Raw genomic sequence first — 57,671 nt, forward strand, 5'->3', positions numbered from 1 at the left:
TATATAACGCTTCCAAGCTGCCCGGTGCCCACTCGCGAACCGCGTAGACACTAGTCGTCGAAACACGTCAGGAAGTTCCCCACTATCCACGGCACTTCACCCCCACTACGTTTGCGCCGGCCACCAACGGCAGGACCCGGATATGCGAAAACCCGGACACCACGTGGTGTCCGGGCTGTCTGTGGTCTCAGCTGGGATCGAACCAGCGACCTTTCCGGTGTGAACGGAACGCTCTTCCACTGAGCCATGAGACCGACAAGCCAAAAATTTAGCACGATAGGAAGTCACGAACAAAAATGACGTTGACGTGCTCCCACGATCCTATGTACCAAACGCTGTGAGGCTCTGTAGAGGCGCATAGGCTCGATACGGTCGGTCCGCGTAGTTTTCCGTCACCAACCCCCCGAAATGATCATGCTAAAGCCTGTTTTCCTGGGGATTTGTGCATTAGCTATCGCTACGGCTAGTCTTTCTTTCGCGTGTTACGGGCTTCCGAGCCCAACACAACACGTCATGCGGATGTAGCGCAGTTGGTAGCGCATAACCTTGCCAAGGTTAGGGTCGCGGGTTCGAGTCCCGTCATCCGCTCAACTGAAATAGACATTTCAGTTATCGAGGTTGACTTTTCGACGATGGATCTATCGAAGGTTCATGGTCTGGTCGACTACATGCGCGATTAGCTCAGCGGGAGAGCGCTTCCCTGACACGGAAGAGGTCACTGGTTCGATCCCAGTATCGCGCACCACTTATCGCAGTAGATTGAGAAAGTTTCTTCCACACTTCTGCTGCACGATGAGTCTCGCGGATGTAGCGCAGTTGGTAGCGCATAACCTTGCCAAGGTTAGGGTCGCGGGTTCGAGTCCCGTCATCCGCTCCATGCACCAAGGTGTAAAAGGGCAGATCACTGCCCTTTTGTGCTATCGTGCATCATGATGCGTGAGTGAATCTTTCCTCATCATCGTCGTATGGTGGAATGGCCGAGTGGTGAGGCAACGGTCTGCAAAACCGTGTACACGGGTTCGATTCCCGTTTCCACCTCAAGCTCAACATATTCATTTCAACGGGGACTTTCCACAGAACTCATGGGGCATTACCGCCTACTGTGGAGCCATGGCACCATCACCCACAGTTACGGTTTTTCCGCCCGAAAACGATTCCGGTATCGACAGCACATTAGAGCGCTTCCTCCCCTTCCCTTCGCCACAGACACTGAACATTCGAGCGATCATGGTATCCACCATCGATGGCGCTTCCGTAGCATCAAGTGGTACATCAGGAGAGCTCGGCGGCCCGATCGATTCCGCCATGTTCGCTCTGCATCGTCGGCAAACCGAAGCCGTCATAGCCGGTCTGTCCACGGCCCTCGCCGAAGGCTATGGCCCCATCGAGTTGAGCGCGCATGAAATCCAGACCCGAGCGCACCATGGACTACCACCAGCCGCAGACTTGGTTCTTACTACCCATCAGTTGGATGACAAAAAGCTCTCAGACATCATCGCATCTCCCCTCACCACCACTGACGGCACCAATGACGATCAGCCGGAATCGGTAGACGGAGACAAAGATTCTGACAACCATTCGTCCGAGGAAATCCAGCACGGGGGCTCAGTTATCATCCTCACCGATCGAAGTGCGTCAGAAGCATCGACTTTTAGCAAGAACCGGACAATTCTGCGGCAACACGGCATAAACGTCGACATCCTCGACAAACTCGACGGCACACATATCCGTCAATGGTTAAACGACCGCTACAGCGTCGTCGATTGTGAAGGCGGGCCTCGCTTTCTGGGATCACTCATAGCAACACGCGCCATTGATGAAGTGATCTTGACGATTCACCCCGGTGTACAGGCTGGCAATGCACCGCGAATTGCCTACGGAACCTCCGACGGAAACGACGAGGATGCCAAAAAGCTCACCGGCACACCCACGGATGGTGAACTCCTCGCAATAGGGTATGACCAGGATGGAGCTGTGTTCCTTAGGTACGGTCTATGCAACGAGCACACCTAGACCACACGGATGGTGGTGCAATTAGCCCCTTTTCGGAGATGGCGAACTAAAGCTTTTTATACGGCCCCGTGAAATAACGAACCATAACGCGGTGTTGAAATGAGTTAAAACAGTAACCTCTGTTAACAATCTTTCACGAAGCCGAAAGGAAAGAATGACTGACAAAGATGAACAACACGAAGACTTTCGTCGCCTTAGCGATGATGAATGGCGAGCCCGGCTTACCAACGCCGAATACCGGGTCCTGAGAGAAGCGGGAACCGAAGCTCCTTTCACGGGTGAATACACCGATACCGAGACTGAAGGGGTCTACCGGTGCCGAGCCTGCGGTTCTGAGCTCTTCCGATCCCGCGAGAAGTTCCACAGTCACTGCGGGTGGCCATCGTTCTTCTCCCCGCTCGCCGGAGACCGAATCATTGAAGTCGCTGATAATAGCCATGGGATGCACCGAGTTGAGGTGAAATGCGCGAAATGCCATAGCCACCTGGGCCACGTCTTCGAAGGCGAAGGCTATGACACTCCTACGGATTTACGCTATTGCATTAACAGCATCAGCCTCACGCTAGAACCAGCAACCAAGGATTAGCAGCCAAAAATCAAGCGAGGACGTATCGCTCCCCCTAGCGGTACGCCCCATGTCTTCGTAACGACAGCTCGTTTACGAAACGACTATGGCAAGAGATCGGTGATCTCAGCGATATCGTCAACTCGTCGTCCGGTGAAGAACGGAATCTCTTCACGGACGTGGAGCCGCGCCTCTGTGTAGCGCATGTGGTGCATGAGATCAACGATCCGGTCCAGCTTCGGTCCTTCGAAGGCCAGAATCCATTCGTAGTCGCCCAAAGCGAAAGCCGGAACGGTGTTCGCACGGACGTCGGGGTAATCACGTCCCATCTTTCCGTGGTCAGCCAGGATCCGACGACGATCCGCAGGATCCATCACGTACCAGTCATACGAGCGGACGAACGGGTAAACAGCAATCCACCGCTTCGGTTCTTCTTCCACGATAAAGGACGGTACATGGGACTTGTTGAACTCGGATGGACGGTGGAGCGCTGCCTGCGACCACACACCCGTACATGCACGTCCCAAGGTCGTCGTACGCAGGAAACGATTGTAAGCGTCCTGCAGATCTTCCATCTTTTCAGCGTGCCACCAAATCATGATGTCAGCTTCCGCACGTATACCGGAAACGTTGTAGATCCCTCGTATGGTGAGATCTTCGTGCTCATAAGAAGCAATAAAGTCACGCATTTCCTGGGCCACTGTGTCCCGGTCCTCACCCAATTTACCGGGAGCAACCTTGAAGACCGACCACATCGCGTACCGAACAGTCGCATTCAGCTTCTTATAATTCAGACGATGCTTGTGCTCGGGGCCAGCAGAGCTATCACTATTTTCTTGACGAACGTCGTCCTGGTTTTCAGTCATGGTCAACCTCTTCTTTTCTTTCGTAAACTACCGGAGCTTCGTGATATGACGACGAAGCTCGATGCACACGACATAAGTGGAACTTTGTTCTTGACTCCCCGCGAAGGGAAGAGCCTTCTGATCACTGTCACATAACCGTATCCATCACCTTCTTCGCCGCCTCACGCGCTTGCGCGATACACGCTGGAACGCCGACGCCGTGCCAGATGGCACCTGCAGCTTCTAGCCCCTCGACTTGACTGATGTCCTTAAGTGCCACATTAATGAGTTCATCGTGTCCCATGCCGTAACGCGGCAAACCACCCCACCACTTTTGAAGTACCGTCTCTTCGGGGTGCAGGCGTTGGCCTGTAATGGTTTCGAAGTCGTCGATAGCGTATTTCACCAGTGTGTCTTCGTCTTCTCTGACGAGTGAATCGTCGCCCCAATGGCCGAATGAAGCCCTAATGAAAGCACCAACGTGATCGTCGACGTGGGGCCACTTCCGCGATGAGAAAGTAAAGGCTTTAGCATGAAGCCCCGCGTCAGGTGACACGAGAATGCCCGTTTTCTCCGGGATAGCCTCCTCATTCGGTAGCCGCAGACCAAGAACAACGCTCGACGCTAGATCCATCGACCCAAGGATGTCTGCTGCCACGGGGGCAACCTCAGCAAGCTGCTGGCCCGCGACATCTGCTGGGGTAGCAACGACAACAGCGTCGAATTCTTCAGTCTCTGTCGACGAACCACTAACAACGCGGAAACGATGGGAACTTCCTGCCTCCGCGGGTAATACCGCAGTGACAGGACTATCCACACGAATAGTGGCTGACGACTGCTCAACCAGCGCATCGATCAGATCGCGGTACCCCCCGACGAACGACGCAAACACCGGCGGCTTTTTCGCCGACGCGCTCGACGACTCCTCATCTGCCGCGCCTCCAGCCACCCGGGCCTCACGTGCTTCATCGCGTTGCTGTAGGACAGCAGCTGCTGCTCGCGTTAATGTCACCGATTCGCCATGGTTCGAAAGGTCATCCATGGCTGCAGCTAATTCCGGAATCGTCGCTCGTAGACCAAGATCTTCAGCACGGGACGAGTAGACCCCACCCAACAACGGGGAAACCACGTGATCCACGACCTGCTGCCCCATCCGTTCGGCAACCAACGCGCCGAGCAAGGCATCTTCGCCTTCCACCCATGGTATGGGGTATGCCTCCCCCTCAGCATCAATCCGTGCGCAGGTCTCGGAATCGACGAGGTCTTTTACAGAGGAACTATCAGCAGGAATCCCCATCACGGTCCGCGAAGGAACTGAGTGCAGGGTGCCGTCGCCAATCCATAACCCGGATTTAAGGTCGGACGGATAGCGGAGCCGGTCTTTCAACCCCAAGGATGTAAAGAACCGAGTGGCATCGGCGCGAAAGGCGAGGTACGCCTCCGCCCCCACATCAACACTGCCGGTAGCTAGATCAACGGTCTTGAGTTTCCCACCTACCGCGTCGGATGCTTCATAAACAACGACGTCGGCATTGGGGTCGCAACGGCTGATTTCATACGCCGCAACAAGTCCCGACAGTCCTCCACCAATAACCGCAACACGCGTCTTTACCACGAATGCACCTTTTCTACGATGTGAGAAATAATGTCTGGGTCAGTGTTTGCCAGAACACCGTGCCCCAGGTTCACAATATGACCTGAAATCTTTCCGTCGGAGATAAGCTGATCCGTGGTGCCCAACAGCTGATCGATTTCCTTATCAACCGCTTCTTTACCTGCAAAAAGTAAGGCTGGGTCAATATTCCCTTGAAGCGCCAACTCACCAGGACCTGTGTCGCCATTCTTGTCCGCTAAAGCTACGTTAATGCGCTGTGCCGCAGTAGCCATGTCCACCCGCCAATCGACCCCCATGACATCGGGGCCCGTTTGCGCCATAGGACCGAGCAGCTCCCCCGTCGTCACACCAAAATGAATGCGCGGAATAGGCTGACGGCCACCTCGTGAGGACCTCTCGGACACGAACCTAAAGATTTTGGCCGAGTACGGGGCAACCAGATCGGTATAGTCCCGTGCGTGCAAGTACCCCGCCCAGGAATCGAATAGCTGCATGGCATCAATTCCCGCATCGATCTGTACCGCGAGAAAAACCTTGATGTAGTCCGTCAACACACGCATGAGGGCGTGCCATGAGTCAGGATCAGCATGCATCATGGCTTTCGTGTGTTGGTGGGTTTTCGACGGTCCGCCCTCAATCAAATAGGACGCAATGGTAAACGGAGCACCAGCGAAGCCGATCAAAGCCTGATCATCGCGAAGTTCCCCGATAATTTCCTGGACCGCCTCACCGATGGCCGAAATGGAATCCGGATCCAACTCAGGGAGCGAGTCAATATCAGCCCGTGACCGAATGGGACGATCGACGACCGGGCCACGACCGGCAACAATCTCCACCCCGATTCCCGCGGCCTTCAGCGGCACAACGATGTCTGAAAAGAAGATCGCAGCGTCGACGTTGTGTCTGCGCACAGGTTGCAGAGTGATTTCAGCAGCGGCATCAGGGGTAAAGCATGCTTCCAGCATTCCGATGTTCTCCCGGAGCTTCCGATATTCCGGAAGTGAGCGTCCGGCCTGCCGCATAAACCAGACAGGCCGATGATGCGGGGCGGCTCCATTCGCGGCGTCGAGTAGCGATGACTGCGACAGCGTGCGGCGCGACGAAGCTATATCTGGAGAATCGCCGGAATTCGTACTCATTCCATGCATATGGTTCATAGTGCCAGGTCTCGATCTGAATCGAACACTCGCGACAATCGCCCCTACCGGGTGTACCCCACCGTCGCTAAAATTACACTGGCACAGGCAATTTTGCGGTCCCCCCGTCGTTAAGTATTTTTTGCGACGCGGTAAGCCGGCAAGCGCGCAACATTCAACCAATTACACATCAGCATCCCTCGCATTCCACCCCACATTACCGTTTTACCAAGCTAAACCGAGCTAGCACCCGACGGGAAACGACGCACAGGACTTATCGCTAGCTGGGACTTTGACATCGAACCCCCGGCGCGCCTCCTGAGCAAACACGGCAGAAAACTGTACCGTGCCCAAGTGTGAGCATTGATCAGCCATCGCACGACGACAATTCTAATTCTGCTTCCCACCGGTTAAACGCTGCTACTCCCCGTAAGGAGACATCAGCATCCATGAATCATGATGGATCCACCGACGAACCCCAGGTTTTCCATGACGCGGTGGCCTCCATGCATGCGGCCTCATTGCGTAAGGAAATATCCATGGGGTCAATTCGCCCACCCCAGCGTTTAGCTCCATATAGCTACGCCGTCGGGTTAGAAGTGGATCACGAGCAGTCACGCACTATTCCGCGGGATACGGACGGCGATGCTTTTGGGCGACTGATTCTCCTTCACGATCCTCGGAGCGACGGGAACTGGTCCCAGGCTCTTCGCCTTGTCGCGTATATCCAGGCAGACATGGATCCGGAGGTCGCGTCGGATCCGTTGTTGCCTGATGTCGCGTGGCAGTGGCTTTCTGAAGGTTTAACCAGTGAGGGGGCGCATTATTCGCAGCTCGGGGGCACGGTGACCTCCACGTCGTCGGCCCGGTATGGGAATATTGGGGGCCCGGGTAAGGCGTATCAGATTGAGCTGCGTGCATCGTGGACGGCGGATGATACTGATCTTGCTTCCCACGTCGAGGCGTTCGCTCACGTTCTCGCGTCGGTGGCGGGACTTCCTCCTGAAGGAGTCGCTCAGCTTGGACAGTAGGATGCTGCGTTGTGGCTTGTCTGGAGACAATGATCTTCACGACGATGGTGACGAGGCTCTCCTAGGCGATTGGTACATCTCCCCAGCTCCCAAGCCCTCTCCTACTTTTCCTTTATCGCCACAATCTGCTTCTGTGCCGTTATCGACGCCGTCGGGCGGGACCCCGTCGTTAATCTCCACCGTGGACGAGTTGAAGAATGCTGCTCGTGTGTTGGCAAATGGCCACGGCCCGCTCGCCGTCGATACTGAACGTGCGTCGGCTTACCGTTATGGCGATCGCGCCTTTCTTCTCCAACTGAAACGTGCTGGCAGCGGACTATTTCTTGTCGACGCTGAAGCCTGCCGCTCCGATATGGGCCTCCTAGCTCCCGTCGTCAACCGGCTAACGTGGATAATCCATTCTGCACGGACTGACCTGCCTGCTCTTCTTAATATGGGGCTTACTCCTCATCGTCTTTTTGACACCGAACTGGGTGGCCGCATAGCTGGGTTGAAGAAGGTCAACTTGGGCGACATGGTGGATGGTTTCGTCGGCTACCGCTTGGCTAAAGAGCATGGGCATGAAAATTGGTCCCGACGGCCCCTTCCCGACGAATGGCTCGATTACGCGGCCCTGGACGTCGAATGCCTTCTTGAGCTTTCTACCGGTGTGGCTGGTTTACTTTCGGAATTAGATCGTTTCGTGTGGTGGGCCGAAGAGTGTGAATGTATTCGCACGTCTACCTTGGCTGATGCCCCCTCAGTGGAACCTTCACTGCGGGTGAAGGGCCTCAATAATCTGTCTACCCCTGCTCAACGTGAGCTTGCCTTTACCTTGTCACGCGAACGGGACCGGCGGGCGCGGGCGGTAGATCGCTCGCCTCATCGGGTGTTATCGAATTCTGATCTGATAGCGATTGCTCGAAAAAATCCTCGGACTTTTCAAGAAATGATGGACGCAGCGCACTTCCGATCGATGCGAAACGCGCGGTCATGGTGGAGCGTCATTCGAGGGGAGCAGGACAAGACCACCGCATCCTCGTCAGAAAACGCGTCCTCTCATTATGCAACCAACGACGACCGGGGCCCGTCACGACACCAGGGACGTCACTCAGATGCCGAGTATGCGGGAGGACGGCGGTTCCCCAATTCTGACCGCGGACACAAGGCGGAAGAACTGTATTCCCTATGTTCAGAGTCCATCAATGTGGTGTCTGAACAAACCGGTATCCCCCACGAGGTGATCATCACCCCACAGATAGTGAGGCTCATGGCGTGGCATTTTTCGTCGGAACCACAAGCTCATGCGATGGGTATCGACATGTTTTTCGCCCGACATGGGGTCCGACGGTGGCAACGGCGGATTGTGTCCCCTGTGTGCGCTGACGCTCTTGGAGACCATAACCACTAAAGACGGAAGAACTGGCCACCGCGCAATTCATGGAGAACGCACAATCCGCGCCTTCATTTCCTCCACTTCCACCAGCGCCAGGCCCGGGGCGATTGCGAAGCTAAGACCGCTTGGTAAAAGCAGTGATGATCTCCATGTGATGGGTACCGGGGAACGCATCAACGACCCTCATGGAGGAAATCTCATAACCGTGGTCTAACCAGGCCGCATAGTCACGAGCACCCGTCGCTGGATCGCAGGCAATATGAACCACAGCTTGGGGGTGCGCCGCGGCTATCTGACCAATCACCTTCGTGCCTGCACCTTTTCGCGGAGGATCAAGAACAACGAGGTCCACTCCCCCCTTGTTGTTTCGTCGGAGCGACGACCATGCGCGATCAACTCTGGAGGTCAGAAACCTGATCGACGACGGACTGAATGAGAATTCAGCTAGGGCGTTCAAGCTACGTCGGCCCCACGTGCGAGCATTTTTGTCAATCTCCACGGAATCAACAGGACCACGCGTTTTTTCGGCCAAAATATCGGCGAACAGCCCGATCCCACCGTATAAATCCCATGCAGCCCCACCATGAACCTCGGGGAGGAGCTCACGAACAAGCTCGCGATACCGTGTCGGAGCACCACTATGGGCTTGCCAAAAAGCGGTTGGCGGAAGGACGAAGGTTCGACCCTCCGCGGAATGGGCAGCTCCCTCCGCAGCACCACTGTTCTCAGCCGGGTTACTACTTGGTCCCGACGAAGTTGAGGCGGCATTATCGGATATCCGTTCAACGCAGTAGTTTCCGCCCTCTATTACCTTGCTGTGCCCCCGTCGTCCACGACGAGATGTACGCGGACGCGCCGCACCGGATCGTTGTTTCGACGACGCACCACCATCGACTTCCACGATGTGGCGGATGCCATTGGAATCGAGCGCGAGTATCACTTCCGCGCCCGGAGTAAAACGCATGGCATCCAGGCCGTCCATCAAACCAGGCGCGGCTTGGGAACACACCGCATTCGTCACAACACGGTGGCCAGACTTGACGCGGAGACCAGCGCGTCCTTCATCGTCGACGGCTAGTCGCATCCTCGTACGCCACCCGCGATACGGCGACAACGTCTGAAACGTCGGTTCAATGTCGAAATGCCCAATCCGACGCATTTGGTCTGCGGTAATGCTGGCTTTCACCTCAGCTGACTTATCGGGCGCAACCTCTAAAAAGTCACAGCAGCCAGCACCTTTCTCGGCGGCTGGGCACGATATCGTTCCATCACCCCGTAGAGGCGAGCGGTGACCAATTGTTCGGGCTTCACCCCTCCACAGGGATGCTGAACTGTGCTCGACATCAATATCGACGGCGACATCACGGTCGCCAGCTACAGCACCTTCGACGAAAACCACGTGATTGTCGACGCGACCAATCCCCTGCCCGCCATAAGCAAAATCGGTGATATCCACCGTGACATGTGATGGAACACCATCGTGTGGGTGAATCTCAGTGTGCGTCACTCGCCTACCTCACTCGTCTGTATCGGACGCCATTTCATCGATTTCATTGCTCGCGTCATCGTCCTCGACTGCATCTGCCCTACGCACCGCCCAAACGGTCACCACCATGACGAGGATAGTCAGAGGCCACCCCATCGCAATCCTCGCGACAGCCAGGATGTTCGTCGTCGACGACCCATAAAGATGATTCTGAACGAAGAACCGCGCCGCAAAAACACAGGCCCACGCAATGGTCGCAAGAACGAAATAACGGCGTTCCGACGTGTTCTCACGCCATCGCATACCGCGACCATTGAGCCCGCGCCAGATCACTCCCACAGCAGGCCAGCCGACAAGGCAGGAGATAAAAAACACCAACCCCACAACAGCCGAGTACCAAATCCCGTAAAGGAAGTAGCCTTTCGCGGAACCGACGTACCACGCAATGGCCGCAGCGATAAGCACACCCATGACGCCGGATATGGCGGGCTGCATGTTTTCGTGCCGAACAAGGCGCCACACGCAAATAAGAAGTGAAACCGCTAGTGCGGAGATCAAAGCCGGAGTGAGCCCCCACCACGAATTCACCGGAACGAGAACAAGAATCGGCACAGTGGATGACACTAAACCGGAAATTCCGCCCAGTTGGTCAAGAATAGTCGGGTTATCACTGGGCGTGGACTGGTCGTGTTGTTCTATCCGGCGCCGGTCAGTACTTGTCATCATCTTCTTCACGGTCTAGCTCGTCCATTGCGGATTCCATTCGCGCAGAGGCCTCACCGCCAGTTGAACGACGACGGCCGGCACTCTCGGAATCTGCATCACCATGTCCCGCGCCGGATGATTCGTCATTGCCCCCTGGGACGGCTGCGGAATCGTCGGAAATAGGAGCGGACGACGCTGCACCCTGCGGATTCCCTTGTGCTTGCTGGGCCTCGGCAGCACGCTGAGCTTCAGCGGCACGTTGAGCCATTGCCTTCTGAAGCTCCTGAACCATGTCTTGAGGCAACGCGACAGGAAGCGTTTCACCGGCCGGCATTGGGCCGTCGCCTCGTTTCACAATTGTCCGAGCGGCGATACCGCGCGTCAGAGCAACCAACTGATCGTGGGATTCCTCTGGCCCGACTGCGGTCAGGCGTAGCATCCACCCGGGCCCGTTGACGCCGATCATGTGCATCATTCCGTGTGGCCCAACACCGGTAATCTCTATTCCCCATGGGCCAGACTCACGATGAGATTCAAGCCCATCGTTAGTGATCTGCTGTTCAACCTCGTTCAACTGCTCTTCCCAGAGGCCGCCGGAGCGAGGAGCAGCGAAAGCAACCGGTGTCACACGGCCATACGGGCTGGCAACGTGGACAGCGCGTGGCCCCTCCTGGCTCACCTCCACCTGAATCTCAGCTTCGTGAGGGATCGGGACGAGGAGCGACCCCAGGTCAATGTCACCCTTGGCGAAGTCGCTGAAGTCAAAACGATCGAGATCTTCGCGTCGAGAATCGAACGGACCCGATTCGCCCTCCATTGCATCGAACGTCGAATCTGAGGGCGCTGCCCCGGATAGGCCGTTATTGCTGGGGGTATCACGTCCTTCATCACTAAATTCATTGCGCTCATCGCGTGAATTAGTGTGAAAATCCGATTCATTAGTTTCGTCGGGTTGCTTATTTTTCTTCCCAAAGGGCCACATAGGCAAACTCCTTACCAAGAATTCATGTCATGGCTGCATTGACACGAGCGTGATCGCCTTATTTTTCTGAGCATTGCTCTGAACTGCTCGTATTAATTACTCGTTTTCTCTGCCTTAAACATAAGGCCTCTACTGCTGCGATCGTAGAACATGATCTGCGCCATCTGTAGCTCCAACGCCCGTAGACCCATAGCCGCCCTGGCCTCGTTCTGTCTCATCAAGATGGTCAACCTCGACGACGTCGCTCAGCACAACTTCCTGAACGACAAGCTGAGCAATCCGGTCCCCTCGTGAAATGGTGACCGCTTCATGCTGATCAAGGTTGATCAAACACACCTTGATCTCGCCGCGATAATCGGCATCGATGGTGCCCGGCGTATTGACGATTGAGAGTCCCTTTTTTAGCGCTAACCCGGACCGGGGATGAATGAGCCCCACCGTTCCCACCGGTAAACCAATTGCTATGCCCGTTCCGACCAGCTTCCGCTCACCTGGCTGGAGTACGACGTCATCGGTCGACATCAAATCAATTCCCGCGTCGCTGGGATGAGCGCGTCGCGGGAGATCAAGGCCGGTATCTAGTCGTTGTACGCGAATACTGGGTGTCTTAGTCACGTCTTTTAGACTAACCGAGCGGCGGACGAACATAGCCATTAATGTTTCCGCCAACTCATGTCACCCACTCAAGGGCATTAACGTGGCTGACGAGCTTAGGTGAAGCGATATTGCGGCTCAGACTCCCGTCATTCCTGGTCATTGCGTTGTTTATGAGCCGTCTATCCACATAAAAGCCCCGCGACGAAACATAGGGGACGACGAAACCGCGAGGGGAAATACAGGCACGCTAGACTAGGGAGCTGTGAATGAACAGCGTGATACTCCCTCACAGAAATCAACCCGCAGTGGCGACGTTCTGTACCGAGAGCGCCAGTGGATCCCGTTTTACTGGTGGGTTGCTGTTCTAGGCCTCGTTGTGCTGTTGTCCTACGAACTAGGACTCAATCGCCCCTGGTATTGGACGCTCATCGGGGCGGTCGTCTTCGGAGCGGCGGCGTTATGGTCCCTCATTTCCCTATCGGGGAACGTCATACGGGTTGAGAAAACGCCTCAGGGGGAACGCTGGCTCTATGTCGGGCCCGCTAAACTACCCGCGTCGATAATTGAACGAACACTTGCCGTTCCTGCCACAGCAAAGAGTGCGGCTATGGGACGGCAATTAGACCCGGAGGCCTATGTTGTTTCCCATGCCTGGGTGCCCGAGATGGTGATGCTGGTGCTGAATGATCCGCACGATCCGACACCCTATTGGCTCATCAGCACTAAAGACCCCGACGCACTTCTCGAAGCGCTTGATCGTCCGATCTATTAGGCGTTAACGAGAATGACGGATCACGGGCAGGAATGACCGTTATTCTCGGGAGTGTGTGGGCATGCTGAGGCGTCACCTCAGCGCCGTCGTTACAAATGAACAGTGGTAACAACGCGGTGCCACTTACGGACGTGGTGCCACTTTCGAATCTGTCAACAGTTAGAGAGCTATGCGCAATCGCGGCACACCATCGTGCCGTCATTCTCGGTATAGGCCAACCGATTCCTGTGTTGAACTAGGTAGCACACGCCACAGGTGAATTCGTCTGATTTCTTCGGCACGACATCGACCGAAATCTCTTCATTGGAATAATCGAAATCAGGCAGATCGATAGGCTCGACGATGTCGCCATCGTCGGTATCATCCACTGGTCCTTTTTTATTCTCTGCTGCTTGAAGTCCTTCAAGCGAGTCCGTGTCGAAATCTTGCCTGTCCCCACGAGGGGCGTCATAGTCCTTGGGCATGTCAAGCGACCTCCGAAATGATGAAACTGCCGGTCGGACGCGCACTTTAGACCAATTTCTTAGCATTGTCACGTCCTACGTGGCCGCCCATTATTTCACGGGTCTGCTACATCGGACTGAATCCACAAAACCGCTGTTCAGAGGTTATGTGCCGACTGGAGATTTCAAGAAGCAAGGGGGGAGTTCTGACGCCTTATACTCCCCCACACGCCGGGACTCGCCTACTCAAACGCGAGGCTGTCAGGCCATCTCACACGAAACACTAAAACTGTCGCTACTTCGTGTATTACTCAGACGGTATTGGGTCGAGTCCGCCTGCACGTGCCAATCCTTCTTTAAGCTCATCAAATAGCTCAGGATGAGCGGCCATCAGTAGCTCACCGTCACTCCCCGGGCTCGTCCTCTGTGGCACAGAAATACGTGCACCGGCTTCACGAGCAATCAGAGCACCCGCCGCGTAGTCCCACAGGTTCAACCCATGCTCGTAATGTGCATCAACACTGCCTTCTGCAACATGACATAAGTCCAGAGCAGCGGAGCCCAGCCGCCTGATATCCCGGACAGTCTCGAGCATCGCGCTCACCACTGTTCCCTGCACATGCCGTCGAGAAGCTGTATATCCAAAGCCCGTCGAAACGAGAGCGTGAGACAAATCGTGTCGACGTGATACAGAAAGCTGCTTATCAGACGCGACGACGCGGGGCTCGGTCGTCTCGTGCTCCAAGGCACCCTCCCGCAGGTAGGCACCACCATCGCGTGAGGCGAAGTACGTCAGATCGTGTGCGACATCAACAACAACCCCTGCGACGGTTTCGCCATTCACTTGCGCCGCCAAGCTCACCGCGTAAAACGGAATCCCGTACAGGAAATTGACTGTACCGTCGATCGGGTCGACGACCCACACGGTCCCCTCATCAGGGAGTTCTCCGCCCGATTCCTCGCCGAACACGGTGTCGTTGGAGCGGACCGTCGACAATAATCGCCGGACTAATTGTTCGGTCGATGTGTCGACTTCTGTCACCGGATCATTATCGGATGACTTCGTAGCTACCGAAGCGGATAGGTCAGCGATCTTTGCTCGCTGATCACGGACATGCCGTCCTGCCGCAATAGCTACTGACAGGGCCACATTAAGCTCTGAACTCGTTTCATCGGTCAACGTCGATGGGTTTGACGAGTTCGGATCTGCTAACTGTGAGTTGACGTCCGAAGGATTGTTAGTGCTTTCGGCATGGTTTTCTGGAGAAGTCATAAGAACCACGGTAACCATTTTCGCCCCTTGCTGCAGCCCAGCATCCCCGTGTTCCGCCGACGACGGCGGGTTGTGCTCCGCCATTTCCTCGGGAGAATTCCAACGACAACAGCACGATCGGCGAAATCATCCACAGTTGCCGTCGTTAAATCCGCTACTATCGAAGTTATGAATAATTACGGCTTTGGTATAGACGTCGGCGGAAGCGGAGTAAAAGGCGCAATTGTTGATCTCGATAACGGGACTTTCGTCGGAGAGCGAATCAAGATTCTTACACCAAAGCCGTCGACTCCCGACGCTGTCGCTGACACGTGCCGTCAGATCGTTGAACAGGCAGAATGGACGGGCCCTGTTGGGATCACCATTCCCGCCATTGTGAAACAACAGCAAGCTCGTAGCGCGGCAAATATCGACAAATCGTGGATTGATACCGACGTGTCGGAGCTCTTCCACCGCCATATTGGGCCAACCCGCGATATCGCTGTCCTCAATGACGCGGACGCTGCCGGAATAGCAGAGGTGGCCTACGGGAACCCTATTGCGCGGAAAGGCTCAGTCATTTTCCTGACTTTTGGTACAGGAATCGGCTCTGCCTTGCTCATTAATGGGCAACTGTATCCCAATAGTGAGTTAGGTCATTTAAACATCGATGGTAAGGAAGCTGAACGACGCGCCTCCTCGGCTGTCAAAGAGCGCAAAGACTTGTCATATAAAGAATGGGCAAAACGCGTGGACCGAGTACTTAAAGAGTACGAAAAGCTCTTTTCTCCCACGACGTTTGTGGCCGGGGGCGGAATATCACGCAAGCATGAAAAATGGATTCCACGATTGACATGCGAAACGACAGTCGTGCCCGCTGAACTTCTCAACCGAGCCGGAATTGTAGGCGCGGCGATGGCAGCGCGTGACCATATTTGCCCATAAAGTACCTACGTTTAAGGACACAGAGTCGGAGCCGCTCGACGTGGAGCGAGGTACGTAGGTTATACTGGGCGGTCGATCCAGCTCGTTGCGCACATGAGTGACTCTGGCTGCCATACACCTTCATTGCGCTCAGGCCACATCCTGGGCGTATGACGCGATCATCAATCGCCATCTCGTGGGGTCAACCCGCGGTGGCGACGCGCTATCTGGGGTAGGTGCCGGCGCTTGACATGCGGAAACAGTCAAATCTGTGCGCAGCACCAATCGAAATCTTCATCGATCAGGAAGGGCCATGTGGACAGTATCGAGCAACCCCGAGTAGTCGCATTGACGTCAATCGGGAGATCGCAAGATAGGGAGACCGCCTCTGTCGGCCAAGAACCGAGTCTTCATGGAACTCTAGGAATAACCACGGCGCGCACAAGGTTTAATGACGGTGAAGGGGCAAAGCGATAGTGGAGACAGCGAAAACAGGCATGACTGAAACACCGAAAAAGGCTGTAGCCAAAAAAGCGGCCACGAAAAAGACGGCGGCTAAGAAAACTGCTGCGAAGAAGACCGCGGCAAAGAAAGCCACAGTGAAGAAGACTGCTGCGAATAAGGTTGCCAAGAAGCAGGCCTCGGCATCATCTGCCCTCCACGAAGATACGTCGGCAGCTGCGAACGAGTCTTCTTCATCGTCCCAGGAAAAGGCTGCTCCGAAGAGGGCAACCGCGAAGAAGGGTACCAAGCGGACAGCAGCCAAAAAGTCGTCGGCAAAGAAGACCACTGCCAAGAAAACCGCGGCCAAGAAAACCGCCGCGAAAAAGACTGCCGCTAAGAAAACGGCAGCAAAGAAGACTGCGGCTAAGAAGACAACGGCGAAGAAATCTACCCCTAAGAAAGCGGCGTCGAAGAAATCAGCTGCAAAAAAGACCACGAAGACTGCCAATAAGCGGTCGCCGGCAAGCCGTAAGTCGACTAAGGACACGGCGGCCGAGAAGAATACCGACTTGATCACGTCGGATGATCAGGTTGTCGACGACCATCCTGATCAGGATGCGTCGAATGGTGCGGATACCGATCTCCATCACGATGGAGACGATTTCGAGCTGCATGATATCGATGATGACGATGACATCGATATGGATCACTCCGACCTGGATGATGACCTCGATGACGACGTCGACCACGACGATCTCGATCACGATGATGACCTCGACAGTGACGACTTAGACGATGACGCTGATCTGGACGAGGACGAGATGGACGGCGACCACTCAAGTTCGCCTATTAAGCGCACTAATGATTCGTCAACTGACGACGATGATGACGATGACGATAGCGACAATGGCAACTTCGTGTGGGACGAGGATGAGTCGGCAGCGCTTCGCCAAGCTCGGAAAGATGCTGAGCTGACTGCCTCCGCGGATTCGGTCCGCGCTTACCTGAAACAGATCGGTAAGGTTGCACTGCTTAACGCAGAGCAAGAGGTGTCCCTCGCGCAGCGTATTGAGGCTGGCTTGTACGCGAACCACAAGCTTGAGGAGCTCAAGGCGAGCAACACCAAGCTCAGCCCGGCGCAATCGCGAGACTTGCGATCAATCGCCCGTGATGGTCGCAAAGCGAAGAACCACTTGCTGGAAGCCAACCTTCGTCTTGTCGTGTCCTTGGCAAAGCGCTACACGGGCCGCGGAATGGCCTTCCTCGACCTTATTCAGGAAGGCAACTTAGGTCTGATCCGTGCCGTCGAAAAATTCGACTACACGAAGGGCTACAAGTTCTCCACGTACGCAACGTGGTGGATTCGGCAGGCCATTACTCGTGCGATGGCTGATCAAGCTCGAACAATTCGTATCCCAGTCCACATGGTGGAGGTTATTAACAAGCTTGGTCGTATCCAGCGCGAGCTTTTGCAGGACCTGGGCCGCGAACCAACACCCGAGGAATTGGCCCGCGAAATGGACATTACCGAGGACAAAGTCCTGGAAATCCAGCAGTATGCTCGCGAACCGATTTCTCTGGACCAGACGATCGGTGACGAGGGCGATAGCCAGCTCGGTGATTTCATCGAGGACTCCGAAGCAGTTGTGGCTGTTGACGCGGTCTCCTTTACCCTCCTCCAAGACCAGCTCCAGGATGTTCTCAAGACCCTGACTGAGCGCGAGGCGGGAGTTGTTCGGCTTCGCTTCGGCCTCACCGATGGGATGCCACGAACGTTGGATGAGATCGGCCAAGTCTACGGCGTGACCCGCGAGCGCATCCGCCAGATTGAGTCGAAGACGATGTCGAAGCTGCGTCACCCGTCCCGTTCGCAGGTTCTCCGGGACTACCTCGACTAGTCTTCGCAGATTAGCTTGTGCAGATTACTTTGTGTGCCCGCATCCCAATCCCACCGGATGATGCGGGCGACAACGTGTACCAAGACTCACCCGGCCGCCGCTGGTATGGGTAATACGCCGGTACAGAGAAAATACACGGCGGCTTAGCACCGCGAAGATCACCACTTGCGCAGATAATTAATTCGGCTCCGCAGCTGGTCAGCGGTGCATAACGCTGTTTGAGGCCCGCCACATGCCTGACGAACTTCATTGTGCACCTGCCCGTGCGGACGGCCGGTCCGCGCGGCAGAAATAGACACCAACGCATTCAGTTCTTTCCGTAAGCGCGGAAGATCGTCAATCACACCTCGACTGCTATCGAGGTTGTGGCGATTGTCGTCCCCCTCACCATCGCGCGGATCGTGGAACCGACGCCGTGCTTCGTCAGCCTTTTTCTTTTCCCGCTCCCGAGCCTTCAACTGCTCCTGCTGATGATTTTGCAGCAGTTGCCTCATCTGGTCCGCGTTAAGCAACCCGGGAAGCCCCAGATACTCGGCTTCCTCCTCGGATCCCGATAATGTCCCCGTGCCATAGGACGAACCGTCATAAATGAGGTGGTCGAGTTCCGCGTCCGCGCCAAGCGACTCGTACTTTTTCAAGTCATCGGGTTCGGACTCAGTTTTGTTAGCTTGGGCCACCAATTCATCATCCCAGCCTTCATTGGGCCGATGCGGTTTACCCAAAACATGGTTGCGTTCAGCCTCCATTTGGGATGCTAAATCCAACAGCACTGGGATCGATGGTAAGAAAATCGACGCTGTCTCACCAGGCACTCGGGCTCGAACGAATCGGCCAACCGCCTGCGCAAAGAATAGAGGCGTCGACGACGACGTCGCGTACACGCCGACCGCGAGCCGAGGAACATCGACGCCCTCCGACACCATGCGAACTGCAACGAGCCACCGCTCAGTGGACCGCGAAAACTCTTCGATTTTACGAGACGATCCGGGCTCGTCGGACAGAACAACAGTCACCGGTTCACCCGACAAACGCTCAAGAATCTTTGCGTAAGCACGTGCCGTCTTCGTATCTGTGGCAATAACGAGCCCTCCAGCGTCGGGAATGGCACGTCGATACTCCTTGAGACGGATATCGGCCGCACGCAGGACAGATGGGATCCACTGCCCTTTGGGGTCAAGAGCAGTTTTCCACGCTTTAGCCGTGTGCTCAGCACTGAGGGGTTCGCCTAGCCGGGCTGCAAACTCCTCCCCTGCGCTGTCACGCCACCGCGCTTCCCCGGAGTACGCCATAAATACGACGGGACGAACAACACCATCCCGCAATGCGTGGGAATACCCGTAGGTGTAATCCGCACGGGAGACCTGATGGCCGTCTCCATCCTCGATATACCGCACAAACGGGATGGGAGCATCGTCGGAACGAAACGGCGTACCCGTCAGCTCGAGGCGTTTCGCGGAATCGGAGTATGCGTAGCGGATTCCGTCGCCCCAACTCTTGGCATCCCCACCATGGTGGATCTCGTCCATGATGACCAGGGACTTTTTTCTCGTCGCCAAGGAATTGTGTTTGAACGGGTGCATCGAGACCTGGGCGTAGGTGACCACCATCCCGTCAAAAACAGGGTTGAGGGTCCCCGCCGAGTTCGTGAAGTTGGCATCCAGAGCGATCCCCATCCGCGAAGCAGCGTCGGCCCACTGATGTTTCAGGTGCTCCGTGGGAACAACCACGATGATGCGGTTGACAGCTCTCCTATCAAGAAGACGCCGAGCAAGTGTCAGCGCGAAGGTTGTTTTGCCTGCTCCCGGCGTTGCAACCGCTAGAAAATCGTCCGGATCTGCGTCAAAGTACTGCGAGAGCGCAGCTTGCTGCCATTCGCGGAGTTTCACCGTCGGCGCAGCCCCCGATAAATGCGCTCACACTCCGGGCACACCGGCGAGCCCGGCTTGGCTTGCTTTGTGACGGGAAAAGTTTCCCCACACAATGCCACCACGTAGTTACCATTCACAGCTGATTCCACTATCTGGTTTTTCTTCACGTAGTGGAAGTACTTTGGTGTGTCCGAATCAGTTGTTTGTTCTTCGGTCTTGGTGCGTTCAATCGTGGTTGTCTGCGGTGTTGTCACGGTTCAATCATGCCTTATACGTCAAGTCAGGTGGAGAGTCCCGGGCCATCCCATCTGAGGTCCGGGAATCCAGATTGCCGGTTAGGAGCTATCTACCCTACCGCTAACGCTTCGTGATCGCAGTCGAGGGGCTACGGTGGGGAGTATGTTCCACCGACGCAAGCACGTCGCACTTATTACCGACGCCCAGAGGTCGCCAGTTGAGGATTGGCACCGCAGGCGGCGTGAGTATGCCGTCTTGCAGGGATCGCGTATCCCGTTCCTCTTGCTCGCCGCGTTGGCATACATGCTGTTGCACAACCTGGTGTTGGCGGCCGTTTTTACTGTGATCTCTGTCCCCCTTCCATGGATCGCGGTCGTGATAGCTAATGCCGTGGGTGAAACACACGATCCAAGGAAGCCACAGGTGTATAAGCCTGCCGTGAATAGAGAGGCGTATTACGCTTTTAATGGTCTTGTCGACGGAGAACGCGCCCGCGAGTTAGTCGCCGGACGTGAACAGGCCACATCACGTGAATCAGATGAATCAGAGGCAGCCGCCGATTCAAGGGCAACGAGGGTGGATGTTGATCCTGTCGAGACCGAGCGGAATAACGCTGATCCTGACACGACCCTGTGATCGTCCAGCGCAGGATGCTTTACCCACGTCTCTTCACATAGGATTCTCACTTGAGATTTTTAGCCATCTGCCCGCACTTTATGTGCCCGTATGTAATCCGCTCGCACCGTTAGCGCTTCATGTGCTTTAGGTGCTTCACGTTCTGATGAAAGGTTGGAGAACAGGCCACAATGGTGAGCACGCTACCTGATATCTCCGAGCTGCCACGCTACGCCACAGCGCTCGCGAAAAGGCTGAAGGAGCTCGGTTATTCGTCGTCGGGTTTACACCGTGTCCTCGGCGATGACGGCCTAGCGGCCTTGGACCGGCACGAACCCGCCGCTGTTTCTTTCGCCTGCCATCGCTTCGAGCACCAAACCTCGGGTGAGGATGACCGTCTTCTCGCAGGCGCGGTTCGGTTACTCATCCTCCGCGAGCCACAACCGCGCGACATGTTCGTCGACACTTTCGGCGACAATTTCTTCACCGACGCTCTCTCCGCCGGCGTTATCGTCAGCGAGCCAGATACAGATCCAGAGCGTTTTCGCATTGCAATTGATATCCGCCCTCTGCGCGTCGGTCCGTCGGAAAGCTCTGACTTCCTCGTTTTTAGTGATGCCGACGCCTCGATGGTTGATCATTCGGCCGGACCCGACCATGTCGTGGGCGTGGGTGCTGCGTCGCGGTCACTTCTTCAGGCAACGGGTACGTCCCGCGTCGGCTCAGTTTTAGATTTAGGGACCGGATCCGGTGTCCAAATTATGGGCCATTGGGGACGAGCCGACTCGGTGACGGCCACGGACGTCAGCCCGCGCGCGCTCCTCTTCGCTGAAGCTACGTGCGCTGCGGCCGACGTTGTGTCGACCGCCGAGTCACGCACGAAAGTGGAGTTCAAACAGGGCTCGTGGTTCGACCCCGTCCGCAATCAGACATTCGATCGCATCATCGCGAATCCGCCTTTTGTGGTGGGTCCACCGACGTTGCGCCACGTGTATCGCGATTCTGGAATGGAGCTCGATGGCGCCACGGCTAAGCTCGTTCGCGGTATTCCGGAGCACCTGGCCGCTCATGGCCAGGCATGCGTGTTGGGCGCGTGGATTCACTCAGATGATCAGGCCTGGCAAGCGCGGATTGCGTCGTGGATTCCGGACCATGGTTATCGTGCATGGGTGTTGGAGCGTGATTGCGTCGACCCCTTGCATTATGTGGGCACGTGGATCAAGGATGAGTCTCTCGATCCCCGCAGTGAGCTCGGCCGATCGCAGTCAGAGGCGTGGATTGACTATATGGAACAGGCCGGCGTGACAGGAATCGGCATTGGTTTTATCGCGATGACTCCGATTGATCCTGAGAAAAATTCTGAGGTTGTGTGTGAGGAATTTACTCAGCCGTACACGGACCCTCTCGGCCCGGAGATTGAGGAATATTTCCGACGCTGCGCATGGCTTGATGCGCGTACTCCGGATGAGATCCTGGACAGCCGGTTTAGCGTCAGGCCCGGCCTAGCTCTGGAAGAGGTTTCTCTCGCCGAGCCGGAGGCGGACTCCACGTTTACCGACGTCGTCACGCGGATCACGCGAACCGACGGGCCACGGTTTTCCCACGAAATCGACGAGAATGTTCTCCGTATCCTTCGAGGTTTGGATCCGAATGGGTTGTCGGCGCGCGATGTGTGCGAGATTGCCGGACTCGTTACCCCTACTACTGAAGCCCAAAACCTGGCCGACCAATTTCTCCCTATTCTTGTCGACGCCATTCGCCACGGGCTTGTTCTACCTGGAGATCTTGAATGAAAGCTGTAGTCACTCGTGTTCGTTCTGCGTCCGTTGTTGTTGATGATTCAGTGGTTGGATCCATCTCGGACTCGGACGTCGGAGGGCTCCTTGTTCTCATCGGGGTAGGCACCGGAGATACCTCAGCCACTGCTCAGGCTATGGCGGAAAAGCTCGCTCGCCTTCGGATCTTTGAGGGCTCGACGCCCGAGGGGCGCCCCACCGAGGTATCCGCGTTCGACCTCGGTGCGCCGTTGCTTGTTGTGTCACAGTTCACGCTGATGGGCGATACGTCGCATGGCCGACGCCCGTCGTGGTCTGCGGCGGCGAAACCGGCCGAGGCTGAACCGATCTTCAACACGTGCGTCGAGGAGCTCCGTGACCGTGGGCTTACCGTTGATACGGGAGTTTTCGGTGCCTACATGGCGGTCGAGTCAGTCAACGATGGCCCCTTCACTGTCCTCGTCGAAATTTCGAGTGGAGATCGCTCCTAGTCGGATAATCGTCATGGAAGCCCGGGCTCACCGGCAACCCCGAATAGGGGTACGCGGGAGCGTGAGAGTTAATTCTGACGTATAGGGCGTTTACCAGCGCTTTTGTTGAGATAAATCACACTCATGTGACTTCACGCCCCGTCGCACGCGGTGTCTATCCGCCTCCAACAGTGGCCAAGAATCATGCGAAAAACTGCTTATGGAACCTTTTCACCGACCCATGCGTTGGACTAACTGAATGCGATCGTGACAGCTCGACATTCTGATTGGGCACTAATGAGGTGGCAATCGACGACAAACGTCCACATCACCACCCCGTCCCAACGGGCCGTTACATTGCACCGCTATCGCGACACCGAGCGCAGTTAAGGAGCCAGCACATGGACGAAGCGCACGTCAGTACGACAACCGAAGTTAATGGTGATCCTGGCCGGCGGGCCAACAACAATGAAAATCCTTCAGCTGATTTAGTTCGGGTTTACCTCAACGGAATTGGCCGTACCGCACTTCTTAACGCGGAAGACGAAGTCGAGCTTTCGCAACGGATTGAAGCTGGCCTCTACGCACAACATCTCCTTGAATCTGACGAGCAGTTCACTCCGTCGAAGAAGCGGGATCTCAAGGCTATTGCTAAAGACGGGCGCGCTGCGCGAGCTCACCTTTTGGAGGCCAACCTCCGACTCGTCGTCTCATTAGCGAAGCGCTACACGGGGCGCGGAATGCCGCTCCTCGACCTCATTCAAGAGGGGAACTTGGGCCTCATTCGCGCCGTCGAAAAGTTCGATTACACCAAGGGCTTTAAGTTTTCGACGTACGCAACATGGTGGATTCGACAAGCCATTACGCGCGGGATGGCCGACCAGTCCCGAACGATTCGCCTTCCTGTCCACCTTGTCGAGCAAGTGAACAAGCTCTCCCGCATTAAGCGCGAGATGTACCAGCACTTGGGCAGGGAAGCTACCAATGAGGAGCTCGCGGAAGAGTCTGGTATCGACGAATCAAAGATCGATCTTCTTCTGAAGCAGTCCCGCGACCCGGTGAGCTTGGACATGCCGGTAGGAACGGATGAAGAGGCTCCGCTGGGAGACTTCATTGAGGACTCTGAAGCGACCGACGCGGAAGAAGCCGTCGTAGCGTCTCTCCGCCACTCCGACATTAGAACCGTTTTGGCGACTTTAGAGAAAAGAGAGCAAGACGTTATTCGTCTCCGCTTTGGTCTCGACGACGGTGTCCCCCGGACTCTTGATCAGATTGGTCGCGAGTTTGGGCTCTCTCGTGAGCGGGTCCGCCAAATTGAACGTGAGGTCATGGCGAAGCTCCGAAAAGGAGAGCGTGCGGATAAGTTGCGGTCTTACGCTTAAGTGCTGAGATGCTTATCTCGCATTCTGGCTTTTAGCGTACCCACATTTATTGTCAGCGAAAGTGGGTAAAAACGCCCCGGGGAAATATTTCCCGGGGCTCTTGTGTTAAGGGTAAAGTAAAAACTAGTACCGTCGTCTTATTTATCGAACTACTTGAGAAAGGCATCCATCATGAAGGATCTCGTCGATACCACCGAGATGTATCTCCGGACTATTTATGAGTTGGATGAAGAAGGTATCACTCCCCTGCGCGCGCGCATCGCGGAGCGCTTGGAACAATCAGGCCCCACAGTCAGCCAAACGGTAGCACGCATGGAACGTGATGGGCTGCTTCGCGTCGCGGAAGACCGCCACCTTGAACTCACCGACGCCGGCCGCCAGGTTGCGATCGCGGTTATGCGTAAACACCGCTTAGCAGAGTGTTTACTGTCTACTACCCTCAAGCTTCCCAAAGAGAAAGTGCACGAAGAAGCCTGTCGTTGGGAACACGTGATGAGCGACGACGTTGAGCGTCGTCTTTATGATGTCCTCGATGCGCCGACCCACAGCCCCTTCGGTACCCCGATTCCGGGGCTTCCGCAGCTCGGGGTCAATGGCAGTGAGCCGCAGATGGAGGGTAAGCGGCTGACGGATCTTGCTCGCAATGAACTCGTCACTGCGAAGATCCTCATGTTTAACGAGGTACTCCAGTCCGATTCCGCTGTGATGGCAAATCTACGGAACGCCGGAATTGTTCCTGGTAAGAAGATTCACGCGGTCGTCAATGACCGTAATGCCACGGTCTCGGTTGGTGATGAAACAGTGGCCATTCCTGTCAGCTTGGCCCACGCTATCGTTGTCGAGTAAAAAAGCAGAAGTAGAAACCGAGCAGGGTGGTACGCCAACGAGCGCCCCACCCTACTTTCGTATCTACGGTGGAAATTCACATGCCCATCACTGGAAAGTGACCGGAATATCCGCAACATCGACAAACCCGTTGCTATGGTCACCAAAGAGTTTGATGACGCATTCTTGGGTTTTACAGTCGATCTCGTCTCCGCCAGTACTGACATTCTTCTGGTTGACGGTGATTTCTTCACTGAACGAGCCATCATCAGGAATGGCTCCGTCCTCATTTTCATTCGAGATCCACTTTTGTGCATTCGGATCCCCGTGAGCCCCCAGACAATCAGGAACATCTCCGGTTTGCTCTTTCGCACACAGGGCGAGGTAATACCCCATGTCCGGGTCGGCGTCATTAACATCTACCGTGACTTGTTGCCCGTCCCGCAGATCCTTTGCTTGCGATACTTTCATGACGACGATGTCATCGGTTCCGGTGACTTCTGTGCTTGCGCTGTCGTCAGTGTCGCTAGCTTTGGCGGACTGACCACTCGACTTGGCGGCAGACGCTGCACCGGATGATGAGTCATTCGAGCCGTTATCATTGGAACACGCAGCCATTCCGAGTGCACACCCCAAAGTGACGACGAGTGCACCAGCCCGCCTACCCATCGTTAGTGCCGGTCGAGTGGAATGAGTGTTGTGTTTCATCGCGGAGGGCTCCCTCGTAGGGTTCGTAAAGTCGTACCGTGGTTAACCTTATACAAGAAAAGTATAATCGTCGGCTAAGACAAATAACTTGGCTACCATCTGTGCATCTTAACGCACACGTCAACACCCCCTCACTGCATAAGGGTGGTGTGGCCTTTTCCTCTACCTCACCTATAGGTAAGCTAAAACCTCAACGTGGAGGCCCCAGGCTTCCAGGTTTCGTCTGTAGTTCGACTCTCCCACGATCGCTGTACTGATCGTTGTCCGTGAAAGCTGTGACCTTGCATTACCCCTCAGGTTTCTTATCGGCCGGCCGTTGTAAAGCTGGCCGCCACCCCTTCAAACCACTAACCATGCTCGTGGGCGCCATACTCGTCATTGGTTTAACCACCACCGCGTGCGACGTCCCGTCACGCGACGGGGAATCGTCGTCCAGTCAGTCGGATAATTCAGAACATCCGGTCCATGCAGAGGGGCTCGTCAATGCCTCATTGAACACGGGCGATCCCCAAATCCTCGCCCAGATTAAACCGAATCTTCCTGCGAAAACGACGTCGCAAGGCAAGGAAGTCACGGTGAAAAAGGCTGATCGCATTCTCGGCCTCGACCGATCCGGGGCTATGGCAGCATCTCTGTGGTCCATGGGCATGGGCGATAAACTCGTCGGAAGAGATATCTCTACTGATTTTCCGTCGGCTCAGAAGCTGCCCTTGGTAACACCAGGTGGTCACTCCATTAATGCCGAGGCAGTTCTCGATCTCAATCCCGACGTTATTTTCACCGACGGAACAATTGGGCCGCAATCTGTTTTCCGCCAATTGGAAAAATCTGGGATCACCGTTGTGCGTACCGATCGAGACAGAAACCTTGTTAACGCGGATAACCTCATGAAGGAGATCGGGCTTGCCTTAGGTGACCCGGATGCTGGAAACCAAGCAGCACAGAAAGTGCGGGATGGTATTGAGTCCGCCAGCAAAGCTGCTCAAGCGGAATCTGACCATCGTCGCATGATTATGCTCTACCTGCGTGGGACGAATGTTTCGATGATCGCCGGGCCGAAATCTGGGGCACCTGACCTCATCAAATCGCTCGGCGGCGTCGATGCCGGTGAGGGGCTCGGGCTAGATAAGGCCTTTACTAACCTGACATCGGAAGCATTGGTCAAGGCTGCGCCCGATACAATCATTGTGATGAAAGAAGGGCTTGAGTCCATTGGTGGCTTGGATGGCCTCCACAAGCTCCCCGGGTTTGATCAGACTCCAGCCGGAGCTCATGACAGTGTGCTAACTGTTCCCGACTCACACCTGTTGTCGTTCGGTCCTGACGCTGGCAGTGTGATCACAGCGATGGCCCAGGCCCTGTATGGCGACTCACAGTCACCATCGTCAGCTGCGCCGTCCTCAAACGCTACGCCTGAGGCCCTGGAGCGTCGATCATGATGAAACGCTCCCGCACACAGTCGTTCCATCAAACCCGAGTTGTAGCAACGGTCATTTTCTTTCCGACGATCATCGCGCTCCTGGCCATCAGCCTGGTGTGGTCAGCCACCGCCGGACAAGTGGAGACAACTCCCAGTCAAGTGTTGGGCTCGTTGCTGCACTCCATGAGAATATCCTGGTTGGACGGTCCCGATCACGCTAATGCCGAAGCCGCCTTATGGTACGTCCGATTCCCGCGAATCGTCGTCGGAGCCATTGTGGGCGCGGGCCTAGGAGTATCGGGAGTTCTTCTACAAGGCGTGTTTTCTAACCCGCTGGCTGAGCCGGGCATTATCGGTGTGTCCTCTGGAGCAGCCGTCGGGGCCTCCGCAGCCATTGCTTTGGGGGCATCGACAACCGCCGCTCACCAGGGGCTCGGCCCATGGATGGTCACGCTCGCGGCTTTCATTGCGGGCTTGTGTACTACCGCGTTTATATACTTCGCGTCCCGACGGAATGGCCGAAGCGAAGTTGTCACTCTCATTCTGACGGGTGTCGCCACCAATGCCATGGCCGGCGGTATTATCGCGTTCCTTACCTTCATTGCGGATAATGCAGCTCGCGATCAGATCGTGTTCTGGCAAATGGGTTCTATTGCGGGCTCATCGTGGACAGCCGCAGGAATCATCTGCATCGTCACTATTCCGGTCAGTCTTCTGGCCTGGACTTTGGCTAAACCGCTTGATCTTCTCTCCTTGGGTGAAAGTCAGGCACACCACCTGGGGGTCAATGTTGAGCGTCTCCGCGCGTCGATCGTCGTTATTGTCTCGCTACTTGTTGCGGTAGGCGTGGCCTTCACCGGCATCATTTCATTTGTTGGACTTGTTGTCCCTCACGCTTTACGGCTCATCGTCGGGCCCGGGCACCGCATTCTTATCCCGGCTTCCGCATTGGGCGGTGCGCTAACACTGACCATTGCCGACGTCGTCGCACGAACAGCTATTCGCGGTGCTGATCTCCCTCTAGGGATGCTGACAGCGCTTATTGGTGGTCCTGTGTTCTTCTACCTACTCCGACGCTCTCGTGGTCACTCTGGTGCATGGCGCTAGCGTCTGCGACGAAGAACGATCTGTTAGGAAGGTTCTCCATGCTATCTCTTGAGTCAGTGTCCTTACGCCGAGGTTCACGCGTCGTTCTCGATGCCGTTAATGTATCGATCGGCCAAGGAGAAGTTGTCGCCATCGTCGGGCCTAATGGTGCTGGTAAATCGACATTATTGGGCGTAGCCGCGGGCGATCTCACTCCTGATTCAGGAACAGTCTGGATCGAAGACCACAACGTATCGACGACATCTGCGCCTGATTTAGCCCGCCTGCGATCAGTATTGACGCAATCGAACACCGTCGGTTTTTCCTTTACCGCCGGCGAGACTATTGCGATGGGCCGTGCGCCCTGGGCAAAAACCGAAACTGCCGACGAAGCAGCTGAGGCGATGAATACCGCGATCGAAGAAACCGGCGTTCGCGAATTTCTTTCCCGCGAGTTTCATCACCTCTCTGGTGGCGAGAAAGCTCGAGTATCTCTCGCTCGAGTTCTTACGCAAAACACTCCGTTAATCCTCCTTGATGAACCGACGGCTGCGCTCGATATTCGTCATCAAGAAGATGTGATGAAGATTTGCCGACACCGGGCTAAGAATGGTGCCGCAGTGGGGATTGTTCTCCATGACTTATCTCTCGCCGCAGCGTGGAGTGACCGCATTATTGTGCTTGACCACGGCCAGGTTGCTGTGTCCGGGAATCCCGATGAGGTATTACAGCCCGAGTTGCTGAGCGAAATTTATGGCTGCCCCATGCAAGTTTTTCGTGGACCGGATGACTCCCCCATTGTTGTTCCGCTAAGAAAGACACAATAGGTTTCTCCCACAACCATCGCACACGGTCGGTGTTTAGCACGGCTCGTGATTGCTGTGAGCACCACTGTTGCGGCGGAGATGGCTCCGGCAGGTATAACTGAACCCCACCTCACGGTACAAACCATGAGATGGGGCTAAGTCGCAAGCTGCTGCTATCCATGGGATGATCCCATGGACGGCGGCTTAGCTATTCGTTGTCTGCACTGTCATCATTGGACGAATTCGGCTGCTGGGCTGCGGAGTTCCTCCGCTTTTCGATGCCGAATAGTGCAGCAAACACGATGGCGAGTGTGCCAAGGATGCCGATGATAGTTCCGTAAAGCCATCCGTGATCTGAGCTCGTGTTCTCGGAGTCGATGGCTTGGTCGCCGTCGGAATCTTTAGAACCCCTAGAGTTCTTGTTCTTCTTCTTGGCTTCGCGGGCTTTCTTCCGCGCTTCTTCTGCCTTCTTCTTTTCCTCAGCCTTCTTCTCGGCCGCCTTCACCGCGGACTCTTTTTCCTGCTGAGTACCGGTAACCGTAATGTCTGTCACCGTGTCTTGGCTGCGGTCCGTCGAACCGTGTGCTGCAAAGGTGAAGATAGCGCACTGGTTCTTAATGCAGTTACCGCCATCAAAGATGGGCTCGATGTTCAGCGTGGTGCTGAACGATCCGTTTGACGAAATCTGCTGTGGCCGCACCCAGTTGGTCGCTCCGAAAACAGAGGCATCCGTGAAGGAGAACTTCGATTTCTCGGCAACCCCGACATAAACGCCGTTGCCGCCAGTCTTGAAGCCTTGGCCGGTCACCGTAACAGGAGTTTTTCCGGTCGGAGAGATCGTGGTTCGTGATACCGAAACTCGCGCTCCGCTGCGTGACTGACCCGACGTGCCACTTGCGCCCGAAGCTTGGCTGAGGCCATATCCGCCGCTCGAGCTGCCCGAACCTGAGCTGCCCGAACCTGAGCCGCCACTCCGGCTAACGCCTGAGGCAACAGACTGTGCTGCCTGCTGTGCGCTTGATGCAGCAACTCCACCCGCAAAGCTAACCGGTGTGGCCGTATCTTGACTACGGTCGCTCGACCCATGTGCGGCAAAGGTGTACACCGCGCACGCATTCGTCAGGCAATTCGCGCTTCCGAATGTGGCTGACACGGGAAGATCAACAGAGAATGATCCATCAGAATTGAGGTTGCCTTTTTGATTGGAGACCCACACCGTACCGGGACCGAAGACATCAGCATTGGTCGTACTGAATTGATCCTGCTGGGCAATCCCGACATAAACACCATTGCCGCTGGTCTTGAACCCTTGACCACTAACCCGGATCGTGTCTCCGCTCGGGTTAAGGTTCTGAGTCTTCGACAATGTGACCGCCGCGCCACTCGAGGAGTGTGCCCCGGTGGGTGCCGGCGCTGACTGGGCAGGCGCTCCTCCCTGAGGAGCAGCAGAGCCCGAGTTTCCGTTGCTGGACTGCCGGTTTCCACCTGGGTTCGCTGCGGGAGCGGCCTGGCCGTTGTCATTTCCGCCCGATGCTGCCCCGTCGCCGGAGGTAGCGGGGGGCGTCACAGCTCCGTCTTCCTTCTTGGCTACCCCACCTTTGAAGGAGACAGGCGTTGCTGTGTCCTGGCTTCTATCAGAAGATCCGTGTGCAGCAAGTGTAAAGATCGAGCAGTGGTTGTCTTTACAGTTCGCGTTACCGAAGGTCGAGCTGACGGGCAAATCGATGGAGAAGGAACCATCGTCGTTCAGATTCCCCTTGCTCTTCGAGACCCACTTCGTATCGGGGCCAAAGGCGTCGGGATTAGTGGTGCTGAACTGATCATCCTGGGCGATACCTACATAAATACCAGGCCCATCAGTTTTAAACCCTTTACCTTCAACTCGAACAGTATCTCCGCTCGGATTGAGGTCAGTGGTTTTATTTACTGAGACAGTTGCTCCGCTGCTTGATGTGCTGCCCAGGGAGCCGGAGTTTGGCTGGGAATTGCCGCCATTATCCTGGCCGGAATTGCTGTTGTCGCTGCCACCATCGCCGTAGTGACCGCCCTCGGTGTCAACAGTGACCGGGCTTCCGTTACGGAAACTAATGGGTGTCCACGCGTCCTGGGAGCGGTCAAAGAGCTTCGGGAATGCGGTGAATGACGCGACATAGCACTGGGTGGTGGTGCAGTCGACGTCCCTAAACTTGGTATCGACGGTCAAGTCGGTCGTGAAATTACCCTGGTCATCGGCTTTTACCTTGACCGCTTTGCCATAAGTCTTTGGATATCCGGACGCGGGCTTTTCGATTGTCTGGGTGACGTAAATAGATTCACCAGGCTTGTAACCCTTACCCGTCGCTTTGAGAGTATCGCCGCCACTGATGTCTTTATCTTTATCGAGAGTCAGCGTCGGTGATTGGGATTGTTCATCTCCCCCACCACTATTGAGGAATCGGCCAAGATCAGGCGATCCCGGGAATCCCAAGTCATTGATCGCGTCGCTCAACGAAGACAATTCAACTGCCGACGCAGCAGGGGCAGCAGCTGAACCCATCCCAATGAGAGACACCGTTGACAAGGAGGCAACGAGGGCACGAGCCGCGGTACGACCATGCTTTTTCTTACTCGTGTTGCGTGAGCCACTGGGTGCGTGGGTCTCGGAGTGATCTCCGGTGGGAAGCATGAACTCTCCAGGTAATCGAGGGGGCATTTCGAACTCGCCCGGCGCTGCGATCACGACGATGTCCCGTTAACCGATCCGGTGTAAGGGAGGGCGTCGTTAGGGAACGCTGGTGCATCAAGAAGTAGCGTTCCATGGCTATCACTTCCCATGCTCAGTCATGCAAATGACAGCCAAGGTTACGCATCTATCCTGATATGAAGGTAAAGCTTACTTGCTATTAAGTCAATATTTTTCTGCCCTGTGCCTCCCCATTATTTCGCACTCGATCGGGCGGAAATGAAAATGATCACATAACCACGCGATTGGTGGGGCACGTGTTAACAATGTGGCGTAAAAGGCCAGTTTTCGCGCCCTTTTCTCAGCCTTTTTAGGGGGTAAGTGTTTAAAGAGTTGTCCTCTTCGTGTTGTGAGTAACATCAGCGACTTCTCAGTTTGTCGGAAGCGTGTGCCATTCATATGAGGGCTAGACTGAGGACCCACGCCACACGGCACCCGACGACGGCGACTGGCCCCGTTCCCCTGCAGTGAACGTACGCAAAGGCTTAGCCAGTGGCACGTCGCGTGAAAACTGGGTGTTCCGTAGATACAAATAAACAGACTGAGACTAACCACCACGTACGAAAGGTGAAGAACAGTATGAAGATTCTCGTAACAGGCGGCGCAGGATACGTTGGCGGCACCGTCGCTAAAGTGCTCCTTGAACAGGGACATTCCGTGACCGTTATTGACGATCTCACGACGGGCAATACTGACCTCCTTCCTGAGGGCGCGAACTTTGTCCGTAGAGATGTTCGCGATGTCGCTGCAGACGTCCTCGCTGATGAAGACTTCGATGGCGTTGCGCATTTCGCCGCCCGATCACTCGTCGGTGAATCTGTTGAGCGGCCTCAAGATTATTGGCACCACAACGTTGTGACCACATTGACGCTCCTGGACGCGATGCGCCATTCTCATGTCAGTAACTTGGTGTTCTCATCCACTGCGGCTACCTATGGAGAACCGGAGACAGTTCCTATTACTGAAGAGTTCCCCACGCGGCCGACGAACCCGTATGGTGCGACGAAGCTCGCTATCGATCACATGATCACGTCGTACGCCCACGCCTTCGGCTTGGGAGCAACATCGCTACGCTACTTCAATGTGGCCGGGGCCTACCACGGTCAAGGCGAAAACCGCCCCGTCGAAACCCACATCATTCCCATCATTCTCCAAGTAGCTCTAGGCCACCGCGATGGAGTGAAGATTTTTGGCGACGACTGGCCGACGAAGGACGGCACGTGCATCCGGGACTATATTCACGTCAAGGATCTTGCCGATGCTCACCTCCTGGCGCTTGAAACCAACAAGCCCGGTCAGCACAGGATTTACAATCTCGGATCCGGCGACGGGTATTCGGTCCGTGAAGTCATCGAGATGTGTCGAAAAGTGACTGGCCATCCGATCCCGGCGGATACTGCTCCCCGGCGGGCCGGTGACCCCGCGATTCTTGTTGCGTCCAGCGACAAGGCTCATCACGAACTGGGGTGGAATCCGACACACACTGACCTCGAGACAATTGTGTCTACAGCGTGGGACTTCGCTCAATCGCTCGGAGATCGTGCGCATTCTTTACCCAAGGCGACGTCATAGAGAGCACGCAGCTAGACGACGCCATACATAACGCGCACACCATGCGGCTGCGTCACTCTCTCCTAGCCTTTGCGTTGTCTTCGACGGGATCGTGGCCCCACCGCTGTAAACGCCAAGCTGCTTGTACGCCCTCAGACAGTGTTGATGCCCACGGCTCGAAGCGGAACTTATGGAATTCTTCGATGATGGCGTCGACATCAATCGCTCCGAGGAGCGTGTCTATCACTTTTCGTTCACTCGCGACATCGACACCACGGGCGGCGAGGGCGTTGACAGTAGTCACGAGATCATCAAGCGATTCGACGCTCAACGCGGTCAACAGCGCGATACCAGAATCGGTCCTCTGCCCACGATAAAGAGCGAGGAGCGAATAAGGCAACGACGCTCTTTCGTCGAATTTCTGTTCCTGTAAAGCGCGACGATAAGCCACCCCTGCCAAAGATTCATGTTCATTCCGATCCATGATCCCCCACATACACAGAGCAAATGAACGCGACTGGGATGGGAAGGCCTGGGCTGCACTCAAGAAAATATCTCGAAGGGTCTGCCGTAGTGGCGAATAGCGAAGACCATGGCTGATGTCCCGCAAACTGCCAGTATTGAGAGCTCGAATCCAACGTTGAGCCACAACGGGATCACTAAAATCGGGCTGTTGTCCTTCTGATGATGCACTGGCAGCAATGTCCTCGGCTATCTCGCCGATCAGGGTCATGAAATCTCGAAAGCTATCAAGGCACAGTGACATCAGCGCATTACTGTCTAGACGCTCGTCGCTACCGAAAGCCGTGTTGAAACGATGTCCGGTCTCCCATGGACAAGCGATGTATTCGCCCCTGAGAGATTCACTATCCATGTTCAGATCGGGGTCGAATTCGGCACCATCGGTGAAGTGACTAATGAACTCGCGGATGTAGATATCGCTGAGCTGCGCTTCTTCAGCAATTTCATTACCCGCCTCGGGCGGAAAAGGCAGCACCGATTCGTCGGCGTCAAAAATGCTGGCCGTGTCGCTGTTCGGCAACGACGAATCCGTACTAGCACGGAGGTCAGAAAACCAGCTTTTCAGAGCTTCGCCATGGCCGACACTTCCAGTGTCGAAATGGCCGCCTGCGTCGAAAGACATGACGGCAAATGGCTGTCCCGCCCGTAGCGTGTCAATGCCAACGACTGCTGTGACCTCGACGCCTTTTGCCCACAACGTCGACATAATGGTGTTGATGGCTCGGATCGTGTCCGCAGATCCGTTTTCAGTGTGATCATCGACAGTCACGGTCGCGCTAAGACCATCGCCGCCCACTTGCTTTGTGACGTGAGCAGATGTGAATGTCGCACCAGGCAGCCCGGCGTTCACTGCTTCCGTGGCCGTCGCCCGTCGTCGATGATTGAGAGACGACCTCCCGGATTGGCCATCCTTCATCATCGACGCCACAAGATCGACGGCCCCAGGTTCGTCGACAATTAACCAGCATGCTGACGAGAGAGGGATATCAAGGGAGCCCAGCGCACGGTCGAAGCTATCTGCGTTATCAACTGGAGTGGCGAGTACACACACTCCGCTAGACATTCGTTCTGATGGAGGTTCTGCCTGGCCACTGGATGTCTTGGCACCACTACAGTTTTCGCAGCAGGAGTCACCGATCAGGATCAGGTTTTTGTTGGTTGAGTTCTCTCCGAGGATCCGTGGCAACGCTCCTAGAACCGTGCCGACGATGTCAGAGGATGGGCGGGGACGGGCAAAAATGGAAAACACGTCGGACGTACCGGTGCTACACGAGGAATGGCAATCTGTCATGGCCGCTAGTTTGGCAATTAATGTCGCACCATCACCGCCGAGACGAGGGCAAAACTGCGCACGCTGTGGATAACTATTACCCTGTGGATAACTGGTAGAGCACCATCGGTCACGGCCTCCCAAAGAGCACTGGAAGATACCGTGCCCACCACTATTATTGTGAACTAGTGTCGATACGGGGTGATCGTGACGGTACGTGGAGGTACACGGAAACAGGCACGACGGGGCTAAATTCGTGGAATACCACTACTTATCATGGTGTTGTGGGTAGTGTCGCGTTAATATCGACCCTTTTAAATAACGACCAATTAAACGACGAAATGAACAAATGATATCGAGGACTAATAATGACAATGGATAATGACGAAACGATGTACGAGCTTGAATATCCTGAGCCGGAAACACAATCCGACGCTAGTAACGGCCTATCACTCGTCGTAGCGCTCCAGGGCTACGCTGACGCTGGCCAAGCTATCGATAACGCAGGGTCGCACATCAAAGCAGCCTTGGAACATGCACCATTAGCGACATTTAATAACGATCTGCTTATTGATTATCGCTCACGGCGGCCTGCCGTACATATCGTCGACAATGAGTTAGCACCTGCCGAAAAGACAGAACTCTCCTTAGACGTTGTGCGTGATAATGCAGGAATTCCGTTCCTTCTTTTATCCGGGCCGGAACCCGATTTACGTTGGAGTGCGTTTACTGAGGCCGTCACCGACCTCTCTAAACGTTTTAAGGTGACAAAAGCGGTGAGCCTCTATTCCGCTCCGATGCCGGTTCCTCATACCCGCCCTCTTATCGTGACCCAACATGGCTCGTACAAATCGGATCCGCTCCGGTATCCCCGCTTTGATGGGCGTATTACCGTACCGGGATCCGCTCAGCTCGAGCTCGAGATGAAAATGGCCAAAGAAGGTATTGAGACGGCAGGGTTTACGGCCCATGTTCCGCACTACATTGCCGCCTCGGAATATCCCTCTGCGGTGGTCAAACTCCTCCAAGCTGTGGAAGAAACAGCAGGTGTTTCTATTCCTTTGCAGGCCTTGGAACGGGAGTCAGAAAAAGTTGAGCGCGAACTCGAAGAGCAGGTTGAGGAGTCGGGTGAGATAGCTGCCGTCGTCCATGCTCTCGAAGCCCAGTATGACCAAGAAACCGCACGGTATAGGGAGCGTCATGACCGCGGTCTGCTGAGCTCGGACGGCGAGGTGCCCACTGGGGATGAGATCGGCGCAGAACTAGAAAAATTCCTCGCGCAGGTGAACCGCGATAAAGATACTCAGGATATCGATGCTGGGGATGACAGTACCGAGGATATTGGTGCCGAGTCCTGGGACGAGTCGGATACTCCCCGTTCTAATGACGAGGACGACAACGGTGGCGACCGTCGGCCACACTCCGATGGAGGCGATGACTCAGACGAAGACTAAACGAGGCTATTAGGATAGAGCCGTGAACCTAGCTAGTTATCTTCCCGACCTTGCTGACGTCCCCGAATCCTTATACGACGAAGCAATTTCTGATTCATTTCGAAGCTGGGTTCGCTCGCGAGGAATTACCCTCTTCCCTGCCCAAGAAGAAGCAATCCTCGGAACAGAAGCCGGTGATAATGTCATCGTCGCAACACCCACCGGTTCTGGGAAATCACTTGTCGCCTTGTATGCGCATTTCTTCGCCCTCGCGCATAACAGGCGAACATTCTATACAGCGCCAATTAAAGCGCTGGTCAATGAAAAATTCTTTGCCCTGTGCGACGCCTTTGGTGCGAAAAATGTCGGGATGATGACAGGAGATGCCACTGTCAATGGCAAAGCTCCGATTATTTGTGCAACTGCCGAAATCGTAGCCAATATTGCCCTACGCGATGGTCCCGATGCTGAGATAGACCAGGTAGTGATGGACGAGTTCCATTACTATTCCGATCCCCAACGAGGGTGGGCATGGCAAGTTCCGCTCCTTGAACTTCCATCGACACAATTTATTTTGATGTCTGCCACCTTGGGGGACACAACTTTCCTGCGCAAAGACTTAAGCGCCCGAACGGGACGGGATACAGATCTCGTTGATGGAACTGAACGGCCTGTTCCCCTATCGTTTTCTTACGTCTATACGCCTATTCACGAAACAATTGAGACGCTTATTAAAGACGATAGGGCGCCCATTTACATTGTTCACTTCTCACAGCGGGAAGCGGCGGAACGTGCTCAAGCCCTCAAAGGGCATGTGAAAATTTCCGCAGAGACCAAGGAAAAGATTCGCGAAACAATCGGGGACTTTCGTTTTTCCTCAGCATTTGGGCGTCAATTATCCAGTCTCGTCCGTCAAGGCATTGGTGTTCATCACGCGGGCATGCTCCCGAAATACCGTCGTCTCGTCGAAAAACTTGCCCAGGCTGGCTTACTAACAGTGATTTGTGGAACTGACACACTCGGTGTGGGTATTAACGTTCCTATCCGCACGGTGCTTTTTAGTGGGCTCGCGAAATACGATGGCCAGCGACACAGAGTTTTGCGTTCCAGGGAGTTTCACCAGATTGCCGGGCGAGCCGGTCGCGCTGGTTTTGATACTGCGGGTTATGTCGTCATCGAGGCACCTGAACACGAAATTGAGAATTATCAGGCGCGGCAGAAGGCCGGGAGTGATCCTAAAAAACTTAAGAAGCTGCGAAAGAAATCAGCACCAGAAGGTCGCGCAACATGGGCCGAAAGCACCTATGAGCGCCTGATTAACGCTGAGCCGGAACAGATGACCAGCCAATTTGCGGTATCGAGTTCCATGTTGCTCAACGTTCTGTCCCGCCCGGGGAATGGCTTTGAAGCCATGAAACACCTACTGCGTGGAAATCACGAAAGCCGTGCAAAGCAAAACCGCCATATTCATATGGCTATTGATTTATTCAGGGGCCTTAAGCAAGCCGGAATAATCGAGCAATCTGACACCCCGGACGATACTGGTCGTTATTGTCACGTGACCGACGAATTGCAGCGTGACTTTGCATTGAACCAACCGTTATCGCCATTCGCCGTCGCTGCTTTGGAGATTCTCGATCCTGATAGCGAGACTTTTACGCTCGATATCATCAGCGTGATGGAGTCAATTCTCGACGATCCGTCGCCGCTACTCCGGGCTCAGGAAAAGAAAGAGCGGGGCGAAGAGATTGCCGCGCTCAAGGCGGAGGGCGTCGACTACACCGAGCGAATGGCGATTGTCGAGGATATTACGTGGCCGATGCCGCTCAAAGAGGAGCTCGACGAGGCGTTTGAGGCATATAGCGAAGGTCACCCGTGGGCGCGAGAATTCTTTCTCTCGCCGAAGTCTGTTGTGCGCCACATGATCGAGCGAGCAATGAACTTCTCCGACCTCATTGCAGCCTATGGTTTAGCCAGGTCAGAGGGCATTATTCTTCGTTATCTCACTGACGCGTGGCGGACGTTACTCAACACGGTCCCTGCGGAGTATCACACTGATGAGTTAGATGACATTATTGATTGGCTATCCGAACTCATTATCCAAGTTGACTCGTCATTATTGGATGAATGGAATCGTATGGCTGATCCCGATACTCCGATCACCGATAAGGAAGTTGAAGAACGTGCCTTCGGTGATGGTAGTGAACGTGCACTCACTGCCAATACGCGGGCATTTACGCGTATGGTTCGGAACGTCTTTTTTCGGTTTGTTGAGCTCTTTGCCTTCGAGAAAGAGGACGAGCTCGATGAACTTACCGACCGCGTAGCAACCGAAGATCTAACTGACACTCCCGATTGGCCAGCAGCACTCGACGATTACTTCGACAATTTCGCTGATTTAGGCGTGGACGCATCTGCCCGGTCCGCGGACATGATCATCATCAAAGAAAACGGGCGTTCGTGGTCGGTGCGACAAATTATCGACGATCCGGATGGCAATCACGATTGGGCCATCACCGGGACCGTCGATCTTGATGCGTCTGATGAGGCCGGCGACGTTCGACTCTCTGAGCTCAGCATCGTTGAGGGCGATTAGCCACACGATCAGTAGCTTCCACCTCAATCACGACGCCTCAATCAGGACAGAGCATTCGCGTTCCGCGACACTTCTTCGAAAGCCCGCGTAATCTGTCGGCCAATGTGCTGGAACTGCTCTCCCCTGCTCGGTGACGTACTGGAGCGATAAGCCAGTCCGATTTCGCGATGGCAGGGCACAGACCCTTTCTTGAACTTCGCGATCGCGATATTTTCCTGGCGTCCTTCCACGGGCAAGGCAGAGGCAGGCACCAATGTAGAACCCAGGCCACCAGCCACACACTGCACAACCGTCGTCAAACTAGCGACTCGTGTGACAGCTTGGTTTGCTTTTGAGCCTTTACCAGTACGGCGGCAGAGATCCAGAACTTGATCACGTAAACAGTGGCCGTCGTCGAGAAGAAGAAGGTTGAGGTCCTCGAGTACCTTCGGGTCAACGTTTGTCTTGCCAGCTAATTCATGCCCCTCTGGTACGACGAGGAAAAAGTCTTCGTCGTAGAGATGCTGCTCGATTAGTCCACTCTCACCGGATGGGAGGGCAAACACGGCGACATCGATCGTTCCTTGCTTCAGGCTTTCAACTAAATGGTGGGTTTGTTCTTCGACGATATTCGGTTGAACTTCCGGCATCTCGAGGTTGATGAGCTGAAGAAGGTGCGGAAGGATATACGGCGCGACGGTGGGGATAATTCCGATCGTGATCGGTCCGGAGGGGGAATCGCTGACGCCTCGAGCATGGGCGACGAAATCATCGGTAGTATCCAAGGCTGCGCGTGCGTAAGGAAGGAGAGCTTGCCCAGCCGAGGTGACAATGACTTTCCGTGTTGAGCGTTCAATAAGCTGTAGGTTCAGGCCGCTCTCGAGAGCAACGAGAGCCTGCGAGAGGGACGGTTGCGAAATCCCCAAACGCGCTGCTGAAGTACTAAAGTGACGGTGCTCCGCGATGGTCACGAAGGCACGAAGTTGAGCGATTGTAGGGCGATACTCTCTATTATTCATGGTTATAACTGTACACTAGATATTTAAGTTTTACCTCTTGACACACCCGATAAATCATGCCATGCTTTATAGCGTCAGATAATTAACCAATCGATGACACTTTCAAGTAGGAGGAAGCAATGGCATTGCTGACCATCGGTGACCAGTTCCCTGATTTCGAATTGACCGCACTGAAGGGCGGAGACCTGCGCGAGGTCAACGCTAACCAGCCCGAAGACTACTTCGAGGAGATCAACAACCAGTCCTATGAGGGCAAGTGGCGTGTCATCTTCTTCTACCCGAAGGATTTTACCTTCGTATGCCCCACCGAAATCGCAGCATTCGGCAAGCTGAATGACGAGTTCGAGGATCGCGATACCCAGATCCTCGGTGGCTCCGTCGACAACGAGTTCTCCCACTTCAACTGGCGTGCAACCCACCCGGATCTGAAGACGATTCCGTTCCCGATGATTTCTGATATCAAGCACGATCTCATCAAGGCCCTTGGTGTTGAGAATGCTGACGGTGTTGCAGACCGCGCCACCTTCATCGTTGACCCTGACAACGTCATCCAGTTCGTGTCCGTCACCCCGGACGCTGTTGGACGTAACGTCGACGAGGTTCTGCGTGTTCTCGATGCACTTCAGTCGGAGGAAGTCTGCGCCTGCAACTGGCAGAAGAATGACCCCACCAAGAACATCGACAAGATGGATGTTCTCAACGAAGAGCTGAAGTAAGCACCTGCTTCCAGCTCCATTCGACTGTCTCAGTCGTCACCGAAACTTTCTCGCTATCACTAAGGACGGTTCATAATGGCACTTGACAACCTTAAAGAGGGTCTCCCGGAGTACGCGAAAGACCTCAAACTGAACTTGGGCACCCTCTCGCGCTCGACCGAGCTGTCGGAGCAGCAGCTCTGGGGCACGTTCCTTGCGACTGCTGCAGCAACGCGAAATGACACCATCATCTCGGAGATTGCTGAGGAAGCATCGCAGCACCTTTCCGATGAGTATGTCAACGCCGCCTACGGTGCAGCGTCGATCATGGCCATGAACAATGTCGCGTACCGCGCGAAGTCGTTCCTCGGCTCCGACTATGCCCAGGTCCGCATGGGTCTGCGGATGAACATCATCAACAAGTCCGGGATCGACAAGGTTGATTTCGAGCTCATGGCTCTCGCTGTGTCGACCATCAACGGTTGCCACGACTGCACCAAGGCTCACGAGAAGACGGTGACGAGTGAAGGCCTGACCAAGGAACAGGTTTTCGAGGCCGTTAAGATTGCCGCAACCATTCAGGGTGTAGCGCAGGCCATTCAGATCGAGGCTGCTCGGTAGAGTTTTTGCCCCTTTGAGTTCAGTGTGACTCTCCGAGTTTTTCTTCCCTGGCGTCCAGTACGCCAGGGATTTTCTTATGTCGAGCACGGGCCATGTCTGCGCAGCTGATGTTTCCACCGGCCAAGTTTGCGGAACCGCGCCATACGCTGCCGGTTTTTCCCGACATACTCCTTATTTGTTCTCCTTGCAATACTTTATCGACAATTATTTGCGGTTGATTTAAAATCTTCTACGTCCGAATCTTTGCCCCCCGGTACTGAGGAGAACGTTAGCCTGTGGTCCGGCCCGCGCATCTCAGCACGACACGTCGCAGTCCTGGAGATTTAGGCTCCTCAGAGGAGTCGGCCTCTCCTAGTTCGCCCCACTCTCCTGGCTCGATTGTCTTCAGGGATTTCTCATTGGCCCCTCTCAACGCCGAATCAACTACTACCCCGGCCGATCCTCCTTCTCGCCCGCTATTGCACATCACTGAGCTGCATATTAACCCCGGGGAATGGGTGGTCGTCTCGGGGCAATCTGGAGCAGGCAAAAGCCTTTTCCTCAACTCAATTATCGACGCCGGTACACGGCCATCAGTAAATTCATCTCGACATCACAACCCCCACCACGCAGGAATACAAACCACTGGTTACTGTTCGATCTCAGGAACTCTTGGCTTTTGTGCTCAAAATTCGTCGACGTCACTTGATCCTCTTACCCCTGTGAGGACACAAGTTTCATACGCTTTACCGAGAGAATCCCGACGAGAAGCAATCGACCATGCAGATGCCCTGCTCGATCGCGTAGGGCTGGACGGCTCCCGTTACCCCCTGGAATTATCCGGAGGCCAACGCCAGAGAGCCTGTCTTATCCTCGCATTGATTCACCAACCCGACGTCCTTGTCGCAGATGAAGTGACCAGTGCGCTGGACCCCGTCACTTCATTAGCAATAAGGGATATCCTGTGCGAGTTTTATGACGCCTATCACCCAACAATCGTGATGGCGACGCATGACGTCTCTGGCTTCGTTCCTCTAGCAACACGACATCTGCACATTAGTGACGGTGTCGTCGTCGACAAGGACAGTGCAGGGAGAGAAGCCACATGCCGATAGTTTCTCCCCCCAACCAGCCGTCGGAGCTCCCTGGATCTCCTCTTGTCTCTTTACACGACGCCACGTGCGAAGGGCGTTTCCATGCTTGTTCATGCGATCTCCACGCCGGCGAAAAAGTAGGGTTCGTCGGCAAGTCGGGCTCCGGAAAGACCAGCCTCTTGCGAGCGATAATGGGCAGCCTTCCGTTAGATGACGGCGCTCGCACAGCTCCTGACCACCGTGGATGGTGCGCATTTGTTCCACAACAGCCAGATGCCACCTTGCATCCTCTCATGACGGTTCAGTCCATCATCCGGGAAGCGACGCTGATCGCAGGAGTGGAAGCGCCCGACTATGAGGAACTTGTCGGCTCGTTAGGGCTCCCGACGGATGTTTTACATCGGCGGCCTCACCAGTTATCCGGAGGCCAGCGTCAACGTGTTGCTTTAGCTCGTGCACTAGCAACCCGCCCCTCTGTCGTTCTTGCCGACGAAGTTGTCTCTGCCCTCGACACGGAGAGCGCGACAACAACCATGAGCGTTCTAAGCGCCTACCAGCAAAAATCATCGTGCGCAGTGGCGGTAACGGGTCATGACGTGAGGTTTATGGTCTCGACGTGTGACCGCATCATCGTTCTTGACGATGGTCGCATTGTTGATGATCAAGCCGCAGCAGAGATTGGTAGCTCAGATGTTCCGCAGACCGCGGAATTGATTCACGCCGATCGAATTTTTCGAGGAGGTGTATGACGTGAAAGCTTTGTCGCTATTCGGAGGTCGTCGGAAATCTGGGCAAACGCTCCCCGCGTATATCTACCTGCTGTTGATCAGCCAATTACTGTTCAACATCGGTTTCTATATTGTTGTGCCCTTTCTAGCGGTCGTCCTGGCAGATGGTTTTGCTCAAGCCGGAACAATGATTGGCTTAGTCCTCGGTTTGCGGACATTTTCACAACAGGGGCTGTTCTTTCTCGGCGGAGGGCTCACAGATAAATATGGGGCGCGCCCTATCCTGTTGACGGGGATTTCTCTGCGCGTAATTGGATTCATCACAACCGGCGTGACCAGCCATTACGCAACGGTCAATGGAAAGAGCGACAATCTGGCCAACACATGGTCACTCGTCGGATTCATAGGCGGCGTCGTCATTATTGGCTTTGCTGCCGCATTGTTCTCTCCCGCCGTCGAAACGTCATTGGCTGACTCAGGCGCACGCCTCGAAGCCCAAGGAACGAGCACGAGAGCCCACATCTTTGCCTTAGATTCCGCCTATTCAACCGTCGGCTCTGGACTAGGCCCGCTTATTGGAGCACTGCTCCTTCCTCTCGGGTTCGACATTTGCTGCTACGCGGCAGCTGCGATCTTCGTCTTTTTGGGCATCACTCACTTGGTCATGCTCCCCACCTCAGTCCACCCAGCCCGGCGCGGACCGATCACACAAGACTGGAGCCATGTCCTCCGAGATCGCCGTTTTCTCGTTCTCGCAGCGGCATATTCCATGAGTCTCGTCGCCTATAACCAGATGTATCTGTCCCTGCCTGTGGAATTGACGCGAGGGACGGGGTCGGATCAATCGATGGGAATCATGTTCCTCATTGCTGGGGTGTGGGTCATCATTCTCCAAGTCCCGCTGGCCCGGATAGCGGCTCGGTATAGCCCCACGCGGGCGGTAGCCGTTGGTTTTCTCATCATGGCTAGCTCGTTCACTATCGTCGCAGCGTGCGCACCGTGGTCCCGGAGCTTAGCTCCCGCCATCGCCTTCGTCGTCGTTCTCAATGTGGGAAACATGATTGTCAGCCCGATCGCGCGCGACCTCGTTGGAGTACACGCGAAGAACATCAAGTTGGGTACGTACTACGGGGTCCTCAATTCGGTTGGTGGGGCGGCCGTTCTCATCACTTCGCCGCTTCTCGGAAAGCTTTTAAACAGTGCCTACCATCCCACGCAATCAGCAATGATTCCGTGGATCGTTCTTGCTGCCGGGATGGTGGGTGCTGCCATCACTATTTACGTGTGGGGCCGACGCACGGCGAGGCTTTTACAAGAGCCACATCATGCCGACGCGCCTGACAACTCATCACAATTAACTGATCAGATAGAGGAGTTCTCATCATGAAACGACTGTCGCTATTACTTGCCGTCCCTGTGGCAGCGACTGTGCTCACGGGATGCTTCAATAATTCGGACTCAACCGGTAACGACGGGGCAACAATCGGATTGGCCTTTGCCCCGGTGGCAAGTATGTCGCCCTATTCCGACGACGCCGTTCTAGCCAGTCGGATGGGTGTCGGGGAAACGCTAGTCACGTTAGGAGAGAATGGCGATGTTATGCCGTCATTGGCTGAGTCGTGGTCGGATGATTCCCCACGGTCGGTAACCTTCCACCTCCGTAGCGCTAAGTTCCATGACGGAAAGCCGCTGACCGCTCAATCTGCGGCCACCAGTCTCACCCACGCGTGGAACGCCACCAACCGGCCGAAAGCCCTTGGGAAAGCCAACCTTACATTTGACGCTTCCGACGACCACACGTTGGTGGTGACGTCAGAAAAGGACGATCCCATCCTGATTCAGCGATTCGCCGACCCGGGAACAATGATTCTGTCACCTGATGCTTTCACCGGCGATGCCAAGAAAGATGGGGAAAAGAACGACGGTAAAGACGCAGAAGCAAAAGAGGGTCCCTCTGATGCTGCACCGGACTTGGTGAAACACGGAACCGGACCATTTTCGCTCGACAAAAAAGCTAGCTCGACCCAAGCGGATCTGAAGGCGAATGACGATTACTGGGGCGGCAAGCCGAAGCTCAATTCAGTCACCGTCAAATTCATGACTGATGCGAGTGCCCGCACTGCTGCTTTCCGTTCAGGAGAGGTGCAACTCGCGACGGCTATTCCTACCTCCCAGGTTTCGGAGATTGAAAAGTCGGCGGGCGAGATCAAGTCAACGCCACTTCCCCGCGCTGTCCTTCTCCACCTCAATACGAAGAAGGGTGTATTCACCGATCCCGGTTTACGGGCAGCAGCGCGGGAGGCCATCAACAGCAAAGCCATCACGGACTCTGTGTTTGAAGGAAAAGCAGATGCTGCAACCGACCACCTGTTCAATCCGGCTGAAGAATGGGCACGTACCCCGGATGACGCATCCAAGAGCGCTGTTCCTGCTACGCAACCATCACAGCAGAAGATCAAGCTTGCCACCTGGACTGAGCGTGGCGAACTGCCAGAAGTCGCATCGATTGTTGCTGACCAGCTACGCCACGCAGGCTTCGTCGTAGATGTGACGACGAAGGATTACGATTCACTCGAAAGTAGCCTTCTTGACGGCCAGTTTGATGCTGTTATTGGGAGTCGTAACTACCTCATCGGTGCAGCCGACCCCGTTTCCTACCTGCAGTCCGACTACACGTGCGACGGCACATACAACTTGTCGCAGCTGTGCGATCCGGAGATTGATGAACAAATCTCGCGGGCAGATGCTACCTCTGATCTCAATGAGCGACGCACGCTCGCGGCCGAAGCGGGAGCGCGTATCGTGGCTGACAATGCGGTTGTCCCCGTCGCCTACCCGCGTGGCTACATTGCGATGAAGGGCATGAAAGACGTCGGCGTGGATTCATTTGAGCGACAATTGCTCACTGCTAAGAGTCAGCGTGACTAGTTCATCGACGCACCCGCACCAATCCCCCTTGTCACTCCTACGGATCCCCTAGTTACCCCTCATCATGCCTTCACGACACCGTACTACGCGCTCGTACCGCTCCATCCTGGGCCTTACCGGAACAACTGTCCTCATAGTGCTCGGAGGACTTCTGTTTGCTGCCGTCCTTCCATGGCTTTCCGGGCGCGATATCGCGGTGTCTGTCTTTCGAGCACGTGAGTCAGAACGGACTCCAGATCCGGAAGTCATAGAAAATATTCGGAATGAACTGGATTTGCCATCGAACCCCATCGAAGGTATTCAGCGATTCTTTATCGGCTTCGTCCATCTGGATTTCGGTGTCTCATGGGTAAATCCATCCCACTCTGCATGGAACACGGTCTTGGCAGGGTTTGGTCCATCTGTCTTCTTAGCAGGAACGGCCACTCTACTGGGCACCATGATCGCGTGCGCTCTGATCTGGCCACGGGTTAACACTTATTCACAGGGACGCAGATCCCACGCGGGTCTATTATCGAGCGCGGTTTTATCCTCCGTCCCTGAATTTGTCCTCGCTAGTCTGCTGATCAGCTTCATTGCCATTCAGCTGGGATACTTGCCCGCGACCGGGTGGGATGGCCTCCGCTACGCAATTCTTCCGGTCATCTCCCTCACCATCCCCATCTCAGGAATGCTCTCACGCATTCTGCTCATCGCCGTGGACACAGCAGCGACCGAGCCTTGGGTCAGAACCTGGTTGGTAAACGGGATACCCGGTTACCGAGTTCGCAAAAGCCTCATCCGACGAGGTTTTGCGACATTAACGCCACAAATCTTCCTCTTTTTCGCTGGAACCTTAGCGTCAACAGCCCTCGTGGAGAACATTTTTCCATTCCTGGAATCGGACGGATCGCTGTCCAAGCGGCAACCCACCAAGACGTGCCCGTCATGCAAGCACTCCTGACCTTAGTTCTCTTCGTCGGTGTAGCGTGCGGGTTTCTCTCGAGATGCATCCATTACTTCATGATGCGTCCGATTGCTCAGTCACACGAAGCCGGGCTCTCCCATGGACAACCACATATCGATGTCGGGTGGGTGCCGCCACTCGTGGCGATCATCCCGTTAATACTCGCGCTCGTCATCGGCAGTTTTCGATCCTCGGCTATCACGCCCACCGCTCGCCTAGAGTCTCCCTCGTTGACGCATCCGCTGGGCACTGATCAGGTGGGACGAGATGTGCTTGCCAGAATGGCTGACGGAGCAATACCTACTGTCGGAATCGCTCTCATTACGACGGCAGTCTGCGTAGTGATTGGTGTGATCATCGGCCTGAGTGGGGACTGGGCACATGTCCTCGGTGACACGTTAAATGCTCTCCCCGCCGTTTTTATCGGGCTGGTTATTGCCTCCGTGTTTGGAACCTCCGTATGGACTGCAGCTGTCGCAGTCATGGCCGTCGGCTGGATTCCGATCGCAGCACATTGCAGCGCGCTAGCCTTGGACGTACGACATCAGGGGCACTACGAATGGGCGCGAGATAGTGGGGCCGGGCGATGGAGATTGCTTATCGTCCACACCATCCCCTTCGTCGTACCGGCCGCACTCCGCCACGGCGCGACTCGTCTGGGGCACAATATTCTGGCTCTCGCCGGACTAGCGTTTCTTGGTATCGGCGCCGGGCACGATTCTCCACAATGGGGCACGATGCTCAGCGAAGCCGCGCCCTACGCCGACCGGGCCTTATGGTTTGCCCTTTCTCCCACATGTGCCCTCATCCTGGTCGGTCTGTCGACGACTCTCCTTGCTGACCATATCGTTAGCCGACGTCGTTCTTAAGTGTCGGATGCGTAGTTACCGGCCGAGCAGCCAGCAGCCGAAGCAAGCGTCGTCGTCCAGGTAGACTGTGGGAAGTCATGACGAACAAATCCAACCGCCATACCCCCGATATCCGGACGACAACCACGTCAACTCCCGACACTGCCTCCAGTGCCCCATCGCGCAAAGAACTCTATGCACAACTCAGCGAGGTTAGCGCTGCTGATGAGCACCGATTTCGTCGTCGTCTGAAAAAAGCCCGATCTGAACGAGCACGGCACGTCATCGCTCGTGACTTAGCAGCGGCGCGGACCCAGTTCGCCGCAAAAATCGCAACGCTTCCGACTATCACGTACCCCCCTGACCTGCCCGTATCCCAGCGAGTCGACGACATTGCCGACACTATCCGAACGCACCAGGTCACCATCGTCGCTGGTGAAACTGGGTCCGGGAAAACGACCCAGATACCCAAAATTTGTTTAGCTTTAGGGCGTGGCCGGAAAGGCATGATCGGGCATACTCAGCCACGACGGCTGGCTGCGCGGACCGTGGCCGAACGAATCGCCAGTGAGGTCGGCCAAGATATCGGCCAGAGCGTTGGATACGCCATCCGTTTTGATGATCGCGTCGGCCCCTCAACAGCTATCAAGCTCATGACCGACGGCATTCTTCTGGCAGAAATGCAACGCGACCGGCTTTTGCGGGCTTATGACACGATCATTATCGACGAGGCTCACGAACGAAGCCTCAACATCGATTTCATTTTGGGCTATATCAAACGCCTACTGCCGCAACGCCCAGACCTGAAGGTCATCATCACCTCCGCGACGATCGATCCTGAAAAATTTGCACGTCACTTCGCGGATGCGGAGGGAAATCCGGCGCCCATTATCGAGGTCTCGGGCCGAACCTACCCTGTTGAAATCCGATACCGGCCCCCATATATCGAACGCGAACGCAAGGACGGCTCCGTCGAGCGGATCGAGAAAGATCCGCAGGAAGCGGTGTGTGAAGCATGTGAGGAGCTCATGGCCGCCGGTCCTGGGGATATCCTCTGTTTCTTCCCCAGTGAACGCGATATTCGCGAAGCTCATGACGCGATTGAGGCAAAGAAATGGCCTGGTGTCGAAGTCACACCACTTTTCGGGCGCTTATCCAACGCGGAACAGCACCGCGTCTTTAGCCCGCACCGCGGCCGTCGGATCGTACTTGCAACCAACATCGCTGAGACGTCGTTAACCGTTCCCGGGATCCATTATGTTGTCGACACCGGAACGGCGCGCATTTCCCGCTACTCGACTCGGACGAAAGTCCAACGTTTACCTATCGAACCAATCAGTCAGGCGAGTGCGAATCAGCGATCAGGCCGTTCCGGTCGTATAGCGAAAGGCGTTGCTATACGACTGTATTCCGAAGAAGACTTCGACTCGAGGCCCGAATTCACTGACCCCGAGGTTTTGCGCACCAATCTCGCCAGCGTGATCATCACGATGGCCTCGTTGAAACTGGGCGATATCAACGAGTTCCCATTCATCGATCCTCCAGAACCGCGAGCTATTCGCGATGGCATGATGGTGCTTCACGAACTCGGCGCTTTAGGCGAGGGCGAGCGCGATGGCTCCCCCGTACTGTCCTCCATTGGCCGCGAAATCTCCCGTATCCCCGTCGATCCCCGGCTAGCTCGGATGCTGGTTGAAGCTCATCATCGCGATGTCGTGGAAGCCACTTCTGTCGTGATCGCCGCATTATCTATTCAAGATGTCCGCGAGCGCCCGACTGACCATGAGCCCCAGGCGGATCAGGCTCACGCGCGGTTCAAGGACACTGATAGCGACTTTATGTCGTACCTCCGCCTATGGGCATATCTCACGAGTATCAAAAAAGAATTGTCGGGTAATGCGTTCCGGAAGCGATGTCGCGCAGAATATCTTCACTACATGCGGGTCCGCGAATGGATGGACTTTGTTCGACAACTGCGTCGAGTCACCGAAGACCTGTCATGGTCGTGGGACCAGAATCGTCTTACTCCTTTCCTACCTCATAACGACGAATCGTCGACGCCTTCCACGAAAAAGCGCTCGCGCCCGAACAAAAAGGCGAAATCGCAGAACAATAACGCGCATCCCGATATGCCGATGCTCACCGTCGATCACGATGGGCTCCACCGATCTATTCTCTCGGGGCTTCTCTCGCAAATTGGCCTACGCAGCGATGTGAGAAGGGAATATCAGGGAACTCGGGGGACGCGATTCTTCATCTTCCCTGGCTCATCGCTGCATAAGAAGCGGCCTCAGTGGCTGATGGCTGCGGAAATCGTCGAAACTTCACGAATGTTCGCGCGTGATGCTGCTGCAATCCAACCTCGATGGATTGAAGAGCAGGCATCGGATTTACTGCGCCATCAATATTCAGAACCTCACTGGTCGCGCAAGCGTTCTGCGGCAATGGCATACCAGCAGTCAACCCTGTGGGGTTTACCGGTTGTTACTGATCGGCTGATCTCGTACCACCGCATCAACCCGCGCGAAGCCAGAGAGATCTTCATCCGCAGTGCCCTCGTCGAAGGTGATTGGGTTACGCGACACAAATTCTTCCACCACAATCGCGACAAGCTGGCGACTGCCGGAGAACTTGAGGAAAAGACGCGTCGTCGTGACCTACTTATCGACGACGACACTCTGTACGATTTCTATGATTCGCGGATCCCGGCCTCGGTAACGACCGGACGCCACTTCGATGCGTGGTGGAAGAAGGAATCGAAAAAAGATCCGCATCTCCTTGATTTTGATCCGGATAAGCTTCTCCACCCCGAAGCGCACACCATCAGCGAGGAGGATTTTCCGGACCGGTGGCGAGCTCATTCCACCGACCTCGAGCTGACATACAAATTCGAACCGGGAGAGGAGGACGATGGGGTCAGTGTTCGGATTCCGCTCCCCATCATTGGGTCGTTATCGTGGGATGATCGGTTCGACTGGAACGTCCCCGGATTACGAAGCGAACTAGTGACGGCACTTATCCGCACTCTGCCGAAGCCGCTGAGAACCACCGTTGTTCCTGCTCCCGACTTCGCACGGCATGCCATCGAGATAATGCATCCGTACGAGCAGCCGCTCACGGATTCACTCGCCGACGCTCTCAGAGCGGTGGGAGGCTCGGGCATGACTTCTGCTGATTTCGACGTCGCTAAGCTTCCTCTTCACTTGAGGATGAATTTCCAAGCTATCGATAGACACGGGAAGGTCATCGATCAAGATCGAGATCTGGATGCGCTAAAGAAGCGGCAGAGCTCGGCGGCAACGCAGGCAATGTCTGCCGCGTTCAAGCGAAGTAAAGTCGGTTCGACTCTTTCTCGAGATCACTCGGACGACGACGGTTCAGCCCAAGACTTGCCGCGGACGCAGGCTGATTCCCGAAGTGGCACCGCCCGCCGTTCCGGGGAGGACGCGACGACTGTTCCTGACCTCGGGAAGGTGTATGCGGAATGGACTGACGAGGGCATCGGCACTCTCCCCGAGAGCGTTCAAACCACGATCGACGGGCAGCCAACAACAGCGTATCCAGCGCTTAAGGTCACGTCGAAAGGAATTAAGGTGGTGACCTCCGCATCTCAGGCCACTGCCAATTCCATGATGTTCACGGCAGTACTCACCTTGTTAGTGCAGTCCATCAAGATCAATGAGAATCAAGCAGTGAAGGGGCTACCGCTACAGCAGCGAGTGGCGGTGGAGCACTATCCCCATGGGGGTCTGAGCGGACTGGTTAACGACTGCCGAGTTGCGGCAATCAAAGACGCTCTGGTGGAGCACGGTGTCATCGAGCGATCTCCGGATGCCTTTGAAGCCATGAAAAAAGAAATGTCGCACGCTATTCCTGCAGCAACGCGGCGCATGGTTGTTGCCATGGCACCAGGGCTCGTGGCTTATGAGTCCATGGCCGAAGAGATCAAGAAGTGGGATGGGCCAGCTATCGACGATATTAAACGTCAGCTGAATATTCTCCTTCCCCCTAATGCGGTGACACGATATGGCACCGGTCATCTCAAGCACCTTCAGCGGTATATGAAAGCGGTTGAGATTCGTCTGGAAAACATGGAGTGTGACCCCGACCGAGACGCCGATGGTCAGGAAGAGGTTAACAACCTTGAACGCGCTTTCCGCTCAAAGCTGAAAGGACTGCCTCAACAGCGAGCAAACTCCCCTGCGGCACGAGCCATCATTTTCTCGCTACAAGAACTACGCGTCCAAGTGTTCGCAGAGCGGTTAGGCACCGCGCAGAAAGTGTCACCCCAAAGAATTACTAAAGCCATCAAAAAGCTCCGTTAGGTCTGGGGCAATCCGATGGCTGCGTATCCCCTACTGTGAACGCCGTGCCTTGAATTCTGTGATCTCCCGTTCGAAGTCCTCCATGCTGCTAAATGACTTGTACACGGAGGCGAAACGCATGTAGGCGACTTCGTCGAGTTTTCGTAGAGGCTCTAGTACTGCAAGACCTACATCGTTTGAGTTAACCCGTGAACCTCCTTGCGCCCGCAAATCGATTTCCACTTCTTGGGCAAGGAGTTTTAACGCGTCGTCAGAGACGTTTCGCCCTTGACAAGCACGTCGTACACCACGGATTAACTTGTCTTTACTAAAATCCTCTGTCACGCCGTTTCGTTTTTCAACCAACAACACAGATTTCTCAACAGTGGTGAAACGACCGTGGCACTTAGTGCACTGCCGCCGCCGACGAGTGACAAAGCCATTTTCCACGGTCCGCGAATCAATCACCCGAGACTGTGGGTGGTGACAAAACGGGCAAAACACGACGATGATCTCCTATCTACACGGATAACGCCGGAAAACACCGCCAGTATATTAACCCTCTCCAGAGGGCGTGACGATCACTGATTGACTGTATGGTGCTTCCTGATTCATGTCCGCATCCCGCGGTTCTTCCCAGGCGTAATACAGGCTCGCACCCATGAGCAAACCGATTACGACACTGTACGCTGCGATTCTACGTCGCTCAGGAAAAATTGACCGTCTACACGGTTGGGCATATCTTCTCATCGGGTACGCCCTCACAGCCGGACCTCCCCGATGAGTCCTAAGATGAGGTCGGTTCTTCTGCACTACTCTACGGTTGGTGGCAGGCTCTGCATGCCCATTCTTATGTGATACGTGGCGTTGGACGGGGTGAGCTGAATAACGGCGCGTCAGTGTCGGGGTTTGTGTAGGCATGGGAAATCCTTTCGGCAATGTCGCGAATAAACAAATAATCGAACATCTCATCCCTCATTGAGGGACATCGCCATGACATCATGAGGGCCGGACATAAGAGCACATCACAACTCATTATTCGAACACTAAAACCCATTTACCGAGTATAAAAGTATGTTTTATTCGAACACATACCACCTAATAGAGGTTTGTAATTGTCGTATCTCCCCGGTATTCACGACAACTTTTCCCTAACAACGTGCTAAGTCATCGAACGCACGTCCACGTGCCGTGGGGTGATGTAAACTGATCTCAACGTCGCGTACCAGGCGCATAGTACGGCCAAAAACTTCAGCCATAACGACCTCTAGATCTAGAACTGGGAGAGACCAGCCCCATGCCTGCAAAGAAATCCCGGAAGTCAACGAAGCCTGATATGGATTCATTGACGGACCGGCAACATCGCATCATCGACGTCATTCATGATGCAATTGTGCTGCGTGGCTACCCGCCGAGCATTCGAGAAATCGGCCAAGCCGCTGGCCTGACCTCGACGTCATCGGTGGCATACCAACTCAAAGAGCTCGAGCGTAAAGGATTTCTCCGGCGGGACCCGAATAAACCTCGAGCAGTGGGGCTGAAGATGGCGGATCCGACAAAACCCGCTGGGTCCTCATCGCTGCACCACACGGATGAAGAATCCACGCCATCTGCATCGAATGAAAGCGCGGACAGCGATATTGAGTCCAACCACCCCACCCCCGTCTTTATTCCGACGATTGGTCGGATTGCCGCAGGTACACCGATCCTGGCAGAACAAGAAGTTACCGACGAGTTTCCTCTCCCTCGAGAACTTACCGGCGAAGGAGACCTATACATCTTGTCGGTTGTCGGTGAATCCATGAGGGACGCCGGAATCCTAGACGGTGATTATGTCGTCGTGCGCTCACAAAATGTGGCGGAGATTGGTGATTTCGTCGTCGCCATGATTGATGGAAATGCGACGGTCAAGGAATTCCACCGGGATCGAACCGGAGTGTGGCTACTGCCCCACAATGATGCGTTCGACCCGATCCCCGGTGATGAGGCCACTATTCTCGGCAAGGTTGTCACAGTTCTTCGGTCACTGTGACAACCGCCGGCTCGGCCCACCCCTAATTAGTTAACGCCTAATTATCTAGCGGCGCTCCCCCGGTCGGAGCAGAAAAGCAATCCTGCTCCGGGCACTGTGCTTCTACACAGCTTCTGGCTTTTAGACAGCGTCAGCAGCTGCTTTCTTCGCGTCGACGGCGGAGGTAGCAGCAACCGCAGCGGCCGCCATCTTCTGACATTCCTCGAGGGTACGGTCACCAACCTGAGCCCCAACCCCTGCAGCAGAAGGGGCGGCAACGGACAAGGAGTTCACGCCCAAGCCCGTCAACACACAGGCGAGAAGCGGATCGGAAGCGGCCTCGCCACAAACTCCGACGGGAGTCTTAGTCTCCGCGCCGGCCTCACAGACCATCTTGATGAGCCGCAAAACAGCAGGCTGCCACGGGTCATTGAGGTGAGCCAATGGGGAGGACAACCGGTCAGCCGCCATCGTGTACTGAGTAAGGTCATTCGTGCCGATCGAAACGAAATCAATTTCCTGCATAATCTCGCGGGCGCACAGCGCAACTGCAGGAACCTCAACCATGATCCCGGGCGTCAAGCCACGCTTGTGGCACATACCCGCAAACCACCGAGCTTCGTCGGCAGTTGCCACCATCGGTGCCATCACCCAGGTCGGAGCGTCGCCGCGATCGTTATCTTCGACCGCCTTAGCAATAGCGTCCAACTGGCGCTCCAGAATGTCCTGACGATCCCACGCAATGCGCACCCCACGAACACCCAGAGCCGGGTTGTCCTCTTCCTCCGCCTCGACGAACGGAACCGGCTTATCCGACCCAGCGTCGAGAGTACGAACAACGACCTTCCCCTTCGGGAACGCATTCAGTACACGGCCATATGCCGCGGCCTGATCGTTGACCGACGGCTCCTTCGTCGACGATAAGAAGAGAAGCTCAGTACGGAACAAGCCAACTCCCTCAACTGCAGTCGACGCTGCCGACGCAGCCTGGGGACCATCCTGAACATTGGCTAATAACTGAACGCGGTGGCCATCTTTAGTCTGAGCAGGGCCTTCCCAGTTTGCGATCTTCTCCGCAAGCTGCTCCCACTCATGAACTGCCTGCTTCGCGGCGTCCTCATCCGGGTTGACCGTGAGCTCTCCGGCAGCACCACTAATCATGCCTTCAGTCTCGCCTGACGAAATCTCAACATCAGTCGGTCCAGTTGCGACAACGCAAGGGATATTGAGCTGACGGGCAATAATTGCCGTGTGCGACGTCGGTCCACCACGACGCGTGACGATGCCGATGACTAAGTCCGGGTTCAGCGTTGCCGTATCCGCGGGTGCGAGATCGTCGGCCCACAAGATAGATGGTGTTGTGAGGACCGGAAGTCCAGGCTCCGGAAGGCCCTGGAGGTGGGCGAGAACACGGTCGCGGACATCTTCCAGGTCGGCGACACGTTCCGCGAAGACTCCCCCATTGGCCGTAAACATTTCGACGAATGACGCTGTAGCAGTAACTGTTGCGTCGATCGCATTACGCCCCTGCTTGGTGGTCTTCTTAACTTTCCGACGCCACCCGCGGTCAGATGCGAGCCCCGCAGTTGCATTAACAACATCTGCAGCGTGCCCCTCGAGGCTCTTGGCGCGTTCCTTCAGAGCCTCGGTGACTGCGTTAGCCGCTTGTTCAAAACGTTCGTATTCAGCCTCGCGCTGACCTTCGTCAACCTCAGCCCCAGCTTCCGGAACAGCGGGACGCGGGGCCACCACTGCGATTGGACCAAGGGCGACACCAGGTACTACGGCCTTACCTTTAATCACGGCAGTTTCTTGGGTGTCCATTAAAGTCGCTCCTCATGTCGGATTTCTTTAATCCAAGTCTAACGGGTGATTCCAGAAATATACCATCATTCAGAGTGGGAAAAGTCACAAAACTATGCCCAAATGCTCACGTTCACAGTAAAGTAAACGTAAAACCACAGAAAAGCCACTGATTGGATGCTCTCTTTATGTCCGATCGGGGGCATTCAGACACGGTCTGATGACCGTTTGAAAACGAAACGCGTACTCTTAGGAGCGAAGAAACATGAAGACAACGTAAAACCAACGAATCAAGCGCAGACTCAGCGTGAACCAGACGTGAAAGGACAAGTGACACAGACATGTATGCTGAGGAACGACGGAGACAAATCGCTTCTCTCACCGCCGTTGAAGGCCGCGTCAGCGTCACAGACTTGTCCGAACGATTCTCAGTAACAGCAGAAACAGTTCGTCGAGACCTTGCTCAACTCGATCGGGAAGGCGCTATCCATCGCGTGCACGGCGGTGCTGTGGCGTCCACCAATTTCCAGACATTAGAGCTACCCATCGACAGTCGCGCAAGGGCCGCCTCCGGCGCTAAAGCCGCTATTGGCCGAACCGCAATGGATTACCTCCCACCACAAGGTGCAGGCATTTTTCTTGACGCGGGGACAACAACAGCGGTCTTGGCTAATCACATCGCGGATTTGTCGTCGGGACGCGGATGGCCCATCGTCACGAACTGCCTTCCCATTGCAATGAATCTGGCAAGCCGGAACTTAACCGATCTTCAGCTACTCGGTGGCCAAATTCGTGCGATTACCCAAGCTGTTGTGGGTGATACTGCACTGCGTACGCTCGCGCTTATGCGTGCTGACGTGGCGTTTATCGGCACAAATGCGTTGACGATTGACCATGGCTTATCGACGGCTGACCCCCAGGAAGCAGCCGTCAAGAGAGCCATGATTACCAATGCCAATCGCGTCATCGCCATGTGCGATTCGTCGAAATTTGGCCGTGATTATCTGGTCAGCTTTGCTGCACTGAGTGATATTGACGTTCTCATCACTGACTCTGCCGCCCCGGAAAGTTTCCTTTCCCAACTTCGCGAACACGAGATCGATGTCGTCGTCGCACAGTGAGAGCGTGTGAAAGAGCTTGACGCTCTTAGGAACACAACACTTACGAACACAACAACGATGTCGATCCACCGCCACCACGTCTAGAGGAATAATGTCTTCACACTCATCATCGCCGACTCCACAAAAGGCGAGACACACGATGGCACTAGTCCATCCGGCATTGAAGCATTAGATAGTCAGTTCATGCGAATCCCCGACAATGCTGTCGTCACAGTGACCCCTAATC

Annotated in this window: 47 protein-coding genes and 5 tRNA genes (1 of these 52 only partly in view); 34 read left to right on the plus strand and 18 right to left on the minus strand. The window is 55.2% G+C overall.

Annotated features, from left to right (window positions below; all coding sequences use genetic code 11):
* Nucleotides 1–182: 182 nt before the first annotated feature.
* A tRNA-Val gene (locus KCQ76_RS00985) sits at nucleotides 183–254 on the minus strand.
* Nucleotides 255–515: 261 nt separating this feature from the next.
* On the opposite strand from KCQ76_RS00985, the gene KCQ76_RS00990 reads away from it, so the two are divergent.
* The 6 genes from KCQ76_RS00990 to msrB all read left to right on the plus strand — a co-directional run bounded on the left by KCQ76_RS00990 (nucleotide 516) and on the right by msrB (nucleotide 2,599).
* Nucleotides 516–588 (plus strand) — tRNA-Gly (locus tag KCQ76_RS00990).
* An 82-nt stretch (nucleotides 589–670) separates the two neighbouring features.
* Nucleotides 671–745: transfer RNA gene (locus KCQ76_RS00995), tRNA-Val, on the plus strand.
* Nucleotides 746–801: 56 nt separating this feature from the next.
* A tRNA-Gly gene (locus KCQ76_RS01000) sits at nucleotides 802–877 on the plus strand.
* A gap of 90 nt (nucleotides 878–967) precedes the next feature.
* Nucleotides 968–1,038 (plus strand) — tRNA-Cys (locus KCQ76_RS01005).
* A gap of 72 nt (nucleotides 1,039–1,110) precedes the next feature.
* The gene (locus KCQ76_RS01010) at nucleotides 1,111–2,013 is read left to right on the plus strand and encodes a dihydrofolate reductase family protein (protein WP_060941873.1); all 903 of its coding nucleotides are present in this window, start codon (nucleotides 1,111–1,113) and stop codon (nucleotides 2,011–2,013) included.
* A 154-nt stretch (nucleotides 2,014–2,167) separates the two neighbouring features.
* A complete protein-coding gene (gene msrB / locus KCQ76_RS01015; RefSeq protein WP_046202242.1) occupies nucleotides 2,168–2,599 on the plus strand; it encodes a peptide-methionine (R)-S-oxide reductase MsrB in 432 nt (143 codons plus the stop codon).
* Nucleotides 2,600–2,682: 83 nt separating this feature from the next.
* Here msrB and hemQ read toward each other — a convergent pair whose 3' ends face one another.
* The 3 genes from hemQ to hemE all read right to left on the minus strand — a co-directional run bounded on the left by hemQ (nucleotide 2,683) and on the right by hemE (nucleotide 6,186).
* Complete coding sequence (hemQ, locus tag KCQ76_RS01020; protein WP_082089834.1) at nucleotides 2,683–3,444, minus strand: hydrogen peroxide-dependent heme synthase; 762 nt, start codon at nucleotides 3,442–3,444, stop codon at nucleotides 2,683–2,685.
* A gap of 127 nt (nucleotides 3,445–3,571) precedes the next feature.
* Entirely contained in the window at nucleotides 3,572–5,038 is a 1,467-nt protein-coding gene (gene hemG, locus KCQ76_RS01025) for a protoporphyrinogen oxidase (protein WP_046202241.1), read from the minus strand.
* Nucleotides 5,032–6,186: a uroporphyrinogen decarboxylase gene (hemE, locus tag KCQ76_RS01030; RefSeq protein WP_046202240.1), complete on the minus strand. Its 1,155-nt coding sequence runs from the start codon at nucleotides 6,184–6,186 to the stop codon at nucleotides 5,032–5,034. Before hemE ends, hemG begins: the two co-directional genes overlap by 7 nt.
* Before the next feature lie 437 nt (nucleotides 6,187–6,623).
* Between hemE and KCQ76_RS01035 the strand changes: the two genes are divergently transcribed.
* Complete coding sequence (locus tag KCQ76_RS01035; protein ID WP_102215147.1) at nucleotides 6,624–7,205, plus strand: DUF3000 domain-containing protein; 582 nt, start codon at nucleotides 6,624–6,626, stop codon at nucleotides 7,203–7,205.
* A gap of 16 nt (nucleotides 7,206–7,221) precedes the next feature.
* Nucleotides 7,222–8,595, plus strand: a complete 1,374-nt coding sequence (locus tag KCQ76_RS01040; RefSeq protein ID WP_160296113.1) for an HRDC domain-containing protein — start codon at nucleotides 7,222–7,224, stop codon at nucleotides 8,593–8,595.
* 100 nt (nucleotides 8,596–8,695) lie between these two features.
* Here the strand turns inward: KCQ76_RS01040 and KCQ76_RS11030 are convergent, their stop codons facing one another.
* The 4 genes from KCQ76_RS11030 to dut all read right to left on the minus strand — a co-directional run bounded on the left by KCQ76_RS11030 (nucleotide 8,696) and on the right by dut (nucleotide 12,401).
* Nucleotides 8,696–10,087 (minus strand): class I SAM-dependent RNA methyltransferase, encoded by a 1,392-nt coding sequence (locus KCQ76_RS11030; protein WP_052722259.1) that lies wholly within the window; start codon nucleotides 10,085–10,087, stop codon nucleotides 8,696–8,698.
* Nucleotides 10,088–10,096: 9 nt separating this feature from the next.
* Nucleotides 10,097–10,792, minus strand: coding sequence for a DUF3159 domain-containing protein (locus KCQ76_RS01050; RefSeq protein ID WP_373369101.1), 696 nt, complete (start codon nucleotides 10,790–10,792; stop codon nucleotides 10,097–10,099).
* On the minus strand, nucleotides 10,776–11,753 hold the full coding sequence (locus tag KCQ76_RS01055; protein ID WP_052722258.1) for a DUF3710 domain-containing protein: 978 nt from the start codon (nucleotides 11,751–11,753) through the stop codon (nucleotides 10,776–10,778). The genes KCQ76_RS01050 and KCQ76_RS01055 overlap by 17 nt, the downstream gene beginning before the upstream one ends.
* Before the next feature lie 129 nt (nucleotides 11,754–11,882).
* Nucleotides 11,883–12,401, minus strand: coding sequence for a dUTP diphosphatase (dut, locus tag KCQ76_RS01060; RefSeq protein WP_180962467.1), 519 nt, complete (start codon nucleotides 12,399–12,401; stop codon nucleotides 11,883–11,885).
* Nucleotides 12,402–12,612: 211 nt separating this feature from the next.
* On the opposite strand from dut, the gene KCQ76_RS01065 reads away from it, so the two are divergent.
* Nucleotides 12,613–13,122 carry a DUF3093 domain-containing protein gene (locus tag KCQ76_RS01065; protein ID WP_046202239.1) on the plus strand — a complete coding sequence of 170 codons (510 nt, stop codon included), beginning with the start codon at nucleotides 12,613–12,615 and terminating at the stop codon, nucleotides 13,120–13,122.
* A gap of 167 nt (nucleotides 13,123–13,289) precedes the next feature.
* Here the strand turns inward: KCQ76_RS01065 and KCQ76_RS01070 are convergent, their stop codons facing one another.
* Nucleotides 13,290–13,586: a DUF4193 domain-containing protein gene (locus KCQ76_RS01070; protein ID WP_041628833.1), complete on the minus strand. Its 297-nt coding sequence runs from the start codon at nucleotides 13,584–13,586 to the stop codon at nucleotides 13,290–13,292.
* 286 nt (nucleotides 13,587–13,872) lie between these two features.
* A complete protein-coding gene (locus KCQ76_RS01075; protein ID WP_052722280.1) occupies nucleotides 13,873–14,838 on the minus strand; it encodes an inositol monophosphatase family protein in 966 nt (321 codons plus the stop codon).
* 168 nt (nucleotides 14,839–15,006) lie between these two features.
* Here KCQ76_RS01075 and ppgK point away from each other — a divergent pair, with 168 nt between their 5' ends.
* Both ppgK and KCQ76_RS01085 read left to right on the plus strand, forming a co-directional pair.
* Nucleotides 15,007–15,762: a polyphosphate--glucose phosphotransferase gene (gene ppgK / locus KCQ76_RS01080; RefSeq protein WP_041629341.1), complete on the plus strand. Its 756-nt coding sequence runs from the start codon at nucleotides 15,007–15,009 to the stop codon at nucleotides 15,760–15,762.
* Between the two features lie 455 nt (nucleotides 15,763–16,217).
* The gene (locus KCQ76_RS01085; RefSeq protein ID WP_430640115.1) at nucleotides 16,218–18,083 is read left to right on the plus strand and encodes an RNA polymerase sigma factor; all 1,866 of its coding nucleotides are present in this window, start codon (nucleotides 16,218–16,220) and stop codon (nucleotides 18,081–18,083) included.
* Between the two features lie 158 nt (nucleotides 18,084–18,241).
* Here the strand turns inward: KCQ76_RS01085 and KCQ76_RS01090 are convergent, their stop codons facing one another.
* Entirely contained in the window at nucleotides 18,242–19,969 is a 1,728-nt protein-coding gene (locus KCQ76_RS01090) for a DEAD/DEAH box helicase (RefSeq protein WP_046205183.1), read from the minus strand.
* A complete protein-coding gene (locus KCQ76_RS01095) occupies nucleotides 19,966–20,205 on the minus strand; it encodes a DUF3039 domain-containing protein (protein ID WP_012731701.1) in 240 nt (79 codons plus the stop codon). The genes KCQ76_RS01090 and KCQ76_RS01095 overlap by 4 nt, the downstream gene beginning before the upstream one ends.
* Nucleotides 20,206–20,350: 145 nt before the next feature.
* Here KCQ76_RS01095 and KCQ76_RS01100 point away from each other — a divergent pair, with 145 nt between their 5' ends.
* The 5 genes from KCQ76_RS01100 to KCQ76_RS01120 all read left to right on the plus strand — a co-directional run bounded on the left by KCQ76_RS01100 (nucleotide 20,351) and on the right by KCQ76_RS01120 (nucleotide 25,276).
* Nucleotides 20,351–20,824: a DUF3099 domain-containing protein gene (locus KCQ76_RS01100; protein WP_052722257.1), complete on the plus strand. Its 474-nt coding sequence runs from the start codon at nucleotides 20,351–20,353 to the stop codon at nucleotides 20,822–20,824.
* A 170-nt stretch (nucleotides 20,825–20,994) separates the two neighbouring features.
* Entirely contained in the window at nucleotides 20,995–22,596 is a 1,602-nt protein-coding gene (locus KCQ76_RS01105; RefSeq protein WP_046202237.1) for a DUF7782 domain-containing protein, read from the plus strand.
* Entirely contained in the window at nucleotides 22,593–23,069 is a 477-nt protein-coding gene (dtd, locus tag KCQ76_RS01110; RefSeq protein WP_046202236.1) for a D-aminoacyl-tRNA deacylase, read from the plus strand. The genes KCQ76_RS01105 and dtd overlap by 4 nt, the downstream gene beginning before the upstream one ends.
* A 380-nt stretch (nucleotides 23,070–23,449) precedes the next feature.
* Nucleotides 23,450–24,430: a sigma-70 family RNA polymerase sigma factor gene (locus KCQ76_RS01115; RefSeq protein ID WP_046202235.1), complete on the plus strand. Its 981-nt coding sequence runs from the start codon at nucleotides 23,450–23,452 to the stop codon at nucleotides 24,428–24,430.
* A gap of 171 nt (nucleotides 24,431–24,601) precedes the next feature.
* Complete coding sequence (locus KCQ76_RS01120; RefSeq protein WP_012731706.1) at nucleotides 24,602–25,276, plus strand: iron-dependent transcriptional repressor DtxR; 675 nt, start codon at nucleotides 24,602–24,604, stop codon at nucleotides 25,274–25,276.
* A gap of 87 nt (nucleotides 25,277–25,363) precedes the next feature.
* On the opposite strand, the gene KCQ76_RS01125 is transcribed toward KCQ76_RS01120, so the two are convergent.
* Complete coding sequence (locus KCQ76_RS01125) at nucleotides 25,364–25,963, minus strand: neocarzinostatin apoprotein domain-containing protein (protein ID WP_046202234.1); 600 nt, start codon at nucleotides 25,961–25,963, stop codon at nucleotides 25,364–25,366.
* A 266-nt stretch (nucleotides 25,964–26,229) separates the two neighbouring features.
* Between KCQ76_RS01125 and KCQ76_RS01130 the strand changes: the two genes are divergently transcribed.
* From KCQ76_RS01130 to KCQ76_RS01140, 3 genes are read left to right on the plus strand one after another with little or no spacing between them, the layout of a single operon-like run.
* Complete coding sequence (locus tag KCQ76_RS01130; protein WP_235428983.1) at nucleotides 26,230–27,402, plus strand: heme/hemin ABC transporter substrate-binding protein; 1,173 nt, start codon at nucleotides 26,230–26,232, stop codon at nucleotides 27,400–27,402.
* Nucleotides 27,399–28,490 (plus strand): FecCD family ABC transporter permease, encoded by a 1,092-nt coding sequence (locus KCQ76_RS01135; RefSeq protein ID WP_082089832.1) that lies wholly within the window; start codon nucleotides 27,399–27,401, stop codon nucleotides 28,488–28,490. The genes KCQ76_RS01130 and KCQ76_RS01135 overlap by 4 nt, the downstream gene beginning before the upstream one ends.
* Nucleotides 28,491–28,528: 38 nt before the next feature.
* Nucleotides 28,529–29,296, plus strand: a complete 768-nt coding sequence (locus tag KCQ76_RS01140; protein WP_046202233.1) for a heme ABC transporter ATP-binding protein — start codon at nucleotides 28,529–28,531, stop codon at nucleotides 29,294–29,296.
* Nucleotides 29,297–29,483: 187 nt separating this feature from the next.
* Here the strand turns inward: KCQ76_RS01140 and KCQ76_RS01145 are convergent, their stop codons facing one another.
* Nucleotides 29,484–31,940 carry a neocarzinostatin apoprotein domain-containing protein gene (locus tag KCQ76_RS01145; RefSeq protein ID WP_046202232.1) on the minus strand — a complete coding sequence of 819 codons (2,457 nt, stop codon included), beginning with the start codon at nucleotides 31,938–31,940 and terminating at the stop codon, nucleotides 29,484–29,486.
* 636 nt (nucleotides 31,941–32,576) lie between these two features.
* Between KCQ76_RS01145 and galE the strand changes: the two genes are divergently transcribed.
* Nucleotides 32,577–33,569, plus strand: a complete 993-nt coding sequence (gene galE / locus KCQ76_RS01150; RefSeq protein ID WP_046202231.1) for a UDP-glucose 4-epimerase GalE — start codon at nucleotides 32,577–32,579, stop codon at nucleotides 33,567–33,569.
* 52 nt (nucleotides 33,570–33,621) lie between these two features.
* On the opposite strand, the gene KCQ76_RS01155 is transcribed toward galE, so the two are convergent.
* The gene (locus KCQ76_RS01155; RefSeq protein ID WP_152646899.1) at nucleotides 33,622–35,361 is read right to left on the minus strand and encodes a hypothetical protein; all 1,740 of its coding nucleotides are present in this window, start codon (nucleotides 35,359–35,361) and stop codon (nucleotides 33,622–33,624) included.
* Nucleotides 35,362–35,708: 347 nt separating this feature from the next.
* Here KCQ76_RS01155 and KCQ76_RS01160 point away from each other — a divergent pair, with 347 nt between their 5' ends.
* Nucleotides 35,709–36,794: a PAC2 family protein gene (locus tag KCQ76_RS01160; protein ID WP_082089830.1), complete on the plus strand. Its 1,086-nt coding sequence runs from the start codon at nucleotides 35,709–35,711 to the stop codon at nucleotides 36,792–36,794.
* A 22-nt stretch (nucleotides 36,795–36,816) separates the two neighbouring features.
* Complete coding sequence (locus KCQ76_RS01165) at nucleotides 36,817–39,369, plus strand: DEAD/DEAH box helicase (RefSeq protein ID WP_046202228.1); 2,553 nt, start codon at nucleotides 36,817–36,819, stop codon at nucleotides 39,367–39,369.
* A 41-nt stretch (nucleotides 39,370–39,410) separates the two neighbouring features.
* Here the strand turns inward: KCQ76_RS01165 and KCQ76_RS01170 are convergent, their stop codons facing one another.
* Nucleotides 39,411–40,367 carry a hydrogen peroxide-inducible genes activator gene (locus KCQ76_RS01170; protein ID WP_012731716.1) on the minus strand — a complete coding sequence of 319 codons (957 nt, stop codon included), beginning with the start codon at nucleotides 40,365–40,367 and terminating at the stop codon, nucleotides 39,411–39,413.
* A 119-nt stretch (nucleotides 40,368–40,486) separates the two neighbouring features.
* On the opposite strand from KCQ76_RS01170, the gene KCQ76_RS01175 reads away from it, so the two are divergent.
* The 9 genes from KCQ76_RS01175 to hrpA all read left to right on the plus strand — a co-directional run bounded on the left by KCQ76_RS01175 (nucleotide 40,487) and on the right by hrpA (nucleotide 52,531).
* On the plus strand, nucleotides 40,487–41,083 hold the full coding sequence (locus KCQ76_RS01175) for a peroxiredoxin (RefSeq protein ID WP_012731717.1): 597 nt from the start codon (nucleotides 40,487–40,489) through the stop codon (nucleotides 41,081–41,083).
* Nucleotides 41,084–41,158: 75 nt separating this feature from the next.
* Nucleotides 41,159–41,683: an alkylhydroperoxidase, AhpD family gene (gene ahpD / locus KCQ76_RS01180; RefSeq protein WP_012731718.1), complete on the plus strand. Its 525-nt coding sequence runs from the start codon at nucleotides 41,159–41,161 to the stop codon at nucleotides 41,681–41,683.
* A gap of 275 nt (nucleotides 41,684–41,958) precedes the next feature.
* A complete protein-coding gene (locus KCQ76_RS01185) occupies nucleotides 41,959–42,777 on the plus strand; it encodes an ATP-binding cassette domain-containing protein (RefSeq protein WP_082089821.1) in 819 nt (272 codons plus the stop codon).
* Nucleotides 42,768–43,505: an ATP-binding cassette domain-containing protein gene (locus tag KCQ76_RS01190; RefSeq protein ID WP_046202227.1), complete on the plus strand. Its 738-nt coding sequence runs from the start codon at nucleotides 42,768–42,770 to the stop codon at nucleotides 43,503–43,505. The genes KCQ76_RS01185 and KCQ76_RS01190 overlap by 10 nt, the downstream gene beginning before the upstream one ends.
* Before the next feature lies 1 nt (nucleotide 43,506).
* Nucleotides 43,507–44,871: an MFS transporter gene (locus KCQ76_RS01195; RefSeq protein ID WP_052722255.1), complete on the plus strand. Its 1,365-nt coding sequence runs from the start codon at nucleotides 43,507–43,509 to the stop codon at nucleotides 44,869–44,871.
* Complete coding sequence (locus KCQ76_RS01200) at nucleotides 44,868–46,412, plus strand: ABC transporter substrate-binding protein (RefSeq protein WP_046202226.1); 1,545 nt, start codon at nucleotides 44,868–44,870, stop codon at nucleotides 46,410–46,412. Before KCQ76_RS01195 ends, KCQ76_RS01200 begins: the two co-directional genes overlap by 4 nt.
* A gap of 64 nt (nucleotides 46,413–46,476) precedes the next feature.
* Nucleotides 46,477–47,355, plus strand: coding sequence for an ABC transporter permease family protein (locus KCQ76_RS01205; RefSeq protein WP_146003245.1), 879 nt, complete (start codon nucleotides 46,477–46,479; stop codon nucleotides 47,353–47,355).
* A 59-nt stretch (nucleotides 47,356–47,414) separates the two neighbouring features.
* Complete coding sequence (locus KCQ76_RS01210; RefSeq protein WP_160296111.1) at nucleotides 47,415–48,227, plus strand: ABC transporter permease; 813 nt, start codon at nucleotides 47,415–47,417, stop codon at nucleotides 48,225–48,227.
* Between the two features lie 77 nt (nucleotides 48,228–48,304).
* Complete coding sequence (gene hrpA, locus KCQ76_RS01215) at nucleotides 48,305–52,531, plus strand: ATP-dependent RNA helicase HrpA (protein WP_221914773.1); 4,227 nt, start codon at nucleotides 48,305–48,307, stop codon at nucleotides 52,529–52,531.
* Between the two features lie 30 nt (nucleotides 52,532–52,561).
* Here hrpA and nrdR read toward each other — a convergent pair whose 3' ends face one another.
* Entirely contained in the window at nucleotides 52,562–53,014 is a 453-nt protein-coding gene (gene nrdR, locus KCQ76_RS01220; RefSeq protein ID WP_012731725.1) for a transcriptional regulator NrdR, read from the minus strand.
* 793 nt (nucleotides 53,015–53,807) lie between these two features.
* Here nrdR and lexA point away from each other — a divergent pair.
* A complete protein-coding gene (gene lexA / locus KCQ76_RS01225) occupies nucleotides 53,808–54,542 on the plus strand; it encodes a transcriptional repressor LexA (protein ID WP_046202225.1) in 735 nt (244 codons plus the stop codon).
* 120 nt (nucleotides 54,543–54,662) lie between these two features.
* On the opposite strand, the gene ptsP is transcribed toward lexA, so the two are convergent.
* The gene (ptsP, locus tag KCQ76_RS01230) at nucleotides 54,663–56,345 is read right to left on the minus strand and encodes a phosphoenolpyruvate--protein phosphotransferase (RefSeq protein ID WP_052723047.1); all 1,683 of its coding nucleotides are present in this window, start codon (nucleotides 56,343–56,345) and stop codon (nucleotides 54,663–54,665) included.
* A 320-nt stretch (nucleotides 56,346–56,665) separates the two neighbouring features.
* Here ptsP and KCQ76_RS01235 point away from each other — a divergent pair, with 320 nt between their 5' ends.
* Nucleotides 56,666–57,445, plus strand: a complete 780-nt coding sequence (locus KCQ76_RS01235; protein ID WP_012731729.1) for a DeoR/GlpR family DNA-binding transcription regulator — start codon at nucleotides 56,666–56,668, stop codon at nucleotides 57,443–57,445.
* Between the two features lie 183 nt (nucleotides 57,446–57,628).
* Nucleotides 57,629–57,671, plus strand: partial view of a 1-phosphofructokinase family hexose kinase gene (locus KCQ76_RS01240; protein WP_046202381.1) — the beginning only. The gene runs 1,019 nt beyond the window's last position; the window shows 43 of its 1,062 coding nt (coding positions 1–43); it begins with the start codon at nucleotides 57,629–57,631; its stop codon lies beyond the right edge, outside the window.

Origin of the sequence: Corynebacterium parakroppenstedtii, assembly GCF_019754935.1 — a bacterium.
Classification (GTDB): domain Bacteria; phylum Actinomycetota; class Actinomycetes; order Mycobacteriales; family Mycobacteriaceae; genus Corynebacterium; species Corynebacterium parakroppenstedtii.

Bases quoted from the DNA above. Each gene is read 5' to 3' on its own strand.
- KCQ76_RS01010 (WP_060941873.1), top strand. From the start codon at position 1,111: ATGGCACCATCACCCACAGTTACGGTTTTTCCGCCCGAAAACGATTCC.
- msrB (WP_046202242.1), top strand. From the start codon at position 2,168: ATGACTGACAAAGATGAACAACACGAAGACTTTCGTCGCCTTAGCGAT.
- hemQ (WP_082089834.1), bottom strand. From the start codon at position 3,444: ATGACTGAAAACCAGGACGACGTTCGTCAAGAAAATAGTGATAGCTCT.
- hemE (WP_046202240.1), bottom strand. From the start codon at position 6,186: ATGCATGGAATGAGTACGAATTCCGGCGATTCTCCAGATATAGCTTCG.
- KCQ76_RS01035 (WP_102215147.1), top strand. From the start codon at position 6,624: ATGAATCATGATGGATCCACCGACGAACCCCAGGTTTTCCATGACGCG.
- KCQ76_RS01050 (WP_373369101.1), bottom strand. From the start codon at position 10,792: ATGATGACAAGTACTGACCGGCGCCGGATAGAACAACACGACCAGTCC.
- KCQ76_RS01055 (WP_052722258.1), bottom strand. From the start codon at position 11,753: ATGTGGCCCTTTGGGAAGAAAAATAAGCAACCCGACGAAACTAATGAA.
- dut (WP_180962467.1), bottom strand. From the start codon at position 12,401: ATGTTCGTCCGCCGCTCGGTTAGTCTAAAAGACGTGACTAAGACACCC.
- KCQ76_RS01070 (WP_041628833.1), bottom strand. From the start codon at position 13,586: ATGCCCAAGGACTATGACGCCCCTCGTGGGGACAGGCAAGATTTCGAC.
- KCQ76_RS01075 (WP_052722280.1), bottom strand. From the start codon at position 14,838: ATGACTTCTCCAGAAAACCATGCCGAAAGCACTAACAATCCTTCGGAC.
- ppgK (WP_041629341.1), top strand. From the start codon at position 15,007: ATGAATAATTACGGCTTTGGTATAGACGTCGGCGGAAGCGGAGTAAAA.
- KCQ76_RS01100 (WP_052722257.1), top strand. From the start codon at position 20,351: ATGTTCCACCGACGCAAGCACGTCGCACTTATTACCGACGCCCAGAGG.
- KCQ76_RS01105 (WP_046202237.1), top strand. From the start codon at position 20,995: ATGGTGAGCACGCTACCTGATATCTCCGAGCTGCCACGCTACGCCACA.
- dtd (WP_046202236.1), top strand. From the start codon at position 22,593: ATGAAAGCTGTAGTCACTCGTGTTCGTTCTGCGTCCGTTGTTGTTGAT.
- KCQ76_RS01115 (WP_046202235.1), top strand. From the start codon at position 23,450: ATGGACGAAGCGCACGTCAGTACGACAACCGAAGTTAATGGTGATCCT.
- KCQ76_RS01120 (WP_012731706.1), top strand. From the start codon at position 24,602: ATGAAGGATCTCGTCGATACCACCGAGATGTATCTCCGGACTATTTAT.
- KCQ76_RS01125 (WP_046202234.1), bottom strand. From the start codon at position 25,963: ATGAAACACAACACTCATTCCACTCGACCGGCACTAACGATGGGTAGG.
- KCQ76_RS01135 (WP_082089832.1), top strand. From the start codon at position 27,399: ATGATGAAACGCTCCCGCACACAGTCGTTCCATCAAACCCGAGTTGTA.
- KCQ76_RS01140 (WP_046202233.1), top strand. From the start codon at position 28,529: ATGCTATCTCTTGAGTCAGTGTCCTTACGCCGAGGTTCACGCGTCGTT.
- KCQ76_RS01145 (WP_046202232.1), bottom strand. From the start codon at position 31,940: ATGCTTCCCACCGGAGATCACTCCGAGACCCACGCACCCAGTGGCTCA.
- galE (WP_046202231.1), top strand. From the start codon at position 32,577: ATGAAGATTCTCGTAACAGGCGGCGCAGGATACGTTGGCGGCACCGTC.
- KCQ76_RS01155 (WP_152646899.1), bottom strand. From the start codon at position 35,361: ATGACAGATTGCCATTCCTCGTGTAGCACCGGTACGTCCGACGTGTTT.
- KCQ76_RS01160 (WP_082089830.1), top strand. From the start codon at position 35,709: ATGACAATGGATAATGACGAAACGATGTACGAGCTTGAATATCCTGAG.
- KCQ76_RS01170 (WP_012731716.1), bottom strand. From the start codon at position 40,367: ATGAATAATAGAGAGTATCGCCCTACAATCGCTCAACTTCGTGCCTTC.
- KCQ76_RS01175 (WP_012731717.1), top strand. From the start codon at position 40,487: ATGGCATTGCTGACCATCGGTGACCAGTTCCCTGATTTCGAATTGACC.
- ahpD (WP_012731718.1), top strand. From the start codon at position 41,159: ATGGCACTTGACAACCTTAAAGAGGGTCTCCCGGAGTACGCGAAAGAC.
- KCQ76_RS01190 (WP_046202227.1), top strand. From the start codon at position 42,768: ATGCCGATAGTTTCTCCCCCCAACCAGCCGTCGGAGCTCCCTGGATCT.
- KCQ76_RS01200 (WP_046202226.1), top strand. From the start codon at position 44,868: ATGAAACGACTGTCGCTATTACTTGCCGTCCCTGTGGCAGCGACTGTG.
- KCQ76_RS01205 (WP_146003245.1), top strand. From the start codon at position 46,477: ATGCCTTCACGACACCGTACTACGCGCTCGTACCGCTCCATCCTGGGC.
- KCQ76_RS01210 (WP_160296111.1), top strand. From the start codon at position 47,415: ATGATGCGTCCGATTGCTCAGTCACACGAAGCCGGGCTCTCCCATGGA.
- hrpA (WP_221914773.1), top strand. From the start codon at position 48,305: ATGACGAACAAATCCAACCGCCATACCCCCGATATCCGGACGACAACC.
- lexA (WP_046202225.1), top strand. From the start codon at position 53,808: ATGCCTGCAAAGAAATCCCGGAAGTCAACGAAGCCTGATATGGATTCA.
- ptsP (WP_052723047.1), bottom strand. From the start codon at position 56,345: ATGGACACCCAAGAAACTGCCGTGATTAAAGGTAAGGCCGTAGTACCT.
- KCQ76_RS01235 (WP_012731729.1), top strand. From the start codon at position 56,666: ATGTATGCTGAGGAACGACGGAGACAAATCGCTTCTCTCACCGCCGTT.